Here is a 57,671-nt window from a genome sequence, read left to right as displayed (position 1 = left end):
GCTCTTCAGTTAATGGCAATAAAGGTTTTCTCGGATGACCTACGGGTAATCCCTGAAACGCCAAACCAGTCTTAACGGCAGCCGCTAAACCTGTATTTACAATAAACTCTAGAAAAGAATATTGTTGATAAAATAACGCTTTAGCCTCTTCTTGTTTACCACTTTGTACGGCATCAAACAAACGCTTTGGCTGCTCATCGATCAAGCAAGGGGCTGCAGTGCACCAACCACTTGCGCCTGCATTGAGCGCCTCTAATGCTAAATGATTACATCCGTTAAAAAATGGCACCTTAGCGTTTGATAAGGTAAATATTTTATGCATGCGCTGAATGTCACCACTGCTTTCTTTTATCATGCAAGCATTGCCAATTTCTGCCACCATTTTCAGCATAAATTGAGGTGTCATATCGACTCCGCAGGTTGCTGGATTGTTATAAATCATAATAGGCAAAGGGCTAGCGTGAGAAATACTTTTATAGTGTTGATAAATTTCAGCTTCACTCAGTTTGTAATAAGACAGTGGTGAGACCATGACCACATCTGCACCAACAAGGTGGGCGTATTTTGCTCTTTCTATTGCCTGTTCTGTGGTTAGCTCTGCAATACCTATCACCACAGGGACACGGCCTGCGACATGTTTGACTGTATATTTAGCCACTTGCTCCCACTCAGTTTGGTTCAAATAAGCCGCTTCACCAGCGCTCCCCAAGGCGGCGATAGCATCAACTTTTGCAGCTAACAGCCTATCAATAACAAGCCCTAACTTTTCAAAATCTAACGCACCACTCTCTTGATTAAAAGGCGTAACTGGATAGCCTATAATGCCTGATAAATTCATTTCACTTCTCCTTATAGACAATCTGTATGTGATTTAAGTGCTTGCCTTGCATAGTAAGCAAAGTTCACCTTGTTACGCTTATCGGTTGAAACCCAATCATGTGCCTCTTGAGCAAGGTCAACAGGCAAAGGCTTTACTTCTCCTGCCGCCATTGCAAGCAACTGCAATTTAGCCGCACGTTCAATTAAGATGGCCAAGTTACAGGCCTCTTCAATGGTTTTCCCTGTGACTAGCTGCCCGTGATGAGCAAGAAAAACGGCTCTATTGGTACCAAGCGCTTTAGAAATAAGGACACCCTCCTCATTACCTACAGGTACACCCGGCCAATCACTCACAAAAGAGCAGTCATTGTATAAACCACAGGTATCCATCTGAGAAATAATCAAGGGGGTTTTCAACATGGATAAAGCAGCAATATAGGTTGGATGAGTATGAATAATGCAATTCACCTCAGGGTGTTCTTTATAGATCCAAGTGTGAAAACGATTGGCAGGGTTCGCCATTCCTTCTCCATTGTTAGGGTTAAGATCCTGATCAACTTCGATTAGATTTTCTGCGCTTATTTCATCGAACCCTAAGCCAAAACGCTGGGTGATAAAACGATTCTCAATGTCTGAGCGACAAGTGATCTGTCCCGCTAAACCTGAGTCGTGCCCTTTATCAAATAAGATTCTAGAGGTTAACGCCAACTTTTGACGTTGGCTTAAATCCATATCTTGAATCACTCTATTCATGTTGTCTTGGGCACTTTGCATTAACTCAGTTTTGCTTTTATCTGCTGTCTGCATAGCTAACTCCTTCGTTCATATATTTTTGACGGCAGAGATAAACTAGCGATAAACTGGATCACTAATAAGATCCAGATTATTTTATTTATATGGTCCAGTTAGTTTTTAAATGTGATTAATAACGCAATTACTAGAGTGATAACTGTTTATGCAGAGACCTTGGGAAGTACAGTTCTGGCTTGAAGATAGCCCAGGGAAAACCCTGCATTCAAAGCTATTAAATAAATTAACCTCAGATATTTTGACGGGAAGACTAGCCACAGGCAGCATGCTCCCAGGCACCCGTGCATTAGCTAAACAACTCAATATTAACCGTAAAACTGTACAGCTGGTTTACGAGGAACTCGAAGCCCAAGCTTGGTTAGTCAGTAAACCAAGAAGCGGTACATTCGTATCTAAGACACTGCCAGAACAAGGGCTTTCTAATCAAAACCAAGCATTGCTGGCCCCCTCTCACCATACCAAGTTGCCATCTGAACTTGTTACCATGCTGTATCAAAATGCACTTAGCTCATTTGACGCAACTCCAGTATCGAATGATGGCATTCCCGATTCTCGCCTTATTCCCTACGATTTATTAGCAAGAACCTATCGCCGCGTTTGCATTGAATTAAGTCGTCATTCGAACCTTGGTTATGGCGATCCAAGAGGTACAACTGAATTACGACATTGCATCAAAAAGATGCTGACTGATGATAGGTTTATGACTTGCTCTATTGAGCAGGTATGTATCGTGCGTGGTAGCCAAATGGGGATATACCTAACCTCTAGAATATTAGACCCAAACAAGGGTGCTATTATCATGGAGGATCTATGCTACTCACCCGCAAGAGCCGCTTTTGAATCAAATGGTTTCACGGTTTTAAAATGCAGATTGGACCAGAAAGGCCTTGATGTTGAACATCTAAAAGAGCTACTTAATCAACATAAGGTAACGGGGGTTTATGTGACTCCACATCATCAATACCCCACAACGGTTTGCTTACCAATGGATCGAAGGCTCACCCTACTCGATCTATCTAAAACCTATCAGTTTGCTGTGATAGAAGATGATTATGATCATGAGTTTCATTATGAGGCTAACCCTGTCCCTCCTCTAGCCAGTCTGCCAAATGCTGAAAATGTCATTCATATTGGCTCTATGTCAAAAGTATTCGCGCCTGGGCTAAGGCTTGGCTATATGGTGGCTAACCAAGCATTTATCGAAAGAGCTGCACAAGAGATAGTACTGATAGATAGACAAGGAAACACAATCACAGAACATGTACTGGCAGACCTCATGGAATCAGGTGAAGTGAGACGTCATATTCGTAGAACAAGAAAGCAATATGAAGCAAGACGAAACCTTGCTGCTGCTGAGTTTGAGCGTATATTTTCAGATAAGGTGTCTTTTAAACTCCCTACCGGAGGCATGGCTATTTGGGTCGATATATCCAAGCTCATCACCCCAGAAAAGCTCAGTGAATTACAAGGCTTATGTCATAGTAATAAAGACTCAACACTCAATACTTTTTATACAGACGAGCAGGTCAAGCCCTCTCATATTCGATTCGGGTTTGGCGCATTAAATGAAGCAGAAATAACCCAATCTATCGAAACATTAGCACGTACTTTGTTTTAGCTACTTTGCTTTAACTACTGAGTTTTAAATATTCTGATCAGGCATAAAAAGGCTATTTAAAGCCTTTATTTGCTTTATATGGATTAAGCAGAAGCACTTAGGCCAAGGCTTTCGATGGCTTTTATGGCGATAAATTCATCTCGATCTGAGCTTGCGCCCGATACCCCTATGGCGCCGATAATCTCGCCCGCCTCCAGTATTAAAACACCACCGGGTAAAGGGATAAAATTGCCACCCGTTGCGCCATTAATGGTTGTAGCAAACATTTCTGGCAATACATTTTTATTCACTAGGTTATAAAACTGCCTTGTGCCAAAACCTAACCCTAAAGCCGCAGCAGCTTTACCTTTAGCAATATCGAATCTTGCTGTGCCTGAGTTATCTTGACTGGCCGAAGCTTTAATATGGCCACCTGTATCAAGCACAACAAACGTCAAAGGGGCTGAGTTTTGTTTCTCAGCCTCCTCTAGTCCATGCTCTATGATATTAAGCGCTACCTTTAATTTTATCCCTCGCATTTACTCGCTCCTGTTCTTGTCATACTAAGATGTGCCTTGCCAAAGAAAGCTCGTCATTGAGATAGAGTGGTGCTGTATTGGGCTGGTTAGCTGGCTAAACTCATCCTCTTTGGTTGTCGCTCCCATCGCAATTAACAAAGGTAAATAGTGCTCTGGCGTCGGGTGTGACGGTTTAAAATCTGGATTCTTCACAGACGCATTTTGCAAAGCTTTTAGATTACGTTTTTGCGCCTGTTCGGTTACCCATAACTCAAACCTTGCTGCATAATCAGCGACTTTTTGATGCTTCATTTGGATATCGTACAAGTTATGGGTTAACCCGCCGGAAGCAATAATCGCAACACCTTGCTCGCGCAATGAATACAAGTGAGAGCCGAAATCAACCAAGTCCTCTGGTGTAGCATCCACATTAAGCGAAACTTGCACAATGGGAATATCCGCCTCTGGCCTTAAATGCAGTAAGGGTATCCAGACCCCATGATCGAAACTTCGCCTTGGATCTAAATGGGCTTGTACACCTTTTTGTGCAAGCAAGGTTTGAATGGTTTGAGCAAGTTCCGGCTGACCCATAGCAGGATAAGTCAGCTCATATAAAGCTTTCGGAAAGCCGCCAAAATCATGCAAAATGCCAGGCTCACGACTATGCGTAATAGCATTTCCTCGTGTCATCCAATGGGGTGAGATAACAACAATTGCTGAACTTTGATCAAACAAATCTGAGATTTCATTTAATTGCTGCCCAGCAATGCCGGGCGCAAGACCATACATGGGCGAGCCATGGCTAATAAACATCACAGGAGCGAGTGACATTAGGCAACCTCCTCGGCTGGCTTTTGAGCTTGAAATTGCCCAGCCTTTAGGTATTTAAACCATGGTAATTCAGGGCCTTGTGGCACAATTCCCGATGGGTTTAAGGCTTTCACTGAGTAATAACCTGCTTTGATATGGTCGACTCGTGTGTTCTCACTAAAGGCTTTGATACTTAATAAACGATCAAGATACGCAGACAAATTAGGATAATCGGAAATGCGACGTAAGTTGGTTTTAAACAAGCTGAAATAGGCAGGATCAAAGCGTACCAAGGTCACAAATAAACGAATATCACTTTCAGTTATTTGCTCTCCCACCGCATAGTTTGCCTGCTCGAAATGCACTTCAAGTTCATCTAAGCAATTAAAAACATCGGCAAAAGCTTCATCATAAGCAAGTTGGCTTGAGGCAAAACCAGCACGATAAACCCCATTATTAAGTGAGTGATAAATCCTGTCATTAAAAGCATCTATTTTCGTTTGTAATGCACTCGGGTATAGGTCGATATCAGACTTATGAACCGGTCTTAAATCTTCATTTAATACTCTTAAAATATCAGAAGATTCATTATTCATAATGTGACTTTTTGAAAGGTTCCAAAGCACAGGGACAGTGGCACGACCCGAATAGTCTGGGTCTGTTAGCGTATAAAGTTGATGCGCAAATTTCACATCCCTTATCGCGCTGGTTGTTGCGCCAGGAAAATCACCAAACTTCCAACCAAAGTCTGTTAATACAGGCTCTACTACCTTCACCTCTATTTGCTCTTCTAAACCTAATAAGGAGCGGGCAATCAAGGTTCGCGTTGCCCAAGGGCAAATGTAGGCAACATACAATCTTAGGCCTTCTTTAACGGCTTTTGCGGGGTCAGTGATACGCTCTCTAAACACACTGTCTTGGCGAATAAATCGACCTTGAGCATCTTTCTTTTGTACTGGATCCCAATTTTTCTGCCATACACCATTTACTAACATAATTTTTTCCTCTTAAGCTGTCTCTGAGCCGCTATTTCAAAACAAAACTTTCGAACTGAGTCTCTAACTGACTCTCTTATGGGAGGCGGTTTATTTCTTCATTCACCACCTTTGATAGTTTTATTATCTAAAATCCAATATATTTAACAATTACCCATATTTTAAAATCACTGTTTAGGAAGATTTTACAATCAACAAATTAAAATTGATGGAAGCCTTTATCACAGTGTTTGAAGAAGGCTCTTACACCGCAGCGGCTAAACGCTTGGGCCGAACTAAAGCCATGGTAAGTACACAGGTTTCTCAGCTTGAGGCTCACTTGCAGATTCGTTTAATGACCCGCTCTACTCGCTCGATACAGGCAACAGCCATGGGGCGAACCTATTATGAACAAGCCAAACTTCTGCTTGAGGATTTAGATAACTTAGAGTCTCAATTAACTCAGTCATCTCAAAATGTGGCGGGTAAACTCAGAATTGCTGTACCGACAACGTATGGTGAGCAGGTTGTCATGCCCTTTGTGGCAAAGCTTATAGAAACCTATCCAGAATTAGAGATTGATATTCTATTAAGCGATCGATATGTGGATCTGATAAACGAAGGGGTTGATGCAGCCATTCGCATTGGTAGATTAGAAGATTCATCCTTAATCGCCAGCCATATTGGTAAGGTGTACATGATGCTATGCGCTTCTCAGGCCTTTTTAGAGAGCTATCCAACACCTAGACAATTTAGTGATTTAAGCGACTTGCCTTGTGTACTTGATGACAACTCCCGTGAAAATCATTGGTCGTTCGAAGCCATTGAAAACCAAGATGCAATGGAAGGAAATAACACGAAAGGCAGAATAGAAAGCAGAGTTAAAGTAACGCCAAATTATAAGGTACGGGTGAATAGCGCCTCGGCGGCGGTTCAGCTAGCACGCCATGGAAAACTCATTTGTTATACCCCAGCATTTGCCGCCCAAGATCTCATCAATCAAGGGCTGTTAGTTCCTATTTTAGCGAAGGCTCATCAAACTCATTTTCCCATACAGATAGTCTACCCACATAGAAAACATACTTCGGCGAGATTGACCCAATTTATTGCGGAATTTAAGGTTTATCTCACTGAACAAAAAGTGAAATAAAAACTAGGGGACCTGCGAATAAGTCCTCCCGCCTCAGCGTGTGGATAAAAGCCGCTAGATTTATGGCGAGGAGCGTAACTTAATAGTTATTCTATTGATAAGATCCTCAACTTAAAGGTAGGTCTTTTAGACCACGCCCTTCGGGCCTTTGAAGAATACCTAAACGGCATTTCAGAAAAAAGTATCACCCTGTGTTGTCACATCTCGAAAGGTACCTACAGCTCTTATCAGAAAAAAGCGTCAAAGTGACGCCTTGAATGACACTTTTTCTGAGAAGACTGAGAAGAGGTGACTTAATCGCAGGTTCCCTAGCGTTCCTGAAACGCTAGCTTCACACCTAAACCACAATAGATGCTGCCAATCGCCTTATTTTGTCGGCGCATGAGAATAGGATTACGACGTAAAAATGCGCCTAGCCTGCCGGCACTTAACGCCACAACAAAGGTACTAAAAAGCCCAATTCCCACAAATAGAAGCCCTAGTGTCATCATTTGCAAAGCCACCATGCCTTGTTCTGGCGCTACAAACTGAGGTAAGAAAGCTAAAAAGAACATGGCAGATTTAGGGTTAAGCACTTCTAATAAAACCCCCTGTCGAAAGGCATCTTTAGCTGAGATGACACTCATTTGTTTAGGTAAACTCAGGTCACTTTTAACAAACAACGCCTTAATACCAAGGTAAATAAGATAAGCAGCCCCTAGGTACTTCACTATGCTAAACATCAAGGCTGACGCAAGAATAATCGCAGAGATACCCAATACCGCTAACAAGGTATGAATTAAGTCCCCAACCGCAATCCCAAACCCAGTGAAAAGACCCACACGTACACCTGATTGGCTTGATCTTGCTAGGGTTAGCAAGGTAGCAGGACCTGGGGTGAAGGCAAAACCTATCAAGATAGCAAGATAAGTAATGAGGGTTTCTAGGGTTAACATTTCGACCTCGTTTTAAGCTAGATGTTTTGGCTAAAGGACTTTTATTAAAGGCGCCTTGTTTTTAAAAGCTTTTGTTAAAAGGCGCTTGGATTAAAGTTTCAGATTACTTACAGCCAATATATTAAATTGAGCAGATCATTACCATGAGAATTAATACATGATTGATCTTTATTTTCTCTTCTCTCATTTCACTTACTCTTTCACTCAACCATTCACTTAACATAAGGTTAAGTGAATGCAGCATAAAGATCGTTTGTCGCCCTCTTTTTCCTACGCCACCATGAGTCTCATCACAAAATAACAAGATGGGAGTAAGCCAATGCGTTTCGAAAATAAAGTCTGTGTCATAACAGGGGGAACAGGTGGTGTGGGCCGTACCTTAGTGACGCTTTTTGCCAGTGAAGGGGCCAAGGTCATGATAGCGGATAGAGAGGAAGAGACCTGTGCTCAACTCGTCCAAGAGATCACCTCAACCGGTGGTCAAGCCGCTTTTTATGCTGGTGATTTACGCAGTAAAGACTATTGTGAGAGCTTGATTCAAGCAACGGTTGAAACCTTTGGTGGGCTTGATATTTTACTTAATAATGCGGGCATTATCCCCCGAGGTACAATCGAAGAAACCAGTGATGAAATGTGGTCGCTGGCCATGGACGTTAATCTCAATGCTGTCTTCTTTTTATGTCGAGCAGGCATTCCTCATATGAAGCAAAATGGTGGTGCTATCGTCAATACATCCTCTGTTTGGGGCACTCACCCAGGCCCTGCCCATGTGGCTTATTGCACCAGCAAAGGTGCTGTAGCAGCACTAACAAAAAACCTAGGCCGTGATTGTGCGCCCTTTAATATTCGCGTGAATGCCGTTTGTCCTCACGAAATCAATACTCCCATGATACGTACAGGTTTTGAACGCCGTGGCCTTGACCCAGACAAAGCAGTGGAAGAGCTGAATAAAACCGTGCCTTTAGGCCGCATCGCCGAACCTGAAGACATTGCCGATGTGATCGCCTTTTTAGCATCAGATCAGTCCCGCTATATTGCTGGAGAAACTATCGAAGTCACTGGCGCTAAGCCAGTATCAGGTTGAGGATTTAAAATGAATGCTACCCATATACAAACAAGCAATACTTTGACTAACAAACTGGCCCTAGTGACAGGTGGCGGCCGTGGTATTGGTCGCGGTATTACCGAATGCCTATTAGCCGCTGGCGCTAAGGTACTGATAGCTCAACGCCAAGAATTAGATCAAGCATTAGCCGATGATTCCCGTGTCTTTTATATAAAAGCAGACTTAAGTGAACGCCAAGCACCCTATGATATTGCCTCTTTTGCCGACACATTAGGTGGCGTCGATATCTTGGTTAACAATGCGGGTTTTATGTTCGAACAGCATATACAAGATATGGATGAAGCAAGCTGGGATAAGATGATGATAGTCAATTTGCGAGCACCGGTTTTTCTCGCCAAAGCCCTTCTCCCCCAACTAAAAGCTAAGAGCACAACTAATCATGGCGCCAGTATCATTAACATTGGCTCAATCGAAGGCATAGCTGCTAACCCCTATCACACCGCCTATTGTGGATCTAAAGCCGGTGTTCATGGGGCAACTCAAGCTTTGGCTATTGATCTTGGCAAGGACGGTATACGCTGTAACGCCATCGCCCCTGGTTGGATTAACTCAGATTTAAGTAATAACTATATTAATGACCAAACAGATCCCGCCCAAGCACACATAGACCTGATAGCCATGCACCCAGTGGGACGCACGGGTGAACCTGAAGATATTGGTAATATGGTGGTGTTTCTTGCTTCGGAACAAGCAAGTTTCATTGCAGGACAAACCTTCGTGGTTGATGGCGGCAGAACAGCCAAATTGCCGCTGCCTTTTTAATCAGCATTTATTCACTATTTATTAGCTAATGTCTAAAGATGGCCGTTTGCGAGAGTAACCAGTCTCGCAAATGGACCATTTCTGGCTTATCCACAAGATCTTTTCGACAAACAAAATAATGCTTACGCTCAATCGCCTTAAAACTGTCTGGCACAGGCCGTACCAAACGACCATCATCCAACATATCCTGTACTAAGTGCTGCCATCCAAGGCCAATTCCGACACCTTGTAAAACAGCATCTAATAACATGGGAAAATGGCTGAACATCATATCGGGCGTTACGCCTTTAAGTGCTTTTTTAGGCTCATCCTGTTCTGATTGATCTAGCTGAAGAAGCCAAGTGGCCCAGTCCACAGGCTGCCACCATTTTGCCTGCCAAAATTTTGAATCCAATTCCAAAAGTGAATGCTGAATGAGGCAATCAAGGTTTACGATATCTGGATTTTCCGCTAACAATTGCGGCGTACACACAGGAAAAATAACTTCAGAAAAAAGAAAATCCGATTCGTAAAGCTCACTCTTTTCTAACCCTAAGGTAATGCCTGCCTCAAACTTATCCGCCATATTAGGGTTTTGCTCTAAGCTGGTAAGTTGCAAATGTATATCTGGATGTAACTTGCGTAATTGTGGCAACCTGGGCACTAACCACAAGCGGCTAAAGGAGCTTGTGGCATATAGATTAAGGTAGTTTGGCAAAGACTCTGATTGGATTTCTTGGCTAGTTTTAGCAATATCAGCAAAGGCATTATGGGTACTTAAATACAGTTTTTTGCCTGCTGGGGTGAGACTGACTTTTCTATGACCACGCAGAAAAAGGTCAACAGCAAAATCCTCTTCAAGTTGTCTTATCTGACGACTCACCGCAGCTTGCGTCACACATAACTCATCCGCTGCTAGTTTGAAACTGCCATGCCTTGCTGCAACTTCAAAGACACGCAGCCCAGTTAAAGAAGGAAGGTTTCGCATCATTTTTTCTCAAATAGAAAGTCTGTCATCGAGTTAGCAGTCTCTTTATTCATAAGCACTTTTATCCATAAGCCACTTTTTACCCATAGGCCCTTAGTAGCCACAGGCACAACATACCTCCTACTACTGGCCAAAAAACGCTACTGCTGTACTTAGCAATAAGGATAGTGACTAAGGCAGCAAGAATTTGTAAAGGGTCTATCTGATACTCATTCGTCGGTCTGGTAAAGACGATTCCAGGCATACAAAGCGCGGCTAAAATACCCGGTGGCAACAGAGCTAAAATAGGCTTACTTCGCTCAATCAAAGCCGCTGAGCTTGCATGTAATTGAATAAAAGAAAGGCGAATTAAAAAGGTGCCTAATCCTGCGGCAAAAAAGAGTAACCAAAGGCTTAAATTATCCATGTTTTCCTACCCTCTTTTGCAATAAGTTTGGTAACAGCAAACCACAGGAAACACCAGCGACCACAGCCGCAATAAAACCTATGTTGTAGGGTAAAAGCTGAAAGGCGATGGCACACAAGGCAGAAATACAGGCGACTAAAAACAGTCTTCTATTGGTGATTGTGGTGACTAACATAGCAAGAAAAGCCAGTGGAATGGTAAATTCTAACGACCAACTCGCGGGAATACTGGCCCCGAGGGCTACCCCTAAGGCCACCGAAATAAACCAGCTTAAAGCCATAGAAATAGCAACGCCCGCTAGATAGAAAACTCTTTCGCCTTTAGATTTAGCTTGCTGCTCAGGCATAGAGCAAAGCCCATAAACTTGATCTGACAACATAAAGGTTAAAGGCAGCCGATAACGTTTTTTTAATGGGCCTAACAAAGGCGCGAAGCTTGCGCTGTAAATCACAAACCTTAAATTAATGACCAACACTGTAAATACAATAATGATAAAAGGCGCATTATCTTGAATCAGAGAATAAGCTGCTAATTGCGCAGAACCTGCAAAAAATAGCACTGTCATTCCCATGATCATTTCAGGTGTCATTCCCATGGAAACACCTGTGGCACCGGCAATCAGACCAAAAGGTAATACACCTGAAACTAAGGGGAGCAAGTCCCTTACTCCAAACCAAAACGCTTGTCTGTGACTGGCCATTATTAAGCTTCCTTAAGGTCAAACTGGAAAGATCTTGTAACGCCTATTTATCATCCCTTTTAACACTCTCTTATTTATCACTTTTGAGAGAGTGAAGATGAATGCGCATTATTATTTTTTTGAGTAATAGAGCCTGATTAACCTTGGCACTTTTATCACACTGGCATCCTTAGCACACTAACCTATCTATCCAGCCATTGGTATTCTGGCCATCAAACATGGCAGATCTGTCTTGTCTTGGTGACATGCCAAAGAAGTCTTTATAGCACTTTGAGAAGTGTGTCGGGGCGGTGAAACCACAGGATAAGGCCACATCCAAAATTGAGTGGCTGGTGTTAATGATCTTATCGCGTGCATGCTTCAACCTAAGCTGTAAATAAAACTTTTTTGGAGAGTTAGCTAAATGCTTTTGAAACAACCTTTCTAACTGTCGCGTGGAAACACCACTATGAAAGGCTATTTCTTGCATTTCAAGGGGCTCACTCAAGTTAGACTCCATCAACTCAATTGCATTGATTAAGCTTTTACCTAACCCAGAAAACTGCTTTTTGAGCGCGCCCTTCTGGGTAGCGTCACCTGTGCGTGGTTTATCTACAACCAGTTGAGCATAGAGTCTTTGCGAGATAACAGGTGTTATTCTGTCGATCAAATCTAGCATCATATCGGCGGTTGCTAGACCACCTGCACAGGTATAAATACCATGACTAAAGCTAAAGATATTGGTGTTAAAGTGCAGCCTAGGATATTGCTCAGATAAGTCTTTTAGGTAATTCGCATGACAGCTCACAGGTTTATTTTTTAATAAGCCTAAACTGGCCAATCTATGAACACCGGTTTCCAACGCAACTAACCATGCCCCCTTTAAATAATGATGTCGAATAAATGAATCTGGGCCTTGGGACGCTTGTTGCTGATGATGGTTTCCACCTAATACCACAATAAGATCAAACCCTTCATCTTGGGATAGGGCTGACATTGGTTTAACCGCTTCATTTTGATAAACAATTTTTGAATGGCTTAGATGAGAGTCATCGAACACAAGTACATGGCTGTATAACTTTTCTGGTAAAAAGTCATTTGCCTGTTTGAGTGTTTCCAACATCAAAGCCAAAGATAACTGAGAGAATCCCTGTTCCAATAAAAAACAGAACTTAAAAGATTGAAGCTTATTAAAATTCATCTACAACAACCTACTAAGCTTGATGGTCTGATTTCTTGGTTAAAAAAGATATGACTCTCGCTCTCACCTTAACCATTACCAGGGGTCTAGGGAGCCTACGAATAAGTCCTCCCGCCTCAGCGTGTGGATAAAAGTCACTAGATTTATGGCGAGGAGCGCAACTTAATAGTGATTCTATTGATAAGGTTCTCAACATAAAGATAAGGCTTTTAGACCACGCCCTTCGGGTCTTTCAGAAAAAGTAACACCCTGTGTTGTCACTTCTCGAAAGGTACCGACATTACGTCAAAGTAACGCCTTGTGTGATACTTTTTCTGATAAGACTGAGAAGAGGTGACTTAATCGCAGGCTCCCTAATATTCAATTCTGATATTGCCGGTCACACTGGTACAGCAAGACAGCACATAACCTTGTGCAATTTCTTCTTCACTGATACCACCGTTTTGCAGCATTTCAAACTCGCCTTCTTCCACCTTGACTCGACAAGCACCACATATCCCCACGCCACAGGCTTTGGAAATATTAACCCCAGCTTCTTGAGCCGCTTGGTTTAAGTTGGTGCCTATTGCCACATCCAAGGTTTTATCAGAACCGCTAAAGCTCACTTGTACCATATCTTTTGGTTGCTGGTTTTCTATCTCAGCGGCATCCGCATGCTTATGGGCTTGCTCTACATCATCCACAGGTGTCGCGCCAAAGGATTCTTCGTGATAACGAGACATGTCATAACCTGCGGCTTCTAGCATCTGCCTGACCGCCTTCATATAAGGCTCAGGTCCACAGCAAAAGACCTCTCTTTCCATAAAATCTGGTGCAATTAAGCCCAACATAGCGTTATCTAAATAACCACGATAACCACCCCAAGCCTGCCCTATTTCTGTGGTTTCACAGATAAGGTGCATCTTAAAGTTCTCAATACGTGTGGTCATATACTCAAGCTCTAACGGATAAATAATATCCTTAGGAGAACGGGCACTATGGGCAAACACCATGTCGACTTCTGAGTCCGTATCAAACCACCAGCGAGCCATGGACATCACAGGCGTAATGCCCACACCACCAGACAAAAGCAATACTTTATCTGCTGGGAAATCCATACAATTAAATTGCCCGACAGGCCCATGGACAGCGATTTGATCACCCGATTTGAGGTTGTCATGTAGCCAGTTCGACACCTGACCACCTTCGACCCGTTTAACTGTGATAGAAAAGCTGTAAGGAATCGAAGGCGAACTTGAAATCGTGTACGAACGCATGACTCGCTGCCCTTCTATTTCAAGCTCTAAGGTGACAAATTGCCCCGGTTTGAAAAAGAAAAGCACGGGTTCACTCATGCCAAAGGTAAAAGTGGTGACATCATGGGTTTCTGCAATGACTTTGACACAACGCACTTCATGACGGCCATTACTCCATGTTTGAGTCATCATGGGATTGATAAAGTCCGAGGTATTAAATTGGCTCATTGGCCTCTCCTAACAGCTAACTTGTCTGTCTTTGAATGATTAGACTTTCAATTAACAGTCATGCAATTAATAGTCATTAAATTATTCTGGTTAAAGTTCGATACCCGCTTGCCACTCTTTCCAACGCATAGTCACTTTTGCGCCTAAGGATAAAAATGGCTCAGGGGGTAATTTTGCAGGTGCCTGATGAATTAAGAATTCATCTAACCTATCCGATTGACCCAACACAGCTTGTTCTGCCGCCATCATGCCGGATAAGGTTCCTTTGACGGTACCAAGACCATTTTGACAAGCGGCAGACCAGATACGCGTTTCCACCTCACCAAAAGCAGGCATAGAGTTCCAAGACAAACATAAACGCCCACCCCATCTATGCTCCATTTCCACGCCCTTGAGCATAGGAAAACGATTAGCAAAAGCCTTATCCTGTAGCTTTTCTGCGGTGCGTATATTGCTTGAATTCACTTCCATATTTTGATTCAAGGTCGCGTGATTTCGCACCACTACCCTGTGTCCGCTACCCATAAAGTCAGAACTTCTGCGCACTGTGGTGCCCATAGGATCAGCAGGTAAGATTCCCCAATCGTTAACGCCGCCAAGACGAGTCACTTCTTTGTCGGTTAAAGCTCTGGTCATAGAGGCATAGGTAAAGACATGCAGTAATTGACGAGGAAAAAAACCAAAAGATTGAATATGACCGTTCACAGCTAAAATGATATTTTTCGCTTTCACTGAGCCTTTTGGTGTTACCAGCTTATGGGGGTTACCCAGATCAATATGAATGACAGGACTATTCTCATAAAAGCTCACTTTTTCACTTAAGCCTTGAGCAGCTTGACGAATAAAAGCGGCTGGCTGAATCATAACCGCCCCCGGGGTATAAAGCCCTTGGAGATAAAAATCTAACCCGGTCCAATCTTTCATATCCCCATGACTCATGAGGCGATACTCTTCTCCAAGCGCTTCAAGGTGATGACGATAACTCTCTATATGAGCTTGGCCTTTGGCTGAACCTGCCCCTGTTACCTTGCCACAAGGGTCAAACACCTTTGAATCCATCTCATATTCTTCTGCCATATCATGGGCAAAACGAATCGCAGCACGGTTTAAACGTATTTGCTGTAAATCATGCTCATGGGCACCTGCGTAGGTTTCTGAATTTAAGTCATGGGGCAAATCAATCATAAATCCAGAGTTTCTACCTGCTGGACCTTCGGCAAGCTTATTTGCTTCTAGCAAAACAATTGACTCGTCACCCACCAGCTGACTTAAGCGTCTTGCAGCCGCAAGTCCGGTAAAGCCCCCCCCTACGACTACCCAATCAGCGTCGATATCTGAGGTTAACGCTGGATACTCAGGTGCAGCGGGTAAAATACTATTCCATGCAGCAGGTCCTGGGTCTTTCGGCAGCCTTTTCACTTCGATATTTTTAGGCATAAATTGCTTCCTGTCTGAACCATATGGCGTGCATAAACAGCACCCCATATGGACCCAATAGGCGTGGTGATTTAGTCAACGCAAGCGTCAACAGCATCATCACTCAGATCAACCCAGATGGTTTTTAACTCTGTGTATTGATCATGGGCATGGACAGAATTATCACGACCACCAAAACCTGACTGCTTGTAACCGCCAAATGGTGTGGTGATATCCCCTTCACCAAAACAATTCACTGTGACTGTACCTGCTTTAATGGCTTGTGCAGCACGAAGGGCTTTTTTAGCGTTAGCCGTAAAGACAGAGGCAGCTAGACCGTATTCAGTATCATTTGCCACAGCGATAGCTTCATCGTAACTTGCGACTGTGATGACAGATAAAACAGGGCCAAAGATCTCTTCTTGGGCTAACTTGTCGTTATTCTTCACCCCGTCAAAAACAGTCGGCTGAATAAAGATGCCATCCATGGTTTGACCACCTACTATGGCGTCATAACCTTGCGATTTACCTTCATCCAAATAGCTATTCACTTTGGCAAAATGACCTTTGTCTATCATGGCACCCAGCTGTTTAGTTGGATCTAATGGATCGCCGGTATTCCAGTCTCTGGCATGAGCTTTAATACGTTCTAATAATTGCGCTTTCACTCCGTCTTGGACAATTAAACGAGATCCTGCTGAGCAGTTCTCCCCCATGTTCCAAAAAGCAGCGGCACAGACTTGCTCTGCCACTTTGTCCAGATCTTCAGCGTCATCTAGCACGATACAAGGGTTTTTACCTCCAAGTTCCAATACGACTTTCTTCAAGTTAGAGTCGGCTGAATAACGTAAAAAGCGGCGCCCAGTTTGGGTTGATCCGGTGAAGGTCACCATGTCTACATCTTTATGCAAACCAAGCGGTTCACCCACTTCAGCCCCTGTCCCTGTGATAATGTTAAGCACACCTTTTGGTAAGCCTGCTTCACTGGCTAATTCAGCGATACGCAAAGCCGTTAATGAGGTTTGCTCGGCAGGTTTGACCACCATAGAACAGCCGCTGGCTAACGCTGGCGCTATCTTCCAAGCCAACATGAGTAAAGGGAAATTCCAAGGTAAAACCGCCCCGACAACCCCAATAGGTTCACGCACCACCATGGCAATGGCATCTGGTCCAACCGGTGCGGTTTGATCATAAATTTTATCAATTGCTTCTGCGTGCCAAGTCAGCGTATGGATAAATTCTGGAATATCGATGGTTTCACAATCCAGTATCGGCTTACCTGAATCTAGGCTTTCTAGCACAGCTAACTCACGGCTATTGCGCTTGATCAACTTGCTCAGCTCAATCAATACCTGTTTACGATCACTTGGATGCATCTTGCTCCAACGACCATCTTCAAAAGACTCACGTGCCTTACTTACTGCAAAGTCCACGTCCTGAGCATTACAAGCTGCAACCTGTGCCAGTGTTTCTCCATTGGCTGGATTAATTGTCTCGAAAGTATTGCCTGATAAAGCAGGGCGAAAACCGCCATCAACAAAACTCATGGCTGCAGGGTTAAGCTCGGCAGCAATTGCTTGGTACTCTTCTAATGTTAATAAATCTGACATGCTTACTCTCCTGCTTCTGTGCTGGCTGTTTCTGTATTCGCTGAGGATGTGTTGGCCTTGTTGATATTGGCTTTGATGGTCTCAACAAATGCGCCAGCTTCAGATGACGAAGGTGTTTCTGCCACGATACTTGCTATGGTCGTTTTCAAGGTTTTTACCACTTGCGCCATCGCTTGTTTATCCGCTTTATTAAGGCCACAAAGCGGTTTACGCACTTCGCCAGATACACGACCATCCAAGGTCACACCGTATTTCACACTCTGAATAAACTTACCGCCCTGCTCTAGCACACGCATAAGAGGCATCATGGCTGACATAATGCGACGGCCTTTGTTAAAGTCGTTATCGATGACACAAGCTTGATAAAGGGCGATATGCTCTTTAGGTAAGAAATTAGATCCAGCGCAAACCCAGCTTTTAGCGCCCCAAGCAAAGAACTCTAATGCTTGGTCATCCATACCGCAGGCCACTTGGATATGAGGATAATCACGAGCTAACAGATGTAAGCGATTGATATCGCCGGAACTTTCCTTGATACCGCAGAAGTTATTAGAGCGTCCCACACGGTCAAGAAACTCTTCTTCCATGTTGACTCCCATACGATCTGGATAGTTATAAAGCATGATAGGCAAGTCTGCTGCACGATCCACAGCCAATGCATGTAACGCCAACTCTCTTTGAGTCGGTAGAGAATAAGGCGGCGTTGCCACCAAAATCACATCCGCTTCATGCTTAGCGGCATCTTCGGCTAATTTAATTGAAGCGTTTGGATTAATTGAACCCGTACCAAAAATAATCTGTAATTTATCGCCACAAATTTGACGAGCTATTTTTAGCAGTTCGACCCTTTCTTCGTGACTTTCAACATAATACTCACCGGTTGTGCCACCTATCATCAGCCCATGAACACCTGACTCTAGTAAATACTGAACGTGGGCAGAATAAGCCTCATAGTCGATTGAATAATCGTCCTTAAAAGGCGTGATTACTGGGGTATAGATGCCTTCAAAATGCATTTAACTCACCTTAATTATCATTGTTATCCAGGGTTGTTTTATAGGGGTGAGCACGCATCGCGTTTATCATCCAACCTTATAAAACTGCTTGATAAAATGTTAACGAGGGAGGAGATAAGCACACAATCAACCTTTTATTCGCGCAAAGAATAACGCCAAGTTATGGTGCATAAAAAAGACAGACATAAAAAAACCCGCTTCAAGCGGGTTCATTTTCAGGTTAAAACAAGGTTCACTTAAGCGCTAACTTGATCCCCCTAACCTTTATTTTCTCTTCTTGCACTATTCTACTCACCCTACTCTGTTTGCCCAATAAAGGTGCGCTCTTCTTGTATTCGCTCTAAGAACCAAAGCTTGAAGGTTTGCAGGGCCTCATTATCCTGTTTGCTTTCGGCATAACTTAAATAGTGACGCTTTTCCTTATAGGTGGTTTCAGGTTCACCCACTCGCACCAACTTGCCTTGCTCTATCATAGGCGCAACAAGGTGATGCCAACCTAAACTAATGCCTTGATGATTAAGGGCCATCTGCATCAACATATTGTAATCATTGGCATTAAACACATGGGAGCCAACCTCAGAACCTAAGTTGAAGTTAATCCCTTGGCTATTTAACCAAACACTCCAATCCACATGCTCCGCAATTTGCGAACGTCCATAAGGACTTAGATTTAATAAGGTCGTACTTTGTAACCCTTCAAGACTGGCCACATTTGGATTGTCTTTTAAAAACTCAGGCGAACACACAGGGTAGATCTGGTCATAGAACAAAGGAATTGAATGATAGCCTTCCCGTGAATCACTCACCTTATTAATAAAAACATCAGGGTGAACACCCGGTTCCATGTGTAAAAAGTTATTCGTGGTGACGATATTCACATCAATATCAGGGTTATCTGAAAAGAAGCTCGGCAAACGGTTTGATAGCCAATAAGCCGAAAAAGCGGGAGAGCAACAGATTGTCAGCTCTTGTTTGCGTTTATCACTGTCTTGAATACGTTGCGCTGCTTGAGCAATATTCACAAAGGATAAATAGGCCGCATCATAAAAGATAACGCCCGCTTCGGTAAGTTCTACCGCTCTGCCTGTACGTTTAAATAAAACCACCCCAAGTGATGCTTCTAATTCACGAATTTGACGGCTAATTGCCGCTTGCGTCACACATAAGGCTTCTGCTGCACGGGTGAAATTTAAGTACTTAGCCGCCGCAACAAATGACTTCACCGCGCGCAATGAAGGCATCTTAACTAGTATTTGATCAGGTTCTACATGCTTAACCATAACGTCTCGTATTCAATTCACTAAATAAAAAGTTGCTTTACCCATATGGGTACCGCCCATACACTGAATTTCAAGTTAGGAAGATAGATTGTGATTCAGTTATACCCTTTCAAATTAGCGAAGGCTACTGGCAAAAGAGCCCGTTTTAAAAGTAACTCGTGGCGAGAATGGGTGACAAAAAGTCAGCTAAGTGAATTAAAGCACTGACAATTTTTACAAGATACAGAGTCAAACCATCTGACCAAAATCAACAAAACAAGAATAGCGACGACCTAAGTCTAGCCAAATGGGAGCAATAGAATGACCAGTAAGATAAAAACTCTTGAGCTAATCAATCTGCGTAAACCACGCCACGCCTTAACCCGAGAAATCTACCGTGACGAAGATGTGTACCAACAAGATTTAGAGCAGATCTGGCATAAAGAGTGGATTTTTGCCGGCCATACCATAGAGATCAATAAAGCTGGTGAATACATTACTTTACAAGTGGGCGACTACCCTGTTGTTGTGGTAAGAGACGATTCTGGTGCAGTCAGAGCATTTCATAATGCCTGTCGTCACCGTGGTTCACGCGTCTGTTCTGCTGCTAAAGGAAAAGCTGCCAAGCTGGTTTGCCCTTATCACAAATGGACATTCGGCCTAGATGGCAAGCTTATTTATGCGGGCAACATGGGCGAAAACTTTAACAATGACGATCATGGCTTAATGCCTGTTCACTGCGAAGTAGTTAACAGTTATATCTACATTTGTATGGCTGAGGAAGCCCCAGACTTTGAGCAATTTCGTAAAGATGTGAGCCCTTTTATCACGCCACATAATTTAGAAGACGCCAAGGTAGCCCACGAATCCAATATAGTCGAAGACGGTAACTGGAAGTTGGTATTTGAGAATAACCGTGAATGTTATCACTGCGATGCCAACCACCCTGAGCTACTAAACTCGTTTGTTGAAAACTTATCTGTGGCGGGAGTCGGTGGCGATGATGACCCAGAGCTGGTTGCCCATTGGGATAAATGTGAAGCCGCTGGCTTACCGAGCCGTTTAGTAATGGATGAAGGGGGGCAGTATCGAATGACACGTATTCCGCTTTCAGCCAAAGCCGTCAGCTATACCATGGATGGCAAACCCGCTGTAAAAGGTCGACTAGATAATACGGATGTCGAAGATATTGGTGCCCTGCTCTACTTTAACTATCCCTCAACTTGGAACCACTTTCTAGGGGACTACGCCTTAAGCTTCCGTATTCTGCCACTTAACTCTGGGCAAACGCTGGTCACGACTAAATGGCTAGTGCCTAAAGATGCGGTTGAAGGAGTTGATTATGACCTTGAGAACCTGATTAAAGTTTGGATTGAAACCAATAATCAAGACAAAGAACTGGTTGAGGAAACCTTTAGAGGTGTGAGCTCACCTTCCTATATCCCTGGGCCATTTTCTGAAATTGCCGAAAACGGCGTTTGCCAATTTGTCGATTGGTATTGCGATACCATGAAGAAGAAGCTAAGTGCGTCTTAATTTATAGATAAGTGACTAGGTAGTCGCTTCCCTTTAGCCTCCACATTGTGGGGGCTTTTTTTATTGAAAAAACCCTCCCTCCGAGCTGATTTCTTTTAGTGTCTTCTCATAATATTTCTAACACAGCTTTCTCCTAACACAGGTTAAGAAGGCGCCTTCACCTGTGCTTTAACAGCACCTCAAGCCTGCTGAACCTCCTTTAAGCTTCACTATCCCCACGATAGCCTAAAACCCCATAAACGTTAGCTTTCAGCCTCTCAAACACTAACTAAAAGCTCTCTTATAACAACCAAATGTTTAGCAATTTTAGCTATTTTTTAGCGACTCATTCAGAGCGCTAAAAGCCATTAACAATAACGGGGAGTTATGGTTTTTACGCTAAATATGTCGTTGGACGCTGCCACGTGGAGGCCGTAACTTAATAAACAGAACGGGGACATAACAAAGTAAGCAGTGTTGAACTAGCACACTGATTCAGCCAAATAGAACGCAATAATAATCATAAATACAGAGGACACGATGACAGACACCACAGATATCCTGTCGATCAACAATGTATATAAGGTATTTGGTGAACAACCAGATACTGCCATGCAAATGTTACAAAACGGCGCACATAAAGATGAAATTTTTGAAAAGACTGGCCAAACCGTGGGTGTGTTTGATGCTAGCTTCTCAGTCAAGAAAGGAGAGATTTTCGTCATCATGGGTTTATCCGGTTCAGGTAAATCTACCATGGTACGTTTGCTAAACCGCCTTATTGAGCCCACTTCTGGCAGCATCAAACTGAACGGAAAAGATATTACAGTCCTTGGGGATGCGGACTTACTGGATGTCCGCCGTCAGGAAATGAGCATGGTGTTTCAATCTTTCGCACTCATGCCTCACATGTCCGTGATCGACAATGCCGCTTTTGGCCTTGAAATATCAGGGGTTGAAAAGAAAGAAAGGCATAAAAGAGCACAAGCGGCCTTAGACCAAGTCGGCCTAGGTGAACATGGCGATAGCTATCCGCATCAACTTTCTGGCGGTATGCAACAAAGGGTTGGTCTTGCACGCGCCCTAGCCAATGACCCCACCATACTCTTAATGGATGAGGCATTTTCTGCCCTTGACCCACTTATTAGACATGAAATGCAAGGGGAGCTAATCCGCCTGCAAAAAGAGCAGTCTCGCACCATCGTCTTTATCTCCCATGACCTAGACGAAGCCATTCGTATTGGTGACCGCATTGCCATTATGGAAGGCGGCCAAGTGGTACAGATAGGCACACCAGAAGAGATTATGCGTAATCCCGCTAATGAATATGTAGAGACCTTCTTTAAAGGTGTCGATGTCAGCAAGATTCTCAAAGCAGGCGATATTGCCTGTCAGCAAAGTGCTTGCAAGATTCAACTAAACGGCAGTGTTCATCCATTTGACGCCGGTGGCAATCAGTTTGCGTACCTAGTTGATGACAAGGAAAGCCTATTAGGTGTGATTCCTCTAGAAAGCATTGATAACCAAGCCAGTGCCGACACCTTATTAGCACAGCAGCTAGATCAACATGCGTCTGTTTATAGTGACGACATGATCAGTGATGTGGTGAAAAAAGTGGCTCACTCTGATTATCCAGTCCCTGTGATAGAGCGCAATGGCACTTTCTGTGGCGTGATTTCCAAAGACCTAATGCTTAAGACTTTGAGCCACTAATTCGATGCTCACACGTTAAGTTTCATCATAATGATAAATGTAAGGTAAATTAGAATGTCTGAATTTAACCTATTAGATCCCTTTCAGTTTCTCAGTGTTCCACTAGGGGAATGGGTAGAAGCGGTACTCAACTATTTAGTCCAAAACTTCCGTGGCTTTTTCCGCTCTATTCGTTGGCCTATCGATCAGGTACTCGACCTGATAGAAACCATGTTGCAATCCATTCCGCCTTTAATCGGCATTATTCTTTCTTCCCTTTTGGGTTGGCAAGTTGCCGGTAAAAAAATGGGGCTATTCTGCGCGATAACGCTGACAACACTTGGCTTAATCGGTGTTTGGGCTGAATCAATGACAACCCTTTCTTTGGTTTTAACCGCCCTATTCTTCTGTGTCGTAATTGGCGTGCCTCTTGGCATTCTTTCGGCTCGTAGCGATAGAGTTGAGCGTTTTGTGAGACCCGTTCTTGATGCCATGCAGACTTTGCCTGCCTTTGTATATCTGGTTCCTGTGGTCATGCTTTTCGGTATCGGTAACGTGCCTGGTGTTCTGGTCACCATTATTTTCGCGCTCCCCCCTTTGGTGAGGCTGACGAACTTAGGCATACGCCAAGTACCAGAAGACAAAATCGAAGCAGCACGCGCTTTCGGCTGCACGCCTAAGCAAATGTTGCTCAAGATCCAATTACCACTGGCAACGCCAACCATCATGGCTGGCATTAACCAAACACTGATGTTGTCGCTTTCTATGGTGGTTATCGCTTCCATGATAGCGGTAGGCGGTTTAGGTCAAATGGTATTACGCGGCATTGGCCGACTTGATATGGGTCTTGCCACTGTCGGTGGCGTTGGCTTGGTACTGCTTGCCATCTTCCTTGATCGTCTTACCCAGGCGATGGGTGAACGCGCTGGGGTTAGCCACACCCAACACTGGTATGAAACAGGCCCTATCGGTGCCTTAGTCAGAGCTTATCGTAGCCTGTTCTCTAAATAGAGTTATCTAAATAGAACGCCCTAAATAGCAAAAGGTAAATATCACCAAATTAAAGATTCGCTTAAGTAATAGAAAACATTCTTTCAATAGATTCTCAATAAAAAAACATAACGAGGAATTGACCATGATGCAATCACGCTTAAAAGCACTTTCTAAAACCTTATTCTCATTGACAGCAGCCGCTTCTTTTTCTGCTCTGACAATGTCGAGTATCGCTTCTGCAGCAGAGACGATGCCGGGTAAAGGGGTAGAAATTACGCCTATCTTCCCAACCATTGCGGAAGAACGCTTTCGTGGTGAAATTGCCATTGCCGGTCTAGAAGCGCTTGGCTATGAAGTTGAAGAGCCAAAAGAAACAGAATACGCCACCTTGATGCTGGCTCTTTCATACGGAGATGCGGACTTTAGTGTACATGCGTGGGAAGAATTACATAAAACCTTCTACAAGAAAGCGGGTGGTGACGACACGCTAGTTAAAGCCGGCAATGTGATTCCTGGCGTATTGCAAGGTTACCTAATCGATAAGAAAACCGCTGAAAAGCACAATATCACCCAGCTAACTGATCTGAAAAAACCTGAAATTGCTAAGCTCTTTGATGCAGATAATGATGGTAAAGCAGACTTAACAGGTTGTAACCCAGGTTGGGGTTGTGAGCTTGTTATCGACCATCACATAGACGCTTATGGCCTTGGTGATACAGTCAATCATAACCGTGGTTCTTACTTTGCTCTTATGGCGGATACCATCACACGTTATAACGAAGGCCAATCTATTCTTTATTACACTTGGGTGCCTCAGTGGATTGCAGGTGTATTGGTCGAAAATGAAGACGTGGTGTGGTTAGAAGTACCAAAAACCGACCTACCAGATGGCAACAACTCAGTTAACACTAGCTTTAATGGTAAAAACCTAGGCTTCGCGGTTGACCAGATCCAATCAATCTTGAATAAGGACTTTGCTGAAGATAACCCAGCAGCGACTAAATTCTTATCGCTAGTCCAAATCAGTGCCAGTGATGAAAGCGCACAAAACCTTAAAATGCAAAATGGCGAGAAGTCTATGAAAGACATTAAACGCCATGCCCAAGAATGGATTTCTTCTAACCAAGCTAAATACGATAGTTGGTTAGAAGCGGCCCGCGCTGCTATGTAATCTCACCAATAAAGAATAAGGACTTTCCCTAGGGCTAGCTTGCTAATTAAGCCGCGAGTCTTTAGGGAAAAGTGCCCTTTATTAGTTCTATTTTGATCATAAAAATAAGCATTCACTTTACAAAATGAGGTAAACCATTGAAAACAATTAAGATGGCTACATTCGTTTTAGGCTTAGGCCTTGCTAGTTTTTCACATGCACAAGATGTCTCTTTGACCACCACAAATTGGGCACCCTATTATGGAGATAACCTAGAGCAAGGCGGTTTCATTTCTGCCATTGTTAGAGAGTCCTTTAAAGCGTCTGGTTATCAAAGTGAGCTTGAATTTACCCAGTGGAAAGAAGCCATGAGGCAAGTAAAAGTGGGAGAAAAGGATGTGCTGGTGGGCGCATTTTACTCAGATGAACGGGCCCAAGATTATCATGTTTCTATCCCTATCTACTCAGTCTTTAGCGGTGTGATTAAGCATAAGGACTTAGATCTAGACTTCTACTCCTCTTATGAAATGCTAGATCAATATAAGATAGGCAAAATAGAAGGCGCTGTAGTTAGTCAGAGCTTTGACGCTTATTCCTTCACTCAGCTACAACCTTATGCAGGCACAGAGGCTGGCATTACGGCGCTACAAAAGGGTGAAATAAATCTTTTCGCCGACAACCTCACTGTGGTGAAAAGTGCTGCTAGCAAATTAGGGTTTGAACCTAGCCATTTCGCTATGGTGCAGCCTCCCATCGAAAAAAATGATCTGTATGTGATGATCTCTAAAGAGATTGCCAATTCAGAGAAAATTCGCGATGACTTTAATACTGGGTTTGTCATGATTCAAAGCAATGGCACCTACGAAAAAATTCTTAAGCAATTTAATCAGCTTTAAACCTGCTTTCGTCTTTCCTACGAGATGTAAAACCGCCACGGATGGCTCATTTTCTTTCTATTCACGCTTGGATATAAAACATGTTGTTATTCAATTTTGTCCAAAACTTGCAGTTTAATCAGGTACCTGAAAAAAGCCGCGCCCTAATCAAAACCTCTTTAATGGATATTGTCGGTGTCCTTGCTGGTGCCAAGAAAAACCAGACCAGTGATAATATTCGTCACTTTGCAGCTGAACATTACCCAGCCAATAAATTAAGCTGTCGTCTATTATTTGATGGCCGCCATGTTAGCCCTTTAGGTGCGGCTTGGGCTGGCGGATTCAGTGCCGATAGCCTTGATGCCCATGAAGGCCACTTCACTTCTAAAGGTCATGCTGGAGCGACGGTCATTCCAGCCCTTCTTGCTATTGCCGATGCCTGTCATGAACGAGGTAGAAACATCACTGGCGAAGAGTTTTTAATCGCGGTGACTATCGCTTATGAAACAGCACTCAGAGCAGGTGTTGCCTTGACGGACAGTGCCAGTGAATATCATGCCTCTGGGGCATTTTCAGGTTTAGGGGTCGTCTGCGGCGGTGCAAGATTATTAGGTTTAAACCAAGAAGAATTCCAACATGCGTTAGGTATCGCTGAGTATTTTGGCCCCCGTTGCCCCATGATGCGTCTAGTAGATTTTCCCTCCATGTTACGAGATGCCCATGGAGCAGGAGCTTATGCAGGTGTGAATGCCTTATTCATGGCACAAGCAGGTATCACTGGAGCACCAGCCGAAACAGTAGAAAAGAACAGGTTAAGCCATTGTTGGAATGACCTAGGCACACGATGGGAAATAGATGCCCAATACTTCAAACCTTGGCCTGTGTGTCGTTGGGCGCAGCCAGCGCTAACGGCTGTGACCAGCATGATGCGCCATTCGCCTGAAATCACGCCAGCCAATATCGACTCAGTCAAGGTAGAAACCTTCCACGAGTCCATGCGCTTACAAGGGCATTTTCCCAAGAACGCAGATGAAGCCCAGTATGGTTTAGCTTTTCCTTTAGCGGCATTAATCAGCCGTGGTCAAGTGGGCCCAAATGAAGTAACAGGAGATGCCATACAGGCAGAAGATATCTTGCAAATTAGCCGTTTGATCGAGATAACAGAAGCGCAAGATTTATCAGATCGTTTTCCAGAAGAAATACTCTCAAGAGTCAGTATTCAACTGAAAGACGGACGCTGCTTAACTAGCCCCATTACTCAAGCAAAAGGTGACCCAGAAACGGCCATGAGCCAAGCCGAGTTCAAAGCTAAATTTGAGTTGCTTGCTTCGGTTAATTTTAGCCAAGAGAGAATGGACTCAATACTCAATGCGATTGATACCTTAGAACAGGCAAAGAACTGTGAGGCACTCTTTAACCAGCTTATGTCTCCCTAGTTAAACGACCTAATTAATCTATCTAATAAAAAAGAATCATTTTGCCGCTAGTATCATTAATAATGCCTCTATGAGTCTTATTAAGCGGTAAAATGGATAAGTTTAATTAAGCTCAATCCAATATAGTAAAACTCGTGCTATACAGAGCAAACACAACACAGGATGGAACCCAAATGAAACAGGTTAAAGTCAGTTTTATCTTGTTACCCGGCTTTGCTCTAACCTCTTTTTCACTAGCGATTGAAGCCTTAAGTGTGGCTAATCTACTTTGTGGTGAAGAGGTGTATCAATATCAAATTTGCCATGCTCATCTGCCTCTATCAAGTGACATAAGCTCAAACCATCAAACCACTGTCACAAGCTCAAACCATGTTCCCATTGAAACCAGTGGGGACCTAAATCTCTGCCAAAATAGCGATCTAATATTTGTCTGTGGTTATCTAAATACAGCGGATTACGATAACCCTGCCCTATTTAGTTTATTGCGCCGTGTCGCCCGTAAAAAAGGACGTATAGCGGCGCTCAGTTGCGCCAGCTTTATTCTTGCAAAAGCAGGCTTATTACAAGGCAAAAGCTGCACCTTGGTACCCGAATACAAAACCACATTTACAGAGCTTTACCCTGATATTCCGATTCAAGAAAACCTCTACACTGTCACAGATACTCTTTTGACCAGTGCGGGTGGTACAGCCACATTAGACATGTTGCTTTACCTCATTAGCCAAGATCACGGACGCGATTTTGCACACAATACCTCACAGCAATTCCTGCTTGAACGCATTCGTAGCAGTGAAGAAATACAAACCAGCCGTCGTCATCTTAACCTAAGAATGAAATCACCTTGTTTAGGCGCCGCCGTCGAGTTAATGGAAAAACACATTAGCCACCCTTATCAAATAACGACTCTTGCCAACAAAATCGGGACTACTCAAAGAAACCTAGAAACCGTTTTTCAGAAGTATGAACAGATTAGCCCTGGCCGTTATTATCTACGTTTACGCCTACAACAAGCCCGTAAAATGATAGAAGAAACCCACCTCAGTTTAACCAAGGTGGCACAAGCTACAGGTTTCAGTTCACAAAGCCATTTCAGTAAATGTTTCAAGGACTTATATAACCAAAGCCCATCTGAGATAAGACAGGTAAATTCATCGTTAAACTAGCAGGATATTTCGCTTTTGTTATATAAGTGAAGCCTCGGCTTCAGCGACACTGAAAGACATAAAACAACGCCATGAAGGTATTTAATTATGTCAATTTCAACCGCTAGCCAATTCGATTCTCGTCTAGAAAGTAAGTCCACTTCGTTCAATGAAATCCCCATTATTGACCTTGCTAAACTCATTGATGGTAGTGACCCAATGGCGGTAGCAAATGAGATTGGCGATGTCTGTAAAAATGTCGGTTTTCTCTATATCAAAAACCATGGCGTTAATAAGCAACTGATTAAAAAAGCCTACGATCAAGCTCAAGCGTTTTTCGATTTACCATTGGCACAAAAACAAGCCTTGAATATAGTGAATTCGGGTCAAACCCTAAGAGGCTATATTCCTATGTACGGGGAGAATGTAGACCCTGAAAACACTCGTGATTTTAAAGAGTGTTTTGATTTTGGTTTAAATGAAGAAGCTGTTTCACCCTTTTTTGGCCCTAACCAAATGCCTGAAGATCCGGCTGAATTTAAACAAACCTTCGAGCAATATCATGAAGCTATGATGGTCTTATCCCGTAAACTCATCAGTGCCATTGCTTTAAGCTTGGATCTAGAGGCAGACTATTTTGCCAAGCTACAGAAAAAGCCTATTACCATTCAAAGGTTACTCCACTACCCGCCTCAAGAAGGCCCTATAAGCCAAGAAGAAATCGGTATCGGTGCCCATACGGACTATGGTTTTCTAACCATATTGTCCCAAGATGATATAGGAGGTTTACAAGTACAAAACCGTGATGGGGAATGGGTCAGCGCGCCACCCGTTGAGGACACCTTTATCGTCAATATTGGGGATTTGGTACAGACATTTACCAATGATAAATATATCTCTACCCTACACAGAGTGATCAATACCAGTGGTAAAGAGCGTTATTCTATTCCTTTCTTTATCGATCTGGATTTTGATGCTGAAGTGAGTGTTGTACCAAGCTGTCAAAGTGAGGAAAACCCGGCTAAGTATCAGGCTTATACCTGTGGACAGCATAAGTACAAACGTTTCCTTGATAGCTATGCTCATCTAACTAATTAAAATAGCTATGATTATCTAACCAGCTAAGCATAAATAATTGTCGACACGCCAACGAATAAGCAACCTTTCTTTTTTTGAATGAAGACTTCAAACAATAGAAGATCAAGGCTGTTTATTCGTTATTAAGGTACCCTATCAAGTTTCGAAACGAGCTAGCTTAAAAGCTCACTCCACCTTAAAAGCTTTTAAAAATCAAAAGCCTCGGTATGAATGTTTGCCACAGGTACACCAATTGAAGCTAAGTATTCCGTCATCTGCTCCATAAATGACGCTGGGCCACAAACATAAGCTTGTTGGTCTTTCGGATTTGGAACCAGAGCCTCTAATTGCACTTTTGTTAAACGCCCTTGCTCACTGGTGATAATATTTGTGTAGCTAAAATCTGGATAGTTGTTTGAACGGCGAACAAGCTCATGATGGCTAAGCAGATGTCGCTGATACCTCTCCACATGAATCATTGTCACCTTGGTTTTATCTTGTAATGAAAAGGCGCCAATCCCCCTCACCATGGCTAAATTAGGGGTGATGCCAATCCCAGCGCTTAATAAAAGAAGCTGTTCGGGTACAAGGGGCGTTTGAGTATCAGCATCTAATGTGATGGCTGTCATTTCACCTTGAATCCCCTTTAATACAACCTCTAAACCTAACTCGGCATGATCATGGAGCCAATTTGTGACTAAACCATTTGGCACACGTTTTACACTAATATCTAACGTATTATCACCATTTAAGCTATTTGGTGTTTCGGACAAAGTCCAAGTTCTCACTTCTGAGGTGGCGCCTCCTGGAATATTATTAAATTCAAAACTGGCGTATTGGCCCGGCAAAAAAGCAATTCGATGTGAGACCACAAAACGAAATGTTTTAACGGTTTCAGTCTCTTCAACAATTTTGACTAGCGCCGCTTTTATAGGGCGCTCATTACCATTTATAGAAGGGTCGTCGATAGCGCTGTCACTGTTCGCGCTATCCTTACCAAGGATGGCGGGATTGTAAGGAGAATAATCCAATCTCCTCCATCTATGACTCGTGACGTTATCGGTACGTACTATACGCTCAATATGGAAAACAATGGCTCTAGATGCCCCTTCATAGCGGCCATCATGGTCCCAATCTACCAGCGCACGACCTGTCATTTGAATCATGCTACCTGTCTCGAAATCCACCACAGTGACGCCAGCTCTGTCATTGACCTCCAAATTACCCGAGGTAAAAAACATGCCATTCCCACGATACTCTGGCCATTCAATGGTAGTTGGAGAGGTCACTCGAATAAACCCTGGCTTACCGCCACGATGATTACAATCTGCCCCAATATCTGGCGCATAACTACCAATCCATAATGTATCCATCGCTTGAATAAAGTCTTGGTCTTCTTTTGTCAGGCTTGTGCGTTCTTCTCTCTTTGCCCTCCTATTGATGGATTCAGCATTGTTCGCATCAAGAATAATTTCTCTACGGTTAATGTATTTTGGGCAGTTTGGTGTGTATTCATTTACCTGAAGATGAAGACGCCTATCGTCATTATCTTCGAAGCCCAATGCCACGCCATTAATGCGATGTCGAATCCGTCTATTTAGATCAATTCCCAATAAAGAGAATGGCGTACCTGATTCAACCCTATTAAGCATGTCATTGTCGGGAATACTCTGAGAAGAAATAACAATTTCGTTTTCAGTGACGGCACTAAGATCCCCTGCTTTTGCAAACAAGGGGGTTAGCCATACATTCCCCGTATTCAAGTCCACACTACTCATCGCAGCAAATGATTGAGCGGCTAAGAACGCATCATGGTTCGCTAAAAAATTGAGGGCACTACGCTTACCTGCGGCTAATTCAGACGCGGCCCCACGGGTACCCGCTTTATCTTGAGCGGCTAATTCGCCCTGATGATATGGGAATTTACCAGTATTTTTGTCTGGATTAGACGGTTTATTAGACTCTTCGTTAGGCATAGCAAGCGCCCCCCAATTAATAATTTTAGTTACCGGCGTGCATCATAGGTTTAAAGCCTTCAATGGCTTCTATGTTACGCAACCATTGCTGAATCGCTGGGTAAGCATCAAGGCTAAAGTTGCCTTCATTAACACGGGCAATATAGCTATAGCAGGCAATATCAGCTATCGACGGAGTCTCTCCAACCAGCCATTTTGTCTCTTTCAAATGAGGCTCAAACAGCTCTCCAAAGAGTTTTTCAGTCTTTTCTCTTGCTTGTGCTTCGTCTGCTGGCATGCCAAAAAGCTGTATTGCTCGCAACACAAAAGGGCCATTCATGACTTCATGTACTGCAACCGATAACCATTGCTGGATGTTGGCTTGAGTTAAGGTATCTTCTGGCCACCAAGTATTGGTTTTATCAAACGTGCGGGCTAGATAAATCAATATCGCAGTAGAATCTCTCAAGGTGACTGAGTCATGGCTCAAAGCAGGCACTTGCCCTAGCGGGTTTATGGCTAGATATTCAGCTGATTTGTGCTCCCCTTCTGCTAGATTAACCAACTTTTCAGTAAAGTCGACGCCTAGAATATTCAAAAAATTTGCCACGCGGTGGCTATTACCTGATATAGGATGACCGTATAGTGTAATCATAATTTGTTCTCCTTAATGTTTAGTCTGCAATGTTAAAAGTCGTTCTAAATAATGCTAATACTTGAACCTTTTGTATTGGCACTCACTAACGTTTTTATTAATTCTGGTTGCCCATAAAGTGCTGAGTGATCAATTTTTTCGATATGGCCATCTGTTATTTTGACAAGTGTTGGCACACCGCCTGAGCTCACTCGTGCCATTAATTCAATCGCCTGTTGAGATATCTCAGATGCCTTAGCGATGTTTTCTGCATTATCAAAGAGCTGAGCGGAATCCGGCTCGACCCCCTCCACAATCAATGTTTGTACTACAACGTCTCTGTTTTGAGCTGAAACCCCATTAATAAACCTTTGCTTTTCTAGCCTTTGACGAAGAGAAAACTCTTTCACTGGTCCTTGCTCATGCACCAAAGCAGCCGCTAGCGCTGAGTAGGTTGAATCTAAGATTTCAGCATCAGATAAAACCACATTGTCTTGATATGCCTGACTAAATACTTGCCCAGTAAGAGATGAGATATGAGCATCCATTTTCAATATAAAATCCCCTTTTCCATCTTTCATTCTTGGCGCATTCATACCTTGAAACAAATGACGATGGAGCACTTTCACTTGAGCACCGGTTTCAACCAGTGCATCAAAAAGCGGCGCTGCGCCATAACACCAACCACAATAGGTGTCATAAATTATGATGAATTGAGTGTCTTTCATTTTTGCTTTTTCCCATTTAAATGCACAGCAATAAGTCAGAAAAACTATACAAGCCAAGGATCGTTCGTGATAGATTGATTACAAATAAACTGTGTCAGCTTTTTACTTACAATGAATACAAACTCAAAATATAATTTAAATCGACTCACCTATTTTGTTGCCATTATTGAAGAGAAAACCATTACGGCAGCGGCCGAAAGGCTTGGGTTAAGCAAAGCCGTTGTCAGTAAACAATTGCAACTTTTAGAAGAAGAGCTAGGTGTTAGCCTAGTAGTGAGAAACACACGTCATTTACATGCCACTGAAACAGGTGAAGCGTTTTACACTCGCAGTAAAGAAGCCCTTAAATATGCACAATATGCATTTGATACTGCCGCTGAAGATAGCCATGAACCCAGTGGGCTTATCAGGCTAACATCGCCAATTGATTTAGGTGTCTTTCAATTAGCACCCGTTATTGCAGAATTTTGTGCTCAATATCCCAAAGTTAAAATTGAAGTAGATTTAAGTGACGAAGTAAAAGACATAGTGGCTAAGCGCTATGATTTATCTTTTAGAGTTGGTTGGTTACAAGATTCAACGAATCGCGCAAGAAAAATTGGCTCCTTTCGTGAGGTTGCCTTATGCACCCCAGAATTTGCAAGGGATTACTCTCCCAAAACACCAATGGATTTACCCTCACTGCCCTTTGCAGCCTACAATGTTATCGACAATTCGGCTCGCGTTTTCACTCACAAACCCACTCCAGATGTAAAAGATCAAGATTGCGAAGTTTTGCTCAATACAAATCTCACATTTAATACGACATTAGCGATTAGAGAGGCTTTGGTGACAGGTCGTTATTTTGGCATTTTGCCTGATTTTACCGTCAAAAAGGATTTGAAATCTGGCTTGTTACAAGAATTACTGCCTAACTGGAAGCTCAGAGAAGGCGGCATCTATATTGTCCGCCCTCCAACTCAGTTGAGAACACAAGCGGTTCAATTATTCATTGATGCAGTGGTTTCTAAGTTTGAAGCGACAATATAGATAACACAGGCGATGACGGTTATTTCGCACTTGGATCGAGCTCTTTGACCTCTTCTCTCATATCTACATGCTCTAACAACCAGTTTTTAAGCACATAAGCATGGATGTTTGCTCGGCCTTTTTTCGGGATCAACATGTAATAATCGCGACAGGAAGGTACGCCTTTGTAAGGTGCGATCAAACGCCCATTTTTAAGCTCTTCCCCTACTTGTGATGCTCTTGCAAGCGCAATACCTAAGCCCGCTTCGGCAGCAGCTATGGCCATGTATGAGCGGTTAAAAAAGTGGCCTTGAGTACTGTCGATACCATCAATTTTGGTTTCGTCTAACCAGAATCGCCATTCAGCATCTTGTTCGGCGTCAATCCAAGGCATGGCATCATGTAAAAGTGAAGCCTCTTCTAAAGTTTTCGCTTGCTTCCAATCAGCCTGTTTCATGTATTCTGGGCTCATCACAGGCAAGAGTGTTTCTTTTACCAAGAGGTTTGAAGTAAAGCCTTCGTATTGACCATCACCATAGTCAATGGCGATATCAAAATCAGCTCCCGCAAGCTCTAATAGGGCCTCATCTGCGTAGGTTTCAACCTTAATATGAGGGTATTCCAAGTTAAATTCTTGCAGCTTAGGAATCAACCATTTAAAAACAAATGAAGGGGTGGATTTTAATCTAACCACGTTATCTGACAATTTAGCTTGTAACCTGCGTATCACCATTTCCACAGACTCAATGGATTGTTGGGTGACGTTCAGCATCTCTTTGCCTTCTTGCGTTAACACGATTCCGCTTGGCTGACGATCGAATAACTTAAAGCCTAATTGCTCTTCTAATTTTCTAATTTGCTGACTAATTGCCCCAGTTGTGACACAGAGTTCTTTACCCGCCGCCGAAAAGCTCAATAGCCGACCACAGGCTTCAAAATATACTAAAGAAGAGAATGTTCTTGCGTTCAACTTGGTCATTCAATCACCTATAATAGAAAACCCGTTTAGTAAAACTAAACCCCTTTTAAGAAAGTATCATTTGTTTTCATTCACATCGCAAAACATAATGATGCACAAATGTTAACGAATTCGGACGCATTATGGCAGTACTAAATATTACAAATGAAGAAAAAACTCAGATTCAAAATGCTGAACCACTACTCTGGTTAAACTCAGCATTTAAAAAAACAGCTGCGCCATTAGCGACCCCAAATCGAAAAGAACTGTTTGATGCTGAAGCTAGGTTAGCGCGCTTTGCTCCCTTGCTAGCGCGCCTTTTTTTAGAGCTTGAAGCTTATAACGGTTTAATTGAATCTCCCCTTTTAGCAAGCAAGAAAAACACTAAAGATAAGCCAGATTTATACTACAAGGCAGACCACCAACTGCCCGTTGCAGGCTCAATTAAAGCGCGTGGCGGTATTCACGAAGTACTGCACTTTGCCGAGTCACTTGCCATCAAAAATGGCATTATCAACGAACAAAACTTCGACTACAAAACCTTAGCTAATCCACCCGCTCGTGACCTCTTCGAACGCTATACCATTGCTGTTGGCAGTACAGGTAATCTAGGACTAAGTATTGGTATTATGGCGAATGCACTAGGCTTTAAAGCTGTTGTACATATGTCGTCTGATGCGAAAGAATGGAAAAAAGAAAGGCTCAGAAAACGTGGTGTAAAAGTCATTGAACATGCCTCAGATTATGGTGCAGCAGTTGCCGCTGGTCGTGCTGAGTCTGATGCAGACCCCTTTAGTTATTTTGTTGATGACGAAAATTCAAGCCATTTATTCATGGGTTATGCGGTAGCCGCTTTAAGGCTAAGAGCCCAGCTAGATGACCAAGGCATCCAAGTAGATAGCGAACACCCCCTGTTTGTTTATTTACCTGCGGGTGTTGGCGGTGCACCTGGTGGCATTACCTTTGGCCTTAAATCCCTATTTGGTGAAGATGTACATTGTTTCTTTGCCGAACCAGTACAAGCTCCATGCATGTTATTAGGTATGGCGGGCAAACATAACTCGCATCCTATTCATGTCAAAGATATGGGTCTGAGCATAGATACAGATGCCGACGGTCTTGCTGTTGGTACTGCATCACAATGGGTGTGTGACGCTACTCGTCACCTTCTATCTGGCGTGTATACAGCGACAGATACTGAACTCTATCAATCACTACTCGCGCTGAAAGAAGAAGAGAATATCGAGGTTGAGCCTTCCGCTGCAATTTCACGCCTCGGCCCTCAACTACTTGAAAGCGAAGCCGGTCAAAACTATCTCATCAAGCACAATTTAGTTTCGAAAATCAATCAATCTACGCATATCGCTTGGTTAACAGGCGGCTCATTCGTACCAGAGGAGGAATACCAAAACTACCTGAATAAAGCACGACGCACATAGGAGAGTTACTGACTGGTCTTGGTCTCTTTCCAAATCTATAGCACTTAGCGAACACTCAAAAACACAAAAAAAACAATATCTGGAGTTCTTTCGATGGAAGCTTTAACGAATTTTATCGGCACGGTAAATGGCATAGTGTGGGGTTGGCCTATGCTAATTCTCATTCTTGGGGTCGGATTTTTTATGAGTATAGGTTTAAAACTTATGCCTATTTTAAAACTCGGCACTGGCTTTAAACTACTTGCAGGTGGCACAAAAGCAGAAAAAGGCGAAGAAAGTGAGGGTGAAGTTCCTCCTTATCAAGCCCTAATGACTGCCATGGCTGCGACAGTTGGTACAGGTAATATTGCAGGTGTTGCTACCGCAGTATTTTTAGGGGGTCCAGGTGCACTATTCTGGATGTGGATGACTGCACTTGTTGGTATGGCTACCAAGTATGCAGAAGCTGTATTAGCTGTAAAATACCGTGAAGTAGATGAAGAAGGTAACCATGTGGGTGGTCCTATGTACTACATCAAGAACGGTATGGGTAAAAACTGGGCTTGGTTAGGTACGACTTTCGCTATCTTCGGTGCAATTGCTGGTTTCGGTATCGGTAACGGCGTGCAATCTAACTCTATTGCACAAGTTATTGAAACTAACTTCTCTGTTTCACCTCTCATTACTGGCCTGATCGTTATGGTACTTGTTGGTGCTGTATTGATGGGTGGTATTAAGCGTATCGGTTCTGTGGCAGGTGCTCTTGTACCTTTCATGGCTGTTGCTTATATCATTGCAGGTCTTATCGTTCTTGCGACAAATGCGGACCAAATTGGGCCTGCTATGTCTTTAATCCTTGAAAGTGCTTTCACTGGCCATGCGGCTGAAGGTGGCTTTGCGGGTGCTGCTGTTTGGGCTGCGATTCGTTTCGGTGTGGCTCGTGGTGTGTTCTCGAACGAAGCGGGCCTAGGCTCAGCGCCAATCGCTCATGCTGCTGCACAAACTAAAGATCCAGTTCGTCAAGGTTTGGTTGCTATGCTAGGTACATTCCTAGACACCATCCTAATCTGTACTATTACTGGTCTTGTTATTGTGTCTTCAGGTCTATGGACAAGTGGTACTTCTGGTGCGGCGTTAACGTCTGCAGCTTTTGCTCAAGCATTACCAGGTATAGGTAACTACCTAGTAGCTATCTCTCTAGCTATATTTGCTTTCACAACTATCATAGGTTGGTCTTTCTATGGTGAGCGTTGTGTTGAGTTCTTACTTGGTGTTAAAGCAATTAAGCCATACCGTATTCTATGGATACTTGCTATCCCAGTAGGTGCGACATTGAGCTTAGACTTTGTTTGGTTATTAGCTGACACACTTAACGCTATGATGGCCTTACCTAACTTGATCGCTATTGTGGTTCTTAGCCCAGTAGTGTTCCAGTTGACACGTGAATTCTTCGATAAGCAGAAGAAAGAAGCGGCTCAATTGGCGGAATAATTAAGTTGTAACGTCACAAATAAAAAGGGTCTAGCCACTTGGTTAGACCCTTTTTTTGGCTTTTTATAAACTTTAGACAAAACCAAAACGTACAATTAATGACGAAATTTAGCGCTAAAAAGCGAAAAACAAGTTTTTTTAAATAAAAATCTGATCTTTTTTTAAGCTAATTCTCGTTACTTTTTTAGCCTCATTCCTGTCTTCTTGGTCATTTTCATCAGCTTTCGCTAACTCTCTAAAAACATGAGAAAAAGACTAAATATTTCACTTTTATTTAATTTGAAACTTTATTATCAACCTCGATTTAAATATAAATTTTCTCTTATCTAAAACATCTAGTTACTCACCTTGTGAAATCTTTAACAATTGTTTCAGCTGCGCCACAAAGCTAGCATGCATGGGTCTTCTGAAGAAATCTGAACGATCGTACAGCTTTTTATTTGTAGGTCGTTTATCAGAAAAAATAAAAATAAATTAACCAAAGATTGAACATTACGACGGAGTTTATCCATGCAAAAAACACTATTAGCCCTTGCTGCTGCCTCTCTAGTTTCGATACCAGCACAAGCGGAACAATTCTGGTCTGATACAAGCGTATCTCTGTTAAATGGAAGTAATTACGAATTCGCTAAAGATGTCGATATTACCACCATGACACTAGAGCACGTCTCTGGCCATAGCTGGGGTAACCTCTTCTTCTTCCAAGATCGTCACAAAGGTGGTTCTTACTCTGAGTCTTACGGTGAGTTCAGCCCATCTTTCACTTTAACAAAACTAAGTGATGACGGTTTTTTCAAGGATATTAATGCAGCCTTTACCTATGAATTTGGTACAACACAAGGTGGACAAAGCTTAGATAACTACCTCTTTGGTATTGGCTCTAACTTGAATGTTCCTGGCCTAGATTTCGCTAGCGCAACGGTTTATATGGCCAACAATGAAGAGTTCTATGGTAATTCTAAAGATTACCAACTAACGCTGGCGTTTGGTTATAGCAGTGGCAACTTTGGTATTGATGGTTTCATGGATTACTCTTTCGCGAACGACGTGGATAGCAAGAAAAACAGCATGAACTTTACCCCACAAATCACTTACAACATTGGCCCTATGTTAGGCACAGACAACAAAGTAAAAGTGGGTGTTGAATACTCTTATTGGACAAACCAATTTGGTATCAACGACCAAGATCAGAATGCCGTTAGCCTATTGCTAAAAGCACACCTTTAATCCTTCTTTATTCCCCTTAAAGACTGATTAGGGCTATCAACTGGTGAGAATCAGTTGATAGTTCGGCGTTTAAGCAAGTTAGGCTGCTTGCTTTGCGTTATCTGTCTATAAGGTAAACCAAGCCTAGTTTGATTGTTTTTCCTATTAGGTTACCCATTTTGCCCTTAGGTCAAAATGCTTACTTGATTAAGCTAATCATTAACATGTACCCAGCATAATGGTTAGCTGTTGATTAAGCGATTTGACCTCCTGTAAGAGAGGTTGTCGCTTCTTTCTTACTGGCTGGGCGCTTTTTAATACTTTCCATACTTCCCATTTTGTCTTAAACCAAACACACCATCTCAGTATGACCAAGCCTCATCTCAAAGTGCTTCTATCTATAAAATTAATATATTTGAGGCACAAAAAAAGCCGCAACACCTAGATGTTGCAGCTTTTCTTAGGATCTTAAATTAAAGTGCAGCAGTCACTGTCACTTCAACCAAAACAGTGTCACGTACCATAGTTGCTTGAACGCAAGTACGAGCAGGTGCAGAACCCATAGGTAGCCACTCATTCCATAGGGCATTAAATGTAGGTACATCCTTGTTATCTTTAACATGGATTAAAGCAGATAGGATTTTAGTATTATCTGTACCCGCTTCTTTTAGATGCTCATCAATACGCGCTAGTACAGATTTTGTCTGGCCAGCCATATCTTCTGTCACATCGTGTGGTACCTGACCACAAAGGTATACCGTCTCATTATGGATAACAATGCGGCTAACTCTTTCGTCTGTTTGCATGCGAGTAATGGTCATGGCGTGATTCCTATTAATTAAAAAGTAAAAATTGATGAGGATCTCATCAACGAAAAAACGCCTTATATTGTATGTTTCTAACGTTCTAGATTCGAGAGAATATCATTTCATAATACAAATTCTTTTTATACTTTGAAAAGTTTGTCTTATCTTTTAGCCGATCTCAAAGGATGTCACCCCATAGATACGGTTTAATGGGAGTGCTGGCTGAGTTTGAGTGTACATACGAGCCGTTTCAAACACAGGTTCCATGGCAAAATCCTTTGCCAATAACACGGCATCTTGATGACAGGCCGGTACATCTAAGAAGAAAGCAGCCCCTTTAGGTAAATCAGTCGTTAAAGTAGCAATTAAAGACCTCGCTATCTCTGCCGAATCGGCAAACAAAGGCGCGATTTTATAACCCGTTTGGCACTGCCTGATGACCCCATAACCTTGTACGCTACCCTCGTCCACATAAGCCAAAGCGTCAGCATCATCTTGCTCAACCCAAGCTTGAACAAAAGCCGTGCGATCAGCAGGAAAAAAGGCGTTTTCATAAGTAAATAAAGATGAAAGTGGCACAGTTCCAAGAGGCACTGCAGCGCCTTTAAGCTTATTTGGCTTATCGGCATTCACTAGACTCACTTCACCTTGAAAACGCACATTGGCGTAAGCCAGTTGAAACCCTGATTTTTGATAGTTTGCTTGCTGAGCAGCCACACCATCTAAACCAATATTACAGCCAGATAAATAAGACATTGCCGCTTGCCAAAGCTGCATGCCGTAACCCTGCCCACGAAACTCAGGCTTTACTAAATAAAAACCAATAAAAGCAAAGTCTGGGGAATATTTAATCGCCGAGATACAGCCTATTGGCTCTCCATCGAACTCGGCAAGTAAGAAGCCATTCGGATCTGCAAGAAAGTAGGTTTTCGCATCGTGTAAACCTGGATTCCAGCCCTCCATTGCAGCCCAACTTAATGCTAAACCGAGCTCTTCTTGGGTCATTTTTCGAATATGTAATTCTGCCACGAGACTCTCTCCTAAGTCCTATTCACTTGCTCTTGCTAGCATGCGAGACATAACAGGATGATCTTCCTTAAGCTGAAGCAAATCCCACAAGTTACCATACAGATCTTTAAAGACAGCGACTGTGCCATAGGACTGCTCTTTTGGGTCTCTAACAAACTCAATTCCTAAACCTTTCATTCTTTCATAGTCACGCCAGAAATCATCTGTATTCAAAAACAAGAACACACGTCCACCAGATTGGTAACCAATAAAGTCTTCTTGTTCCGGTTTTGAGGCTCTGGCTAATAACAAACTCATTTCTTTTGAACCAGGAGGTGCGACAACAACCCAGCGTTTATCTTCTTCTGGCAGGTATAAGTCTTCGATTAAATCGAATTTAAGTTTATTAACATAAAAATCAATGGCTTCATCATAATCTCTGACGACTAGAGAGACGTGTACTATTGCTTGCTTCATTCCCTTACCTCTTGTGTTAATTGCACTCAATTAGAAAAACTAATCGATTAGCTGCTTAAATTTCACTCATTCGAAAGTGCCATACAGGCCGTGGATGATATCAGTCACACTTTAAATAGAAAGCCAAGGGTTAAAAACTTTATAAACGGATATCTGAAACGGGTTTAGAAACTCTAATTTCGCCTCAAGATTAGAAGAAATTAAACTGTTTCTGCTATAATCCCGCTTTTTTTAGATTCTACACTTTTTATCTTTTATATTTAGATCGCACAAACGAGACGAGAATGGATTTAGCACTAGCTAATAGGCAGCGTATTGAGAAACTTCCATGCATTGCCCATGCCCCAGAAAACTTAGAAACACTGCTTGATGCAGGTTCCTTTCGTGAACGATTACACCTTGAAATTAGCCAAGCTAAACAACGTATCTATCTAGTTGCCCTTTACTTACAAGATGATGCTGCTGGTAGAGATATTCTTACGTCACTCTACCAAGCCAAACAAGCAAATCCAAAATTAGATATTAGAGTGCTGGTTGATTGGCACAGAGCACAACGTGGTTTAATTGGTGCGAATAAGTCCGATGGTAATGCGGCTTTTTATAGAGAGTATGCAGAAGCCTACGAACACCAGATAGAAGTACTTGGCGTACCCGTTAGAAACCGAGAAGTATTTGGCGTACTTCACCTTAAAGGCTTTATTGTCGATGATAGGGTTATCTATAGTGGCGCCAGCTTAAACGATGTGTATTTAGCGCAACAAGATAGATACAGATACGATAGATATCATGTACTGCAAAACAAAGCCCTTGCCGATACCATGTCTGCTTTTATCGTAGACACACTGACGGATAGCGATGCGGTAAACTGCTTAAACAAGCAAGTAAGACCAACAACCAAGGCGTTAAAAGGGGCAATAAAAAACCTAAGAAGCCAACTGCAAAGTGCCAGTTATCACTTTGATAACCAAAGCATTAGCGCAAATCAAGTAGGCTTAACCCCGCTAATAGGCTTAGGTAAACGCAAAAATCGTTTGAATAAACATATCTGCACCCTACTTGCTAGCGCTCAAAAAGAACTTACCATTTGCACCCCCTACTTTAATTTTCCAAGATTAGTTAGCAAAGAGATTAAACTCGCACTAAAACGTGGTGTAAAAATTAATATCATAGTGGGCGATAAAACAGCTAACGACTTCTTTATCCCACCAAGTGAGCCTTTTAAAACGATTGCAGGTTTACCTTATCTATATGAAGTGAATCTAAGAAAGTTTGCTAAGCAAAATGAGAGTGCCATTAACAAGGGCCAGTTATCTCTAAACCTATGGCGTCATGATAACAATAGCTTTCACTTAAAAGGCATCTGGGTTGATCAGCAATATATGATGATCACAGGGAATAATCTGAATCCACGAGCGTGGAAACTGGATTTAGAGAATGCCATTTTAGTTCATGATAAAAACCAACTATTAGCAGAACAAAACGAGAAAGAGCTCGCCTGCATCATGCAGCACTGCACCCGAGTGAATAGCTATCTCATGATAGACAATGTTAATAGCTACCCTAATGAAGTGAAAAAGCTGATTAAGCGTATTCACCGCACCAAGGTAGACCATATCCTTAAGCAAATCCTCTAACCAGAAGATTCGAGCCTCTCATGTTTTGATAACTAAGCTAAAAAGCACAGATTCGCGCTTAACTTACTAATCAAAACATGAGCTTACCTATACCCGCTATTTTCAGATAGTTTCCTGCCTAGCCTTTTCTTTTTCTTACTCATTTGATAGTCTGCTTTCAATTTTTTTGATTCTGCATCAACGGATAAATTGTCTTTTTCGCGCGAATATACTGTTTAAATTATCTTCTTCGCGCGAATATACTGTTTAAATTATCTTCTTCATAAGCACTATCGGTTATAAGGTTATGATTCTAAACAAGTATTTCAATATCATTACTCTGGGTTACTATACAGATATTGTATTAATCTGGGCTGGCATTGAACGAGTAGTTTGATACCCTGCTTTTACCAACACCATTGAGTCCATAAATAAGAGACATTTTATTTATAAGTGAAATTTTCGAAATATTGTTTTTACTCTTAGCGACCTCTGCATGTACTTCAGTGATCATATCTCCTTATATTTTTCGTTTACGATAGGGCTGAGCGAGTGCTGAAGCCAAATTGGCGATTAATACAAAGCTAAAGGCGGCCGTTAACCTAATCATGCTTGAACACTTTATTCAGTGTATTTAGCTTTTTTAACCAGAAATTGGAGTGAGTGTCTTGATAAGACCTATTTTAATTGTATAACTTTTACTCTCTGGCTATCTTTTTAACTGTTTTAATTCGTTTTTTTGATTTATATAACATTGACCAGCTTAATATTTTTTAATGCAGGAGCATCATAGTTGAATACCTTACTCTGGCTACCTTTACTGCCCTTATTAGGTAGTTTAGTTCCCCTTCTTACAGCGCGTTACAATCGTAATGTCTGTACATTATTCACCGCCATTCTCCCCTTTATTGCTTTATTACTTGTCGCTGAAATGACACCGGATGTACTGAATGGCGAAAACCATTATGCAGCCGCTCAATGGATTCCTCTGCTAAACCTAAACATCGCCTTTCGTTTAGACGGTTTATCACTACTATTCTCCATTTTGATTTTAGGCATTGGCCTGCTGGTCATTTTATATGCTCGCTACTATCTATCTCCCAAAGATTCGATAGGTAAGTTCTACTCATTCCTCATGCTATTCATGTTTGCCATGTTAGGTGTTGCTTTATCTGACAACTTGCTGCAAATGTGGATGTTCTGGGAATTAACCAGTATTAGCTCTTTCTTGCTGATTAGCTTTTGGGGACATAAATCTGAAGCGCGTAAAGGCGCTCGAATGGCTCTTACTATTACAGGTGCAGGTGGTTTATGCCTTCTAGCCGGCATTATCATTCTAGGAAACATAGTAGACAGCTACTCTTTACAGGTTATTTTAGATAGCGGCGACTTTATCCGCGCACACTCTGCTTATCCTGTTATTCTGGTTTTATTCCTACTAGGTGCTTTCACTAAATCAGCACAATTTCCTTTCCACTTCTGGTTGCCACATGCCATGGCAGCACCGACACCCGTCAGTGCTTATTTGCACTCAGCCACCATGGTAAAAGCGGGCATCTTCTTGATGGCCCGAATGCACCCTGTTTTGGCAGATACAGAACTTTGGTTCTTAATTGTTAGTTTAACGGGTTTGAGCACCTTGTTACTGGGTGCCTATATCGCTCTGTTCAAGCATGATCTAAAAGGGTTGCTTGCTTACTCAACTATCAGTCACCTTGGTTTGATTACCTTGCTACTCGGTTTAGATACACGTCTTTCTACCGTTGCAGCCCTTTTCCACATTATCAACCACGCAACTTTTAAAGCTTCGTTATTCATGGCCGCAGGTATCATTGACCATGAGACAGGCTCACGAGATATGCGCCAGCTAAACGGCTTGTGGAAATACATGCCTCATACGGCAACACTGGCAATGGTGGCGGCTTCCTCTATGGCAGGCGTGCCTCTATTAAATGGTTTCTTATCTAAAGAGATGTTTTTTACTGAGACACTTCACCAAGCGGCTCTTGGTTCTCTTTCCTGGATGATCCCAGTATTAGCAACGGTGGGTGCCGTGTTTGCAGTGGCTTACTCTATGCGTTTTGTACACGATGTCTTCTTTAACGGTGAGCCGATCAATCTACCTAAAACGCCTCATGAAGCACCAAGATACATGCGTGTTCCTGTGGAGATATTGGTAGCCTTATGTTTATTAGTGGGTATCTTCCCAGGCTTTATTATTGGCGATTTATTGTATGCCGCTTCTTTAGCTGCAATAAATGGACCTGTGCCTGAGTATAGCCTGTCGATCTGGCATGGCTTTAATTACCCATTATTGATGAGTTTTGTGGCGACAGCCGGCGGCCTGGTTATCTACTACTTCAGACAGCATTTGTTTGCCTTCCAAGCTAACTTCTCTGAACCTGATGCCAAACAGATTTTTGATAACATAGTTAAAAATATCATTAAGCGCTCAACCACACTCTTTAACTTCTTAGAGAATGGTTCTTTACAAAGGTACAACTACTTACTCATCAGTTTGGCTGCCATTATGATGGCGGCACCTCTGATGGATTTAAGCACTACCTTAGGTGTGCGCCCTGAGTTGCCATACAATATAGTGGATGTCACAGCAGCTGTTCTCTTAGTGATAGGCGCTCTTACAACCGCCATCTGTCATAGACACAGAATGTTGGCATTAATATCCCTATCCATAGTCGGCTTTGTAGTGTCATTAGCCTTTGCACGTTTTTCTGCTCCTGACCTTGCTTTAACGCAATTATCAGTCGAGGTTGTCACTGCGGTATTATTGATGCTGTCTTTGTTCTTCTTACCACAAAGAGCACAAAAGCAATCTAATCCAAGACGCCTCATTCGTGACCTTGGTATTTCTGCGGTTGTTGGTGGCTTAATCGGTACTATTTGTTACGCCATACTAACGAGGCCATTAACCAGTATTTCTGACTTCTTCATCGCCAATAGTAAAACTGGCGGTGGCGGTACAAACGTAGTTAACGTCATCCTAGTGGATTTCCGTGGTTTTGATACCTTAGGGGAAATTACCGTTCTAGGTATCGCAGCGCTAGGTATTTACAAGCTAATTGCCCGCATGAAGCTATTCATGCCAAGCAGTGATTACAAAGGCCGCCCTTGGTCAAATGATGGACACCCTATGATGTTGGCTGTTTTATCACAAAGCTTATTACCTATTGCCCTACTCGTGTCTGCATTTATCTTCTTCCGTGGCCACAATATGCCAGGCGGTGGCTTTATTGCAGGTCTGATCACCTCTGTTGCCATTATCCAGCAATACATTGCACACGGTGTTGATTGGATGAAACACAGAGTAAAAGTCGATTACCAAATCCTAATCGGCAGCGGCATCGCCATTGCTGCACTAACAGGTGTTGGCAGCTGGGCATTTGATAAGCCTTTCCTCACCTCTTGGTTCGATTATTTTTACTGGCCTGTTGTTGGTAAATTTGAATTAGCCAGCGCCATGATCTTCGACCTAGGTGTTTACCTGACTGTCATTGGCGCAACCATGCTTATTTTGGCTAACCTAGGCAAATTAACCACCAGTGAACGTCCTATTCAGAAGGAGGAAGAATAAATGGAAGGCATTTACGCTTTTTGTGTTGGTATGCTAACCGCATGCGGTATCTTTTTAACGCTACGCGGACGTACTTTCTCCGTTGTTCTAGGCCTTACCATGCTGTCTTATGCAGTTAACTTATTTCTCTTTGCCAGTGGACGCCTTGCGATCGACAGCGCGGTTATTCTCGGCGAGTCTGAAATTTATGCAGACCCGCTACCTCAAGCCTTGGTTCTTACCGCCATTGTCATTGGTTTTGCTATGACAGCCTTTGTGGTGATCCTAGCCATGAGGGCTCGTGCTGATTTAGGTAACGATCATGTTGATGGAAAAGACCCTGATGAAGTCGCAGCCTCTATGACGCTGAATAAAAAAGGGGAGATAAACTAAATGCAACACTGGACAATTCTTCCTATTTTGCTGCCTTTGCTCGTTGCATCTGCCATGCTGCTCCCCCCTTTATCCTCAAGGATTCAGTGGTTACGCATCGCATCAATCGGCACCTTAGCCATACTGACTATTCTAGCGACCCTACAAGTAGCGACGGTTATTACTGAGGGCACTCAACTCTATATTCTAGGTGGGTGGTCACCACCATTTGGTATCGTCCTTGTTGCGGATAAAGTATCAGCATTATTGGTACTACTTACCAGCTTCCTCGCCCTGTGCTGCATGATTTATGCGTGTGCTGACCATGATAAAGGCGGTGAGTTCTTTCATCCGCTTTTCTTATTCCAAGTCATGGGTATCAATGGCGCATTTCTAACAGGCGATTTGTTTAACCTTTTCGTCTTTTTCGAAGTCTTGTTGATCGCCTCTTATGCCCTATTAGTGCATTCTGGCGGTAAGAATAAAACCCAAGCCGCAGTCCACTACGTGGTGATCAACCTGCTTGGTTCCAGCTTATTCTTGTTCGGCCTCGGCATACTTTATGGCACATTAGGTACACTGAATATTGCGGATATGGCGGTTAAAGTCAGCCAGCTTCCAGAAAGTGAAACCATACTGGCTAAGATTGGCGGCTTACTTCTCTTAATAGTATTTGGTCTTAAATCTGCCATGCTGCCTCTACAGTTCTGGCTTTCTAAAACTTACTCTTCGGCCAGCGCGCCCGTTGCTGCCTTATTCGCTATCATGACAAAGGTAGGTATCTACAGTATTTTCCGTGTCTTCACAGTGATATTTGGCGACGATGCCGGCGAACTAGCTAACTTCTCAGTCGATTGGTTATGGCCCCTAGCGATACTGACAATTTCTATTGGATCTTTAGGTGTGCTAGCAAGCCCAACGCTAAAACTGCTTGCATCTAATTTGGTGGTTGTCTCTGCTGGTACCTTACTGGTTGCCGCTGCATTGCACTCTGAGCTTGCCATCGCTGGCGCGCTTTACTACATAGTACACAGTACGCTAGTAACAGCAGGCCTCTTCCTCTTAGCGGATGTGATTGCCAAGCAAAGAGGACAAGCAGAAGACCGCCTAGTCAACTCAAGAGCCCTGTCTCAACCAAAACTCATTGGCTTTGGATTTGCCATATTAGCCTTAACCATTATCGGTATGCCGCCTTTCTCAGGCTTCATAGGAAAAATAATGGTACTTAACTCAGCTGAGACCATGGCAACTCGCTTATGGATTTGGCCGGTTATTCTAATGAGTAGCTTGATTACATTAGTGGCATTTTCAAGAGCGACTTCCAAGCTCTTCTGGAAAACACCCAATACTAAAAACACGGCGGTTGAAAAAGCGCATCCTTACGAAGTAACTGCCATAGTCTTACTCATATTAGGCGCGCCTTTACTTGTGCTTTTCGGAGGCCCAATGACAGAGTACGTCATACAAGCCGCTGCTGACCTCCATAATATGGATGTCTCCGTGTACCCATTACTGCCTGAGGAATCATAATGAAACAGTCTAGCTTTCGCATGTTCCCTATGCCTTTTCACAGCATGCTGCTTTTTGTTATTTGGCTGCTATTAAACAACAGCCTTTCGGCGGGGCATTTACTACTGGCAACGATTTTAGCCATTATTATCCCTTGGGCCGTCAGTAGCATGACAACAGAACGCCCTAGAATCAAAAAGCCAATGCTTGCGATTTCTTACGTGTTTCTCGTGCTTAAAGACATTATTAGCGCGAACTTTTCAGTGGCACTATTAGTGGTTGGCCCACTCAAAAAATTAAGCCCTGGATTCGTTGCTGTGCCATTAGATATCGAAACTGAATTAGGCATCACCTTACTTGCCAGTACAGTGTCTCTAACACCAGGAACAGTTAGCGCCGAGATCTCTGCAGATCAAAAATGGCTCTATGTTCATGCCCTGCACTTAGAGAACCCAGAAGAGTTAATCGAAGAGGTTAAATCTCGTTACGAAGCACCACTAAAGGAGATATTCGGATGCTAGATATAGCCATTCAAATTGTAGGACTCATCTTGTGTGCCTCATTAATATTAACCTTATATCGTTTGCTGGTTGGCCCTAAGTTACCAGACAGGATTCTTGCGCTGGATACCATGTTTATCCACGGTATTGCCTTGATACTCCTCTATGGTATTGCCATTGAAAACGCAATCTACTTTGAAGCAGCGCTACTCATTGCCATGCTTGGCTTTGTTAGTACATCGGCCTTGTGCAAATACTTGCTGCGCGGCGACATAATAGAATAAGAAGGTAACTATGAATTTTTATGTAGAAGCAATTGCGTCAGCCATACTTGTTTTTGGCGGTGTGTTCTTATTAGTAGGCTCTATCGGTTTAGCACGCTTACCCGATGTTTATATGCGTTTACACGCACCAACTAAGGCAACCACTTTAGGTATTGCAGGTGTGCTTATCGCATCTTGCATTATCCAATCCTATCGCCAAGAAAGCCTGTCTATCAGTGAATTATTGATCACCTTATTCTTGATTATTACCGCACCTATTGCGGCGAATATGATAGCGAAAGCAGCACTTCACCACGAAATAGACCCTATCGAAAGAACGAAAGGTCAAGAGCTCATCGCAACTGCAAAAGAAAGAACATCACCTCCAGCACCAGAGGCTGAAGAAGGGAAAGAAGCCTAATAGGAAATAAGCAGCTTAAGAGATCTCGTAAAGCATGATAGCTTGGCCTAAGATTCAACCTTAGGCCAAGCCTTAAACAAAGTAGTTAGCTCAGCATGATGACAAACGATCAGTCCGCCGATTAACTTTATTCCCACTCTCCAATCCGCCTTTTCAAACTCACTAAACATCCAGCCTTCTTCAAGGCAAACTAGCAAAAGCTAATATCAAGAAGTCGTATTAAGAGCGAACAGATTTGAAGCAATTAACTCCCTCATCCTTGAGAGAGTTTAACTGTGAGATATAAATTAAGGAAAGCAGAGCTTAAAACCGCCTGATTTAACCTAAGAACAGCTTTTAGGCGTAGCCCACACCTTGCGCCATCAAAACAGCTAAGAGAGGAATAAAGACTAACGCAACCAATTCCAGACGCTTCAAGAGAATGACTTTGCTAGGAACAAGCACCTCACTCTCAGCACTTTTTCGATTTTTGACAAAAAAGATGGTTGGCATAATAGACAGAAGAGCAACAAACAAAAACAAGCTAAATTTGATATGAAACACCATGTTTTTTGTATAAAAGTCACTGGGCTTTCCAACCCAAAGCCACAAAGACAGGCCCGTCAGTAAAATCACTATCGCACTAATACCATAGAAAGCATCTATAACCGCAAGCTTTCTCAACTGGCCGCCACTCAATTGCTTTGATAGAAAAACATTTTGGCACACCAACATAGAAGCAAGTGAAATAATGCCAATAAAATGTAGGTATCTGACCACTATATCTTCCATATAACATACTCCAATCGCCTAGTTAGGTTTGCATAAGATCTATGTAGGCTCGGTTTATTGCAAGCAAAAATCTCATATCAAAAGTAATATTTTGCAATTAGGTATCTAAGCTGAAAATAAAGGTATGTGAATTCTTCTTGGATAAGCACCTGACATTATGCCGTATTATGGCAAGAGCCTTATCAAGAAGTAAGTATAAAAAAGTCCTAATTTAAAAGGCATTAAGAGCCGCTTTAAGAATCGCTTTAAGAAACACCTAACGGACTATCATTAAGCTTTGACATCAATACATGGTCTTGCCACTTACCTGCGATTTTTAGGTATTTCCTCGCATAACCTTCCTTTTCAAACCCCAACTTATTGAGCACAGCACCACTGCCCTCATTCGTCGGTATGTAATTCGCCATAATGCGATTAAGTTTTAAGTTTGCAAAAATATAGGCAATGCCAGCGTCAAGAATCTCAGTCATCAAACCCTGCCCTTCAAACCTTTTATCAATGGAATAACCTAAGAAACATGCTTGTAAAGGACCTTTGACAATTCCAGTAAAATTGCACACACCCAGTACTTGAGTTTGATCTTTATTAAATGCAACCAGCCTGACTTCTTTATCTGCTTCAAAGTCTTTCTCGCTTTGCTCACCCATAACTTTAAAATTACTCAACGAGAGATAGCCTGAATCACGAATCGGCTCCCAAGGGGCCAGATGAGCCTGATTATCCAGATAGTATTTTAAGACGAGATCGGCGTTAGCCGCAGTAAAAAGAACCAAAGAGGTTCGAGGCGTTTCTATCACAATACGTTTCCCTGTTATGTGTTGATGAATGTTTTTTGAATTTGGTTGGCTTAAAGGATTGAGAGGCCTCTAAATAAATATGAGGAACTTTGATATTAAACTATTGAGACCTTGCCGCTAATACTCACACTGCCCTTGCTCGTAGTTGAAGCGTCCGCCACTATCAAGACAGGTATCTGCCTTAATAAATTCGCTGTTTTTCAATGCTGTGAAACCTATAACAACAAACAATATAAGAAGCGAAGTCATGATCACTTTTAATCGATTCTTTAGTTTCAGCAGAGGTGTATTAAAGGGAAAATGGATTTGCTTGCTCATTCTGCTCACGAGTAGATTCAGCTTAAACATAAGAGTTTATAAAACCAAATATGGTAAAGGCAAAAAATTTATTCATTGTGAGTTATGTCAAGAGCTTGAACGCCTTGTTATGCACTTATCGAAGCAAGCGCTGTATTGATTTTTGGCAATTATCGCTAGTGTAATATACAGCGACCTCGAAATTTCTAATTCTATCTTTGTAACCGCTAATTTCTGTACGAGCAATTGAATCAACTTCTTTATAGGCTAACGGTATCCAAAAGTTAGCGACTTCACCTTCAGTGATGTCCATGCCAAATAACTTAAGGCCTTCAAACACTAATGGAGTTTCAATAACCACTTTGTCCATATGACTGTGATTCCCTCCAGCTTTAGTTCCAGCAGAGGTGTACTCAACGAACAATGGAATCGCTTTCCCATTCTGCTCAGTAGTACACTCAGCTTGAACAAAGGCGCTTATAAATCCAAATATGATGACGATAATAAATTTATTCATAGTGTATAGTGTCGTTAGCACCAGCCGTATTCATTTGGAGCTTTTTTGCTCCGCAAAAAACATAACAAGTAGCGGAGGTCCAACGCGCTTGCGCGTGACGGTGCTAACCTTGCTATACGTTTTCATTCTTTAGATTAATAGCTTGTTTTATTGCACTCTGTAAATGACCTTTTTCTAAATGTGTTTTCCATGAACCCGTTACCCAACGCTCACTTCTCAATATTGCTGTAATCACACATTTTAATTGCTCTAAGTCTGCTTTATTAATATTCTCAATAACACCTTTGAAATTGTGCTTGCGATAATCTTTAAACATTAAATCTGACTTACCCAAGGCCGTCATCAATTTATTTATGGCATCAGGATATTCAGGATGGTGTTCTTCCCATTTAATGTTGGCAACCTCATCGTCAGCTGCCTGTAATAGTTCTAATAGATCATTCATAATTTCGTAACGCCTTACTAATTGGCGTATAAATGCTTGGTTAAAATTAGTGGCGAAGGAGCGCAAACCAAGCGTTTTGCGTCCTTTTGAGTAACTTGTTAAATTTCGACTACTTGAAAGCTTTTTTAAGCATTTTTTCTATTTCGGAATGAGCATATTCGGACACTAATGCTTCTCCTTCTTCGGTAGCGACTTCAATTAAAGCATCATAGTCATTTGACTCACCGCACTCCTGACATTTGATCATGTTTCCTGATGCCAACTCCTGTTCTGTATCGCCTTCAAGATCGCAATCACAAAACAAACACTTTAATGTTATAGAAAAGCTCTTATCTTCCATATTATTCACCTGTAATTTTTAACATAAATGTTGCTAGAGCAATTAAAGAACCGAGGAAAATCAATATGCCTTTATGATCCTCGATGTAGTCGGAAGTTTTCTTTAGCCATGAACGCGATGCTTTTAACCCAACTGCACGCTCTTTTGAGCGAGCAACTCCAACACCTTTAGATGTAATTCCAATACAACCATATTTTCCGCCGCCCATTGCTTTATGCTTTAACCATTCATGAGCTAAACATTTGTCCGTCGCCTTTTCAATTTCTTGCAGAGTAAAGCTCTCTTCAAACCTTGAATTTAATTGGTCGGTAAAATTTTGATCAATAGATAAATGAACTAATTTTGCTGTTGAGCCTGTACTTTCCATATGCTCAACGATGAAACTTAATATCTTGAATTCAGGCACTGTCCCTCCTTAGAAACTTAACGCCGCGCTTTGCGGCTGGTTTGGAGCGTAGCGGAAAACCAGTCCGACAACAGCGCCTTGTTAGAGCATTTACATTGATAGCCTAAACTCTTCAATCTTTGCTCCGATTATATCCTCAGCTCCACCAGATGATACAAGCATGTTTTCAACGTCTGTATCATCAAGAACAAGAATCAATTTTTGATGGACCATCCATTGTTCTCTAATCGTATGTAGGCAACCAGCGGAGTCCCCACCTTTTCTAGAAAAGATGATCCCAAAAAGACCAGCACCATGAGGCTTCAGGTAATTAGAAATTTGAAGAATGTCATTCTTCTTCACTTTTCTGGAATAATTTTTTGCATCTACAACAACATAGTCGGCCGAGTACTTTTCACGCAGAAAAGACCAGAAACCATCAGTTGCATAATTTGGAACGATGAAATCTCTCCGATTAGATTTGGTAAAGTCACTATTCTCATGAATTGGCTTATCAAGAGGCGGGCAGAATAACTCTTCTATAATTTCTCCGACGAGGCTCTGATATAAGTAGCAATCTTCGCGGCCTGGCTTACAAGCCTTAAGTTTGTTTAGTATTTCTTGATCTCGAGAGACTTCTTTTTCACCAGAGATGGCAGTTAAAAGCATTTTAAAGTAGCTACTATCAGCTTTCTGAATAGCTACTTTATAGTTTTTAACTATGTAATCTGCATCCCAGACTTCAATGCCATGAGATTCTACATTTTTTCGTATTTCACTCGGTAATCTTCCAGGTATAGCCAATACTTTTTTGCATTTTCCAATAAGCTTTTCGTACTCTAAAATCTGTTCGATTATCTTTGAGCTGTGGCTTCTAGTTATTGCCTTATTAGATTTGCATTCTATAAGAATTATTTCCTTCTTCTCATTCTCGATGAGAATGTCAGCCCTTGCTCTTCTAGACTCGCCAATAATTGCTTCAAGCTGGATGTTCTGGTTCGAATCAGATGCTTTAAGCACTTGATAAAGGAAATTAACGAATTCAATTTCTTTTGGCCCCATATCCATATAACGATGGCAGTTTGGGCATAGAAGGAGGAAATTATCCTCAGTCATACTGCCACCTTGATGCAGCGGCATTATTGAAGCTAATTCAAGAGGAAACTTTTCTCCTGATATGGAACACATTGCACATGTATTGTTGTGTTTATCAACAATACTCTTTCGCATCGCTACAGAAGGGATTCTTCTTTTACTTATTATTCGTTCCATACTTTATTCTTGATTTCCATTGGTGCTCTAACGCCTTGCCAAGCGGCGTAAAATTGTTGGCTAAAATTAGTGAGGCACGAACGAAAGCCAACTCTTTTACGTCCGTTTAAGTAACTTGTTAACTGCGTTTTAGTGTATGCCTGTATGGAAATTCTAATTTAGAACTTTCATCTATAGGTATAGTTGACTGAATAGATATAGATTTCTTAGGAATCATCATTTCTGTTGATATTTTATCGAGTAATGAATCGTATCGCATTGAGTCATAAGCGATCTCGCCATCAAATGAGTATTTTTCCCATCCATCTTCACCATATAAAATATTTTCACCATCAAAGTGGACTTCTTTAATGATCACACTTCCACTCTTAGATTCAGAAGATGACAACTCTATTGATGCGTCATCAATAGCTTTACCAGGCAATAGATAAAAACTATTTGAAAATGGAAGTAATACTTCTGCTATGAAATCAAATGCAGGCTTATAATCAGGATAAACATCGAGCTCAAAAACAGCATTAAACATTGTTGTTTTGAATGAAGTTCTAAAATCACCTCTAGGATTAAAGAATATTTCAAAAAGCATACCTTCCAATATGCAAATTTGTTTCTCAATATCAATGCTAGATACTTTAGAGCGGAAATTATTAACGTAATCTAAAGCACTTCCAGAGTTTCCGCATGCTGCTTGATACAAATTTCTCCCTAAGACAAATAGAGTATCATCGTCTGAACCAACAAGTAATTGGCTCGTAAGCCCATCTATAGCGGGATTTTGAACATACCAATTACAAGACTTAATTTTCTCAATAATTTCGTGACATGTATTTCCTGCCACGACCGTAAAAAGATCATCTGCAATTGCGAATTTACTATATTTATCGATTTTGCTACCTAAACTTAGATTGAAATAGAAATCACCTGTTAGAGATGTATGTTCCCACGAGGTTTGCTTTCCACTCGTAATTACCGATAAGGAATTCCTTACTTTTTTAAATACGTCTTCAATTGCAATATCAGGCTTGTTTATATGTTTTAAAAGTGACTCAGTATAAGCACCATTGTTGCCTAAACCATCTGAAGCAGTTTCCCCAGGAGAAGTCGAATAGGCAATAAGTGTACCCTTTGGAGCAAACATAGGTGCTAAGGAACCAGATGCTAAAGAACGGCTCCAACTTCTTTCATATGGATTGTCTCTGCAAGAGTCTAATATAACTAAGTTTGTTTTATTTGAGCATGTATCCATTGTATCTATGAGCCTATTTAAAGGATAGGAACTCCACTTGGCAGCAGGCTCATCAGTAAATGTAGTATCGATACATGTTATATAATTTTCGCCATCAATTTGCATTCCATGACCCGCAAAATAGAACAGTCCAACATCATTACTATTCAGACCATCTTTAAACGACGACATGGCTCTATCTAAATCTTCATTACTACAGTCTGTAAGTTTAATGACAGTGAACCCGAGATCTTCTAGTGATTGGCTTATATCATTCGCATCATTAACCGCATTGGGAAGCTTTGCTCCATCACTAGGGTAATTTCCGTTTCCAACAACTAGGGCTATCATTTTTCTATTCATAAATACCTAAATCTGAAATTATCTAAATCTGCGATATTGCGAAGGCAGTTAACGCCACTGTAATGAGCATTTTTTTTCGGAACGTAGCCTTGCGGTAAAGCGGCGAAGCCACCGTAAGGCGAAGTGGAGAAAAAATGTCTCATTGACAGTTTTGTTAGGCACTATTTCAGCCTACTCAATGAATTTTCATTAAACGAAAGGGTTAGCGAATACATTTCTCCCGAAGCAGTTTGCAGAACTAAATCGACACCTTCTATTGGGGGCTCAACTGCACTGATATCCATCCCTTCTACTTCCAGCATTCTTTCTATCATTTTGTTATAAAGTGATAAGCTTTCAACATATACAAAACCGTCCTTATTGTCCTCGGAGTCCCTTGCAGTGTAACTTAGGTCATCATTTTCAATAAAAGGAAGTCTTACAGCATCCATTCCATCTATGTTTGGTTTATAAAACTCAATGAGCTCGGATATTTTTCCTTGCTTCATGCCTTCTAGGATTTTATCTTCGAGCTCATCAAAATATTGATCATAAAATAAGATAAACTCTATCTGCGAGTCTATAACATCATCTTTCTCTCGAAAGGCTCCAACGATTTCCCTTCCCAGATCTTTCTTTATAGGCGATGGTAAAAACACTTCGATATTTACAGACTCCCCAACACCTAACATAATTGGAAAAAAACCATAATTTACATATTTTGGCAATTTATCTAGATGACTAACCTGGCCTACATATGGTTGTGGTAAATTTTCCCACGTTCTAGAGCCATCAAATTTATAAAATGACTCAACGATAGAGATGGGCTTATTGGAAAGATTGGATAACCTTACTCCATACCACGCACCAATTTCTTTAACTACTACTCCATCTGTTTTATCCCTTCTTATTTTGTAGGGGACAACCTTGTGGTCGCCATCAGGCTTTAACAACTCAATCTTTAGATTTTCAGAATACTGTGCGCGATATGTAGCATATGAAAAGCCTCCAGCAACCAATATGCTGATTACAGAGAGAACAAGTGCTATTGCTGATATTTTGTCACTTCTTGACCAACTCAAAAAACTATCCTTGTGCCTAACGCCCACATAAAAGGCGAGCGGTAGCGAGTCCAGCCTGCGTATTTTGCAGGCGATTTTTAATGTGTTTGTTATACATCTTTGTAGGACTTTGGAAAACTCTCTAAATACCACTTATTGCAAAGTGCTTGTGTTGGTTTAGCACCGCTTGCATATCCCTTTGTGCTGTTAACGATACACAAGCCTAACATCATGACCTTTTCGTCAGTGATTTTAGATATTTGAGTATCTCCTTCCTGTATTGGGATTACATCACCTAAAACTTCCAAAGTATCACCAATCGAAAGATCTACGTTTAAGAGCGAGCCTACAGCTATGGTTATTGATCCTAACTCGTCGTCGATAGAAATCAAAAATATAGGTTTACCTTTGTGGCCTATAGATACTTCCACTACTTTTCCGGAAACTCCTATAAAGTTGCCGCTCAAATCAGAGCCTTTCTTAAGATAATCCGATACGTCCTTGGAGTTATGAGGAGTTCGCCACTCTTCAGCCATCAACGTTGCTGAGAAAAAAACAGCTAGTAATAATATGAATTGTTTCATTTGATACCTGGTGTATAACATCTATGGACACCCCGCTTTTTGCAAGCAAAAATATCTTCTGACAAGTAAGGTTTTGCAGCCATCTATTCGGATTTTAAATGAGGACTTTAACCTCTATCCCTGATGAATTTCGCTGACTTGGTTCTAATCATTTTAACGTTTTCTTAAGAAGCGATGTTAGTCCCAGAGTATCCAAGTCACGGTTCAACCTGTTTAGTCATCAACTTTTATACTTAGCAAAACTGAGTATCTTATTTATTCATTCATAAGCAGTTAATTTGTTAACTTAACTGCGCTTT

Annotated in this window: 55 protein-coding genes (1 of these 55 running past the window's edge); 23 read left to right on the top strand and 32 right to left on the bottom strand. The window is 42.1% G+C overall.

Annotation, left to right across the window (positions count from 1 at the left end):
- Nucleotides 1-838 carry the 5' portion of a dihydrodipicolinate synthase family protein gene (locus tag OA91_RS20320; RefSeq protein WP_063339635.1) on the bottom strand. The gene continues 50 nt to the left of window position 1, outside the view, so the window shows 838 of its 888 coding nt (coding positions 1-838); the start codon lies at nucleotides 836-838; its stop codon lies beyond the left edge, outside the window.
- 11 nt (nucleotides 839-849) lie between these two features.
- Nucleotides 850-1,626, bottom strand: coding sequence for an aldolase (locus OA91_RS20315; RefSeq protein WP_063339636.1), 777 nt, complete (start codon nucleotides 1,624-1,626; stop codon nucleotides 850-852).
- Between the two features lie 148 nt (nucleotides 1,627-1,774).
- Here OA91_RS20315 and pdxR point away from each other — a divergent pair, with 148 nt between their 5' ends.
- Nucleotides 1,775-3,247: a MocR-like pyridoxine biosynthesis transcription factor PdxR gene (gene pdxR / locus OA91_RS20310; RefSeq protein ID WP_063339637.1), complete on the top strand. Its 1,473-nt coding sequence runs from the start codon at nucleotides 1,775-1,777 to the stop codon at nucleotides 3,245-3,247.
- 83 nt (nucleotides 3,248-3,330) lie between these two features.
- On the opposite strand, the gene OA91_RS20305 is transcribed toward pdxR, so the two are convergent.
- Genes OA91_RS20305 through OA91_RS20295 form a run of 3 tightly spaced genes read right to left on the bottom strand, consistent with a single transcriptional unit; the run spans nucleotide 3,331 to nucleotide 5,549 of the window.
- Nucleotides 3,331-3,765 (bottom strand): GlcG/HbpS family heme-binding protein, encoded by a 435-nt coding sequence (locus tag OA91_RS20305; RefSeq protein ID WP_063339638.1) that lies wholly within the window; start codon nucleotides 3,763-3,765, stop codon nucleotides 3,331-3,333.
- Between the two features lie 24 nt (nucleotides 3,766-3,789).
- Nucleotides 3,790-4,575 carry a dioxygenase family protein gene (locus OA91_RS20300; RefSeq protein ID WP_063339639.1) on the bottom strand — a complete coding sequence of 262 codons (786 nt, stop codon included), beginning with the start codon at nucleotides 4,573-4,575 and terminating at the stop codon, nucleotides 3,790-3,792.
- A complete protein-coding gene (locus OA91_RS20295) occupies nucleotides 4,575-5,549 on the bottom strand; it encodes a glutathione S-transferase family protein (protein WP_063339640.1) in 975 nt (324 codons plus the stop codon). Before OA91_RS20295 ends, OA91_RS20300 begins: the two co-directional genes overlap by 1 nt.
- A gap of 208 nt (nucleotides 5,550-5,757) precedes the next feature.
- Here OA91_RS20295 and OA91_RS20290 point away from each other — a divergent pair, with 208 nt between their 5' ends.
- The gene (locus OA91_RS20290) at nucleotides 5,758-6,678 is read left to right on the top strand and encodes a LysR family transcriptional regulator (protein WP_063339641.1); all 921 of its coding nucleotides are present in this window, start codon (nucleotides 5,758-5,760) and stop codon (nucleotides 6,676-6,678) included.
- Between the two features lie 308 nt (nucleotides 6,679-6,986).
- On the opposite strand, the gene OA91_RS20285 is transcribed toward OA91_RS20290, so the two are convergent.
- Nucleotides 6,987-7,613, bottom strand: a complete 627-nt coding sequence (locus OA91_RS20285) for a LysE family translocator (protein WP_063339642.1) — start codon at nucleotides 7,611-7,613, stop codon at nucleotides 6,987-6,989.
- 319 nt (nucleotides 7,614-7,932) lie between these two features.
- Here OA91_RS20285 and OA91_RS20280 point away from each other — a divergent pair, with 319 nt between their 5' ends.
- Nucleotides 7,933-8,697 (top strand): SDR family NAD(P)-dependent oxidoreductase, encoded by a 765-nt coding sequence (locus tag OA91_RS20280; RefSeq protein ID WP_063339643.1) that lies wholly within the window; start codon nucleotides 7,933-7,935, stop codon nucleotides 8,695-8,697.
- Between the two features lie 9 nt (nucleotides 8,698-8,706).
- A complete protein-coding gene (locus tag OA91_RS20275; protein WP_063339644.1) occupies nucleotides 8,707-9,501 on the top strand; it encodes an SDR family NAD(P)-dependent oxidoreductase in 795 nt (264 codons plus the stop codon).
- 25 nt (nucleotides 9,502-9,526) lie between these two features.
- Here OA91_RS20275 and OA91_RS20270 read toward each other — a convergent pair whose 3' ends face one another.
- The 9 genes from OA91_RS20270 to OA91_RS20230 form a co-directional block, all read right to left on the bottom strand.
- Nucleotides 9,527-10,471, bottom strand: a complete 945-nt coding sequence (locus OA91_RS20270; protein WP_063339645.1) for a LysR substrate-binding domain-containing protein — start codon at nucleotides 10,469-10,471, stop codon at nucleotides 9,527-9,529.
- Between the two features lie 76 nt (nucleotides 10,472-10,547).
- Nucleotides 10,548-10,874: an AzlD domain-containing protein gene (locus tag OA91_RS20265; protein WP_063339646.1), complete on the bottom strand. Its 327-nt coding sequence runs from the start codon at nucleotides 10,872-10,874 to the stop codon at nucleotides 10,548-10,550.
- Nucleotides 10,867-11,574, bottom strand: coding sequence for an AzlC family ABC transporter permease (locus tag OA91_RS20260; RefSeq protein WP_063339647.1), 708 nt, complete (start codon nucleotides 11,572-11,574; stop codon nucleotides 10,867-10,869). The genes OA91_RS20265 and OA91_RS20260 overlap by 8 nt, the downstream gene beginning before the upstream one ends.
- Nucleotides 11,575-11,743: 169 nt before the next feature.
- Nucleotides 11,744-12,754 (bottom strand): GlxA family transcriptional regulator, encoded by a 1,011-nt coding sequence (locus tag OA91_RS20255; protein ID WP_063339648.1) that lies wholly within the window; start codon nucleotides 12,752-12,754, stop codon nucleotides 11,744-11,746.
- Nucleotides 12,755-13,107: 353 nt separating this feature from the next.
- Nucleotides 13,108-14,217 carry a hybrid-cluster NAD(P)-dependent oxidoreductase gene (locus tag OA91_RS20250; RefSeq protein WP_063339649.1) on the bottom strand — a complete coding sequence of 370 codons (1,110 nt, stop codon included), beginning with the start codon at nucleotides 14,215-14,217 and terminating at the stop codon, nucleotides 13,108-13,110.
- 90 nt (nucleotides 14,218-14,307) lie between these two features.
- On the bottom strand, nucleotides 14,308-15,654 hold the full coding sequence (locus OA91_RS20245; RefSeq protein WP_063339650.1) for an NAD(P)/FAD-dependent oxidoreductase: 1,347 nt from the start codon (nucleotides 15,652-15,654) through the stop codon (nucleotides 14,308-14,310).
- A gap of 71 nt (nucleotides 15,655-15,725) precedes the next feature.
- Complete coding sequence (locus OA91_RS20240; RefSeq protein ID WP_063339651.1) at nucleotides 15,726-17,243, bottom strand: aldehyde dehydrogenase; 1,518 nt, start codon at nucleotides 17,241-17,243, stop codon at nucleotides 15,726-15,728.
- Between the two features lie 2 nt (nucleotides 17,244-17,245).
- Entirely contained in the window at nucleotides 17,246-18,259 is a 1,014-nt protein-coding gene (locus tag OA91_RS20235) for a dihydrodipicolinate synthase family protein (RefSeq protein ID WP_063339652.1), read from the bottom strand.
- Nucleotides 18,260-18,555: 296 nt separating this feature from the next.
- Entirely contained in the window at nucleotides 18,556-19,539 is a 984-nt protein-coding gene (locus OA91_RS20230; RefSeq protein ID WP_063339653.1) for a LysR substrate-binding domain-containing protein, read from the bottom strand.
- Between the two features lie 300 nt (nucleotides 19,540-19,839).
- On the opposite strand from OA91_RS20230, the gene OA91_RS20225 reads away from it, so the two are divergent.
- From OA91_RS20225 to OA91_RS20190, 8 genes are all read left to right on the top strand, one after another.
- A complete protein-coding gene (locus tag OA91_RS20225; RefSeq protein WP_063339654.1) occupies nucleotides 19,840-21,054 on the top strand; it encodes an aromatic ring-hydroxylating oxygenase subunit alpha in 1,215 nt (404 codons plus the stop codon).
- A gap of 519 nt (nucleotides 21,055-21,573) precedes the next feature.
- Complete coding sequence (gene proV, locus OA91_RS20220) at nucleotides 21,574-22,746, top strand: glycine betaine/L-proline ABC transporter ATP-binding protein ProV (RefSeq protein ID WP_063339655.1); 1,173 nt, start codon at nucleotides 21,574-21,576, stop codon at nucleotides 22,744-22,746.
- A gap of 54 nt (nucleotides 22,747-22,800) precedes the next feature.
- Nucleotides 22,801-23,736, top strand: a complete 936-nt coding sequence (gene proW / locus OA91_RS20215) for a glycine betaine/L-proline ABC transporter permease ProW (protein ID WP_046018119.1) — start codon at nucleotides 22,801-22,803, stop codon at nucleotides 23,734-23,736.
- Between the two features lie 124 nt (nucleotides 23,737-23,860).
- Nucleotides 23,861-24,889 carry a glycine betaine/L-proline ABC transporter substrate-binding protein ProX gene (gene proX, locus OA91_RS20210; protein WP_063339656.1) on the top strand — a complete coding sequence of 343 codons (1,029 nt, stop codon included), beginning with the start codon at nucleotides 23,861-23,863 and terminating at the stop codon, nucleotides 24,887-24,889.
- Between the two features lie 137 nt (nucleotides 24,890-25,026).
- Complete coding sequence (locus OA91_RS20205; RefSeq protein WP_063339657.1) at nucleotides 25,027-25,764, top strand: substrate-binding periplasmic protein; 738 nt, start codon at nucleotides 25,027-25,029, stop codon at nucleotides 25,762-25,764.
- 80 nt (nucleotides 25,765-25,844) lie between these two features.
- Nucleotides 25,845-27,179 carry an MmgE/PrpD family protein gene (locus OA91_RS20200; protein WP_063339658.1) on the top strand — a complete coding sequence of 445 codons (1,335 nt, stop codon included), beginning with the start codon at nucleotides 25,845-25,847 and terminating at the stop codon, nucleotides 27,177-27,179.
- A gap of 173 nt (nucleotides 27,180-27,352) precedes the next feature.
- Nucleotides 27,353-28,342: a GlxA family transcriptional regulator gene (locus OA91_RS20195; RefSeq protein WP_063339659.1), complete on the top strand. Its 990-nt coding sequence runs from the start codon at nucleotides 27,353-27,355 to the stop codon at nucleotides 28,340-28,342.
- Nucleotides 28,343-28,429: 87 nt separating this feature from the next.
- Nucleotides 28,430-29,419 (top strand): isopenicillin N synthase family dioxygenase, encoded by a 990-nt coding sequence (locus OA91_RS20190; RefSeq protein WP_063339660.1) that lies wholly within the window; start codon nucleotides 28,430-28,432, stop codon nucleotides 29,417-29,419.
- 185 nt (nucleotides 29,420-29,604) lie between these two features.
- Here OA91_RS20190 and OA91_RS20185 read toward each other — a convergent pair whose 3' ends face one another.
- The 3 genes from OA91_RS20185 to OA91_RS20175 are packed head-to-tail and all read right to left on the bottom strand — an operon-like array spanning nucleotide 29,605 to nucleotide 32,715.
- Nucleotides 29,605-31,374 carry an FAD-binding oxidoreductase gene (locus tag OA91_RS20185; RefSeq protein WP_063339661.1) on the bottom strand — a complete coding sequence of 590 codons (1,770 nt, stop codon included), beginning with the start codon at nucleotides 31,372-31,374 and terminating at the stop codon, nucleotides 29,605-29,607.
- Nucleotides 31,375-31,399: 25 nt separating this feature from the next.
- Nucleotides 31,400-32,008 (bottom strand): glutathione S-transferase family protein, encoded by a 609-nt coding sequence (locus OA91_RS20180; RefSeq protein WP_063339662.1) that lies wholly within the window; start codon nucleotides 32,006-32,008, stop codon nucleotides 31,400-31,402.
- A gap of 44 nt (nucleotides 32,009-32,052) precedes the next feature.
- The gene (locus OA91_RS20175; RefSeq protein ID WP_063339663.1) at nucleotides 32,053-32,715 is read right to left on the bottom strand and encodes a DsbA family protein; all 663 of its coding nucleotides are present in this window, start codon (nucleotides 32,713-32,715) and stop codon (nucleotides 32,053-32,055) included.
- A gap of 111 nt (nucleotides 32,716-32,826) precedes the next feature.
- Between OA91_RS20175 and OA91_RS20170 the strand changes: the two genes are divergently transcribed.
- The gene (locus OA91_RS20170; protein ID WP_063339664.1) at nucleotides 32,827-33,744 is read left to right on the top strand and encodes a LysR family transcriptional regulator; all 918 of its coding nucleotides are present in this window, start codon (nucleotides 32,827-32,829) and stop codon (nucleotides 33,742-33,744) included.
- Between the two features lie 19 nt (nucleotides 33,745-33,763).
- Here OA91_RS20170 and OA91_RS20165 read toward each other — a convergent pair whose 3' ends face one another.
- Nucleotides 33,764-34,702 carry a LysR substrate-binding domain-containing protein gene (locus OA91_RS20165; protein WP_063339665.1) on the bottom strand — a complete coding sequence of 313 codons (939 nt, stop codon included), beginning with the start codon at nucleotides 34,700-34,702 and terminating at the stop codon, nucleotides 33,764-33,766.
- A gap of 122 nt (nucleotides 34,703-34,824) precedes the next feature.
- Here OA91_RS20165 and OA91_RS20160 point away from each other — a divergent pair, with 122 nt between their 5' ends.
- The 3 genes from OA91_RS20160 to OA91_RS20150 all read left to right on the top strand — a co-directional run bounded on the left by OA91_RS20160 (nucleotide 34,825) and on the right by OA91_RS20150 (nucleotide 38,817).
- Nucleotides 34,825-36,120 (top strand): D-serine ammonia-lyase, encoded by a 1,296-nt coding sequence (locus OA91_RS20160; protein WP_063339666.1) that lies wholly within the window; start codon nucleotides 34,825-34,827, stop codon nucleotides 36,118-36,120.
- A gap of 93 nt (nucleotides 36,121-36,213) precedes the next feature.
- Nucleotides 36,214-37,590, top strand: a complete 1,377-nt coding sequence (locus OA91_RS20155; RefSeq protein ID WP_063339667.1) for an alanine/glycine:cation symporter family protein — start codon at nucleotides 36,214-36,216, stop codon at nucleotides 37,588-37,590.
- A gap of 510 nt (nucleotides 37,591-38,100) precedes the next feature.
- A complete protein-coding gene (locus OA91_RS20150; RefSeq protein WP_046018132.1) occupies nucleotides 38,101-38,817 on the top strand; it encodes a hypothetical protein in 717 nt (238 codons plus the stop codon).
- A 452-nt stretch (nucleotides 38,818-39,269) separates the two neighbouring features.
- Here OA91_RS20150 and OA91_RS20145 read toward each other — a convergent pair whose 3' ends face one another.
- The 3 genes from OA91_RS20145 to OA91_RS20135 form a co-directional block, all read right to left on the bottom strand.
- Entirely contained in the window at nucleotides 39,270-39,617 is a 348-nt protein-coding gene (locus tag OA91_RS20145) for a RidA family protein (protein WP_046018134.1), read from the bottom strand.
- A gap of 153 nt (nucleotides 39,618-39,770) precedes the next feature.
- The gene (locus OA91_RS20140) at nucleotides 39,771-40,631 is read right to left on the bottom strand and encodes a GNAT family N-acetyltransferase (protein WP_231870424.1); all 861 of its coding nucleotides are present in this window, start codon (nucleotides 40,629-40,631) and stop codon (nucleotides 39,771-39,773) included.
- A gap of 18 nt (nucleotides 40,632-40,649) precedes the next feature.
- A complete protein-coding gene (locus OA91_RS20135) occupies nucleotides 40,650-41,087 on the bottom strand; it encodes a VOC family protein (RefSeq protein WP_063339668.1) in 438 nt (145 codons plus the stop codon).
- A gap of 284 nt (nucleotides 41,088-41,371) precedes the next feature.
- On the opposite strand from OA91_RS20135, the gene pssA reads away from it, so the two are divergent.
- The 7 genes from pssA to OA91_RS20100 all read left to right on the top strand — a co-directional run bounded on the left by pssA (nucleotide 41,372) and on the right by OA91_RS20100 (nucleotide 49,336).
- Nucleotides 41,372-42,721: a CDP-diacylglycerol--serine O-phosphatidyltransferase gene (gene pssA / locus OA91_RS20130; RefSeq protein ID WP_046018136.1), complete on the top strand. Its 1,350-nt coding sequence runs from the start codon at nucleotides 41,372-41,374 to the stop codon at nucleotides 42,719-42,721.
- Nucleotides 42,722-43,493: 772 nt separating this feature from the next.
- Entirely contained in the window at nucleotides 43,494-46,292 is a 2,799-nt protein-coding gene (locus OA91_RS20125) for a monovalent cation/H+ antiporter subunit A (RefSeq protein ID WP_063339669.1), read from the top strand.
- Nucleotides 46,293-46,664: a Na+/H+ antiporter subunit C gene (locus OA91_RS20120; protein WP_046018138.1), complete on the top strand. Its 372-nt coding sequence runs from the start codon at nucleotides 46,293-46,295 to the stop codon at nucleotides 46,662-46,664.
- Complete coding sequence (locus OA91_RS20115; RefSeq protein WP_063339670.1) at nucleotides 46,665-48,173, top strand: monovalent cation/H+ antiporter subunit D; 1,509 nt, start codon at nucleotides 46,665-46,667, stop codon at nucleotides 48,171-48,173.
- Complete coding sequence (locus tag OA91_RS20110) at nucleotides 48,173-48,673, top strand: Na+/H+ antiporter subunit E (protein WP_063339671.1); 501 nt, start codon at nucleotides 48,173-48,175, stop codon at nucleotides 48,671-48,673. Before OA91_RS20115 ends, OA91_RS20110 begins: the two co-directional genes overlap by 1 nt.
- Nucleotides 48,667-48,936, top strand: a complete 270-nt coding sequence (locus OA91_RS20105; RefSeq protein ID WP_046018141.1) for a K+/H+ antiporter subunit F — start codon at nucleotides 48,667-48,669, stop codon at nucleotides 48,934-48,936. Before OA91_RS20110 ends, OA91_RS20105 begins: the two co-directional genes overlap by 7 nt.
- A 10-nt stretch (nucleotides 48,937-48,946) precedes the next feature.
- Entirely contained in the window at nucleotides 48,947-49,336 is a 390-nt protein-coding gene (locus OA91_RS20100; RefSeq protein ID WP_063339672.1) for a Na+/H+ antiporter subunit G, read from the top strand.
- Nucleotides 49,337-49,672: 336 nt separating this feature from the next.
- Here OA91_RS20100 and OA91_RS20095 read toward each other — a convergent pair whose 3' ends face one another.
- The 10 genes from OA91_RS20095 to OA91_RS20045 all read right to left on the bottom strand — a co-directional run bounded on the left by OA91_RS20095 (nucleotide 49,673) and on the right by OA91_RS20045 (nucleotide 57,372).
- Nucleotides 49,673-50,107 carry a DUF2214 family protein gene (locus tag OA91_RS20095; RefSeq protein ID WP_063339673.1) on the bottom strand — a complete coding sequence of 145 codons (435 nt, stop codon included), beginning with the start codon at nucleotides 50,105-50,107 and terminating at the stop codon, nucleotides 49,673-49,675.
- Between the two features lie 245 nt (nucleotides 50,108-50,352).
- On the bottom strand, nucleotides 50,353-50,904 hold the full coding sequence (locus OA91_RS20090; RefSeq protein ID WP_063339674.1) for a GNAT family N-acetyltransferase: 552 nt from the start codon (nucleotides 50,902-50,904) through the stop codon (nucleotides 50,353-50,355).
- Nucleotides 50,905-51,337: 433 nt separating this feature from the next.
- A complete protein-coding gene (locus tag OA91_RS20080; RefSeq protein WP_063339676.1) occupies nucleotides 51,338-51,718 on the bottom strand; it encodes a hypothetical protein in 381 nt (126 codons plus the stop codon).
- Nucleotides 51,719-51,830: 112 nt separating this feature from the next.
- Nucleotides 51,831-52,163 carry a DUF6508 domain-containing protein gene (locus OA91_RS20075; protein WP_063339677.1) on the bottom strand — a complete coding sequence of 111 codons (333 nt, stop codon included), beginning with the start codon at nucleotides 52,161-52,163 and terminating at the stop codon, nucleotides 51,831-51,833.
- 109 nt (nucleotides 52,164-52,272) lie between these two features.
- On the bottom strand, nucleotides 52,273-52,503 hold the full coding sequence (locus OA91_RS20070; RefSeq protein ID WP_063339678.1) for a hypothetical protein: 231 nt from the start codon (nucleotides 52,501-52,503) through the stop codon (nucleotides 52,273-52,275).
- 1 nt (nucleotide 52,504) lies between these two features.
- Nucleotides 52,505-52,909, bottom strand: a complete 405-nt coding sequence (locus tag OA91_RS20065; RefSeq protein WP_063339679.1) for a hypothetical protein — start codon at nucleotides 52,907-52,909, stop codon at nucleotides 52,505-52,507.
- 90 nt (nucleotides 52,910-52,999) lie between these two features.
- Nucleotides 53,000-54,160 carry an HNH endonuclease gene (locus tag OA91_RS20060; RefSeq protein ID WP_063339680.1) on the bottom strand — a complete coding sequence of 387 codons (1,161 nt, stop codon included), beginning with the start codon at nucleotides 54,158-54,160 and terminating at the stop codon, nucleotides 53,000-53,002.
- A gap of 118 nt (nucleotides 54,161-54,278) precedes the next feature.
- Nucleotides 54,279-55,748 (bottom strand): caspase family protein, encoded by a 1,470-nt coding sequence (locus tag OA91_RS20055; RefSeq protein ID WP_063339681.1) that lies wholly within the window; start codon nucleotides 55,746-55,748, stop codon nucleotides 54,279-54,281.
- A gap of 161 nt (nucleotides 55,749-55,909) precedes the next feature.
- Nucleotides 55,910-56,809 (bottom strand): hypothetical protein, encoded by a 900-nt coding sequence (locus OA91_RS20050; RefSeq protein WP_063339682.1) that lies wholly within the window; start codon nucleotides 56,807-56,809, stop codon nucleotides 55,910-55,912.
- Between the two features lie 89 nt (nucleotides 56,810-56,898).
- Entirely contained in the window at nucleotides 56,899-57,372 is a 474-nt protein-coding gene (locus tag OA91_RS20045; RefSeq protein WP_063339683.1) for a hypothetical protein, read from the bottom strand.
- Nucleotides 57,373-57,671 lie beyond the last annotated feature (299 nt).

This window comes from Marinomonas sp. SBI8L (assembly GCF_001624705.1).
Classification (GTDB): Bacteria; Pseudomonadota; Gammaproteobacteria; order Pseudomonadales; family Marinomonadaceae; genus Marinomonas.
The sequence above is the reverse complement of the archived record's forward strand: the minus strand, read 5'-3'. Positions and strand labels throughout refer to the sequence as shown.

Excerpts from the sequence above, each read along its gene's own strand:
- OA91_RS20315 (WP_063339636.1), bottom strand. The coding sequence starts at position 1,626 with ATGCAGACAGCAGATAAAAGCAAAACTGAGTTAATGCAAAGTGCCCAA.
- pdxR (WP_063339637.1), top strand. The coding sequence starts at position 1,775 with ATGCAGAGACCTTGGGAAGTACAGTTCTGGCTTGAAGATAGCCCAGGG.
- OA91_RS20305 (WP_063339638.1), bottom strand. The coding sequence starts at position 3,765 with ATGCGAGGGATAAAATTAAAGGTAGCGCTTAATATCATAGAGCATGGA.
- OA91_RS20300 (WP_063339639.1), bottom strand. The coding sequence starts at position 4,575 with ATGTCACTCGCTCCTGTGATGTTTATTAGCCATGGCTCGCCCATGTAT.
- OA91_RS20295 (WP_063339640.1), bottom strand. The coding sequence starts at position 5,549 with ATGTTAGTAAATGGTGTATGGCAGAAAAATTGGGATCCAGTACAAAAG.
- OA91_RS20290 (WP_063339641.1), top strand. The coding sequence starts at position 5,758 with ATGGAAGCCTTTATCACAGTGTTTGAAGAAGGCTCTTACACCGCAGCG.
- OA91_RS20285 (WP_063339642.1), bottom strand. The coding sequence starts at position 7,613 with ATGTTAACCCTAGAAACCCTCATTACTTATCTTGCTATCTTGATAGGT.
- OA91_RS20280 (WP_063339643.1), top strand. The coding sequence starts at position 7,933 with ATGCGTTTCGAAAATAAAGTCTGTGTCATAACAGGGGGAACAGGTGGT.
- OA91_RS20275 (WP_063339644.1), top strand. The coding sequence starts at position 8,707 with ATGAATGCTACCCATATACAAACAAGCAATACTTTGACTAACAAACTG.
- OA91_RS20270 (WP_063339645.1), bottom strand. The coding sequence starts at position 10,471 with ATGATGCGAAACCTTCCTTCTTTAACTGGGCTGCGTGTCTTTGAAGTT.
- OA91_RS20265 (WP_063339646.1), bottom strand. The coding sequence starts at position 10,874 with ATGGATAATTTAAGCCTTTGGTTACTCTTTTTTGCCGCAGGATTAGGC.
- OA91_RS20260 (WP_063339647.1), bottom strand. The coding sequence starts at position 11,574 with ATGGCCAGTCACAGACAAGCGTTTTGGTTTGGAGTAAGGGACTTGCTC.
- OA91_RS20255 (WP_063339648.1), bottom strand. The coding sequence starts at position 12,754 with ATGAATTTTAATAAGCTTCAATCTTTTAAGTTCTGTTTTTTATTGGAA.
- OA91_RS20250 (WP_063339649.1), bottom strand. The coding sequence starts at position 14,217 with ATGAGCCAATTTAATACCTCGGACTTTATCAATCCCATGATGACTCAA.
- OA91_RS20245 (WP_063339650.1), bottom strand. The coding sequence starts at position 15,654 with ATGCCTAAAAATATCGAAGTGAAAAGGCTGCCGAAAGACCCAGGACCT.
- OA91_RS20240 (WP_063339651.1), bottom strand. The coding sequence starts at position 17,243 with ATGTCAGATTTATTAACATTAGAAGAGTACCAAGCAATTGCTGCCGAG.
- OA91_RS20235 (WP_063339652.1), bottom strand. The coding sequence starts at position 18,259 with ATGCATTTTGAAGGCATCTATACCCCAGTAATCACGCCTTTTAAGGAC.
- OA91_RS20230 (WP_063339653.1), bottom strand. The coding sequence starts at position 19,539 with ATGGTTAAGCATGTAGAACCTGATCAAATACTAGTTAAGATGCCTTCA.
- OA91_RS20225 (WP_063339654.1), top strand. The coding sequence starts at position 19,840 with ATGACCAGTAAGATAAAAACTCTTGAGCTAATCAATCTGCGTAAACCA.
- proV (WP_063339655.1), top strand. The coding sequence starts at position 21,574 with ATGACAGACACCACAGATATCCTGTCGATCAACAATGTATATAAGGTA.
- proW (WP_046018119.1), top strand. The coding sequence starts at position 22,801 with ATGTCTGAATTTAACCTATTAGATCCCTTTCAGTTTCTCAGTGTTCCA.
- proX (WP_063339656.1), top strand. The coding sequence starts at position 23,861 with ATGATGCAATCACGCTTAAAAGCACTTTCTAAAACCTTATTCTCATTG.
- OA91_RS20200 (WP_063339658.1), top strand. The coding sequence starts at position 25,845 with ATGTTGTTATTCAATTTTGTCCAAAACTTGCAGTTTAATCAGGTACCT.
- OA91_RS20195 (WP_063339659.1), top strand. The coding sequence starts at position 27,353 with ATGAAACAGGTTAAAGTCAGTTTTATCTTGTTACCCGGCTTTGCTCTA.
- OA91_RS20190 (WP_063339660.1), top strand. The coding sequence starts at position 28,430 with ATGTCAATTTCAACCGCTAGCCAATTCGATTCTCGTCTAGAAAGTAAG.
- OA91_RS20185 (WP_063339661.1), bottom strand. The coding sequence starts at position 31,374 with ATGCCTAACGAAGAGTCTAATAAACCGTCTAATCCAGACAAAAATACT.
- OA91_RS20180 (WP_063339662.1), bottom strand. The coding sequence starts at position 32,008 with ATGATTACACTATACGGTCATCCTATATCAGGTAATAGCCACCGCGTG.
- OA91_RS20175 (WP_063339663.1), bottom strand. The coding sequence starts at position 32,715 with ATGAAAGACACTCAATTCATCATAATTTATGACACCTATTGTGGTTGG.
- OA91_RS20170 (WP_063339664.1), top strand. The coding sequence starts at position 32,827 with ATGAATACAAACTCAAAATATAATTTAAATCGACTCACCTATTTTGTT.
- OA91_RS20165 (WP_063339665.1), bottom strand. The coding sequence starts at position 34,702 with ATGACCAAGTTGAACGCAAGAACATTCTCTTCTTTAGTATATTTTGAA.
- OA91_RS20160 (WP_063339666.1), top strand. The coding sequence starts at position 34,825 with ATGGCAGTACTAAATATTACAAATGAAGAAAAAACTCAGATTCAAAAT.
- OA91_RS20155 (WP_063339667.1), top strand. The coding sequence starts at position 36,214 with ATGGAAGCTTTAACGAATTTTATCGGCACGGTAAATGGCATAGTGTGG.
- OA91_RS20150 (WP_046018132.1), top strand. The coding sequence starts at position 38,101 with ATGCAAAAAACACTATTAGCCCTTGCTGCTGCCTCTCTAGTTTCGATA.
- OA91_RS20145 (WP_046018134.1), bottom strand. The coding sequence starts at position 39,617 with ATGACCATTACTCGCATGCAAACAGACGAAAGAGTTAGCCGCATTGTT.
- OA91_RS20135 (WP_063339668.1), bottom strand. The coding sequence starts at position 41,087 with ATGAAGCAAGCAATAGTACACGTCTCTCTAGTCGTCAGAGATTATGAT.
- pssA (WP_046018136.1), top strand. The coding sequence starts at position 41,372 with ATGGATTTAGCACTAGCTAATAGGCAGCGTATTGAGAAACTTCCATGC.
- OA91_RS20120 (WP_046018138.1), top strand. The coding sequence starts at position 46,293 with ATGGAAGGCATTTACGCTTTTTGTGTTGGTATGCTAACCGCATGCGGT.
- OA91_RS20115 (WP_063339670.1), top strand. The coding sequence starts at position 46,665 with ATGCAACACTGGACAATTCTTCCTATTTTGCTGCCTTTGCTCGTTGCA.
- OA91_RS20110 (WP_063339671.1), top strand. The coding sequence starts at position 48,173 with ATGAAACAGTCTAGCTTTCGCATGTTCCCTATGCCTTTTCACAGCATG.
- OA91_RS20105 (WP_046018141.1), top strand. The coding sequence starts at position 48,667 with ATGCTAGATATAGCCATTCAAATTGTAGGACTCATCTTGTGTGCCTCA.
- OA91_RS20100 (WP_063339672.1), top strand. The coding sequence starts at position 48,947 with ATGAATTTTTATGTAGAAGCAATTGCGTCAGCCATACTTGTTTTTGGC.
- OA91_RS20095 (WP_063339673.1), bottom strand. The coding sequence starts at position 50,107 with ATGGAAGATATAGTGGTCAGATACCTACATTTTATTGGCATTATTTCA.
- OA91_RS20080 (WP_063339676.1), bottom strand. The coding sequence starts at position 51,718 with ATGAATAAATTTATTATCGTCATCATATTTGGATTTATAAGCGCCTTT.
- OA91_RS20075 (WP_063339677.1), bottom strand. The coding sequence starts at position 52,163 with ATGAATGATCTATTAGAACTATTACAGGCAGCTGACGATGAGGTTGCC.
- OA91_RS20070 (WP_063339678.1), bottom strand. The coding sequence starts at position 52,503 with ATGGAAGATAAGAGCTTTTCTATAACATTAAAGTGTTTGTTTTGTGAT.
- OA91_RS20060 (WP_063339680.1), bottom strand. The coding sequence starts at position 54,160 with ATGGAACGAATAATAAGTAAAAGAAGAATCCCTTCTGTAGCGATGCGA.
- OA91_RS20055 (WP_063339681.1), bottom strand. The coding sequence starts at position 55,748 with ATGAATAGAAAAATGATAGCCCTAGTTGTTGGAAACGGAAATTACCCT.
- OA91_RS20045 (WP_063339683.1), bottom strand. The coding sequence starts at position 57,372 with ATGAAACAATTCATATTATTACTAGCTGTTTTTTTCTCAGCAACGTTG.